The organism is Enterobacter sp. CFEC122 (genome assembly GCF_052983755.1).
Window position 1 is genome coordinate 1 of sequence record NZ_JBRIQR010000017.1, and the last position, 57,671, is coordinate 57,671.

General features: G+C 55.6%; 49 protein-coding genes (1 of these 49 running past the window's edge). 30 read left to right on the plus strand and 19 right to left on the minus strand.

The annotated features are described in order from the left end of the window. Positions 1-21: 21 nt before the first annotated feature. From ACVCAM_RS13490 to ACVCAM_RS13540, 11 genes are all read left to right on the plus strand, one after another. Complete coding sequence (locus ACVCAM_RS13490; protein ID WP_447093614.1) at positions 22-870, plus strand: helicase RepA family protein; 849 nt, start codon at positions 22-24, stop codon at positions 868-870. Further along, complete coding sequence (locus tag ACVCAM_RS13495; RefSeq protein WP_089633365.1) at positions 857-1,618, plus strand: ABC transporter ATPase; 762 nt, start codon at positions 857-859, stop codon at positions 1,616-1,618. The genes ACVCAM_RS13490 and ACVCAM_RS13495 overlap by 14 nt, the downstream gene beginning before the upstream one ends. A gap of 687 nt (positions 1,619-2,305) precedes the next feature. Then, on the plus strand, positions 2,306-2,659 hold the full coding sequence (gene traJ / locus ACVCAM_RS13500) for a conjugal transfer transcriptional regulator TraJ (RefSeq protein WP_414446176.1): 354 nt from the start codon (positions 2,306-2,308) through the stop codon (positions 2,657-2,659). An 80-nt stretch (positions 2,660-2,739) separates the two neighbouring features. Then, entirely contained in the window at positions 2,740-3,534 is a 795-nt protein-coding gene (trbJ, locus tag ACVCAM_RS13505; protein ID WP_074387871.1) for a P-type conjugative transfer protein TrbJ, read from the plus strand. An 11-nt stretch (positions 3,535-3,545) separates the two neighbouring features. Then, on the plus strand, positions 3,546-3,719 hold the full coding sequence (locus ACVCAM_RS13510) for a hypothetical protein (protein WP_001588174.1): 174 nt from the start codon (positions 3,546-3,548) through the stop codon (positions 3,717-3,719). A gap of 2 nt (positions 3,720-3,721) precedes the next feature. Next, on the plus strand, positions 3,722-5,113 hold the full coding sequence (trbL, locus tag ACVCAM_RS13515) for a P-type conjugative transfer protein TrbL (protein WP_074189153.1): 1,392 nt from the start codon (positions 3,722-3,724) through the stop codon (positions 5,111-5,113). An 81-nt stretch (positions 5,114-5,194) separates the two neighbouring features. After that, on the plus strand, positions 5,195-5,629 hold the full coding sequence (locus ACVCAM_RS13520) for a HigA family addiction module antitoxin (protein WP_064173251.1): 435 nt from the start codon (positions 5,195-5,197) through the stop codon (positions 5,627-5,629). A gap of 348 nt (positions 5,630-5,977) precedes the next feature. Continuing rightward, positions 5,978-6,892, plus strand: coding sequence for a hypothetical protein (locus ACVCAM_RS13525; protein WP_117112010.1), 915 nt, complete (start codon positions 5,978-5,980; stop codon positions 6,890-6,892). After that, positions 6,892-10,521, plus strand: coding sequence for a DEAD/DEAH box helicase (locus tag ACVCAM_RS13530; RefSeq protein WP_447093611.1), 3,630 nt, complete (start codon positions 6,892-6,894; stop codon positions 10,519-10,521). Before ACVCAM_RS13525 ends, ACVCAM_RS13530 begins: the two co-directional genes overlap by 1 nt. Before the next feature lie 213 nt (positions 10,522-10,734). Next, positions 10,735-11,772, plus strand: coding sequence for an SIR2 family protein (locus ACVCAM_RS13535; protein WP_074387873.1), 1,038 nt, complete (start codon positions 10,735-10,737; stop codon positions 11,770-11,772). Next, positions 11,769-13,517: an ATP-binding protein gene (locus ACVCAM_RS13540; protein WP_447093612.1), complete on the plus strand. Its 1,749-nt coding sequence runs from the start codon at positions 11,769-11,771 to the stop codon at positions 13,515-13,517. Before ACVCAM_RS13535 ends, ACVCAM_RS13540 begins: the two co-directional genes overlap by 4 nt. A gap of 154 nt (positions 13,518-13,671) precedes the next feature. Here ACVCAM_RS13540 and ACVCAM_RS13545 read toward each other — a convergent pair whose 3' ends face one another. The 7 genes from ACVCAM_RS13545 to ACVCAM_RS13575 all read right to left on the minus strand — a co-directional run bounded on the left by ACVCAM_RS13545 (position 13,672) and on the right by ACVCAM_RS13575 (position 21,614). Beyond that, on the minus strand, positions 13,672-14,727 hold the full coding sequence (locus tag ACVCAM_RS13545; RefSeq protein WP_025912809.1) for an ABC transporter ATP-binding protein: 1,056 nt from the start codon (positions 14,725-14,727) through the stop codon (positions 13,672-13,674). Between the two features lies 1 nt (position 14,728). Then, complete coding sequence (locus tag ACVCAM_RS13550; protein WP_032667598.1) at positions 14,729-15,928, minus strand: ADP-ribosylglycohydrolase family protein; 1,200 nt, start codon at positions 15,926-15,928, stop codon at positions 14,729-14,731. Next, entirely contained in the window at positions 15,925-17,337 is a 1,413-nt protein-coding gene (locus ACVCAM_RS13555) for an extracellular solute-binding protein (RefSeq protein WP_025912806.1), read from the minus strand. Before ACVCAM_RS13555 ends, ACVCAM_RS13550 begins: the two co-directional genes overlap by 4 nt. Positions 17,338-17,352: 15 nt before the next feature. Beyond that, positions 17,353-18,252: a carbohydrate ABC transporter permease gene (locus tag ACVCAM_RS13560; RefSeq protein ID WP_021241831.1), complete on the minus strand. Its 900-nt coding sequence runs from the start codon at positions 18,250-18,252 to the stop codon at positions 17,353-17,355. Continuing rightward, positions 18,252-19,085, minus strand: a complete 834-nt coding sequence (locus tag ACVCAM_RS13565; RefSeq protein ID WP_224162564.1) for an ABC transporter permease — start codon at positions 19,083-19,085, stop codon at positions 18,252-18,254. Before ACVCAM_RS13565 ends, ACVCAM_RS13560 begins: the two co-directional genes overlap by 1 nt. A 229-nt stretch (positions 19,086-19,314) precedes the next feature. Further along, positions 19,315-20,553, minus strand: coding sequence for a PfkB family carbohydrate kinase (locus tag ACVCAM_RS13570; RefSeq protein ID WP_025912804.1), 1,239 nt, complete (start codon positions 20,551-20,553; stop codon positions 19,315-19,317). A 227-nt stretch (positions 20,554-20,780) separates the two neighbouring features. Then, entirely contained in the window at positions 20,781-21,614 is an 834-nt protein-coding gene (locus ACVCAM_RS13575) for a MurR/RpiR family transcriptional regulator (RefSeq protein ID WP_021241828.1), read from the minus strand. A gap of 291 nt (positions 21,615-21,905) precedes the next feature. On the opposite strand from ACVCAM_RS13575, the gene ACVCAM_RS13580 reads away from it, so the two are divergent. The 10 genes from ACVCAM_RS13580 (at position 21,906) to iolB (ending at position 35,032) form a co-directional block, all read left to right on the plus strand. Then, positions 21,906-23,411: a CoA-acylating methylmalonate-semialdehyde dehydrogenase gene (locus tag ACVCAM_RS13580; protein ID WP_025912803.1), complete on the plus strand. Its 1,506-nt coding sequence runs from the start codon at positions 21,906-21,908 to the stop codon at positions 23,409-23,411. Positions 23,412-23,422: 11 nt separating this feature from the next. Next, positions 23,423-25,348: a 3D-(3,5/4)-trihydroxycyclohexane-1,2-dione acylhydrolase (decyclizing) gene (gene iolD / locus ACVCAM_RS13585; protein ID WP_025912802.1), complete on the plus strand. Its 1,926-nt coding sequence runs from the start codon at positions 23,423-23,425 to the stop codon at positions 25,346-25,348. Positions 25,349-25,647: 299 nt separating this feature from the next. Further along, positions 25,648-26,634, plus strand: coding sequence for an inositol 2-dehydrogenase (iolG, locus tag ACVCAM_RS13590; protein ID WP_025912801.1), 987 nt, complete (start codon positions 25,648-25,650; stop codon positions 26,632-26,634). Positions 26,635-26,665: 31 nt separating this feature from the next. Further along, positions 26,666-27,595: a sugar ABC transporter substrate-binding protein gene (locus ACVCAM_RS13595; RefSeq protein ID WP_008502118.1), complete on the plus strand. Its 930-nt coding sequence runs from the start codon at positions 26,666-26,668 to the stop codon at positions 27,593-27,595. 54 nt (positions 27,596-27,649) lie between these two features. Further along, positions 27,650-29,197 carry a sugar ABC transporter ATP-binding protein gene (locus ACVCAM_RS13600; RefSeq protein WP_025912800.1) on the plus strand — a complete coding sequence of 516 codons (1,548 nt, stop codon included), beginning with the start codon at positions 27,650-27,652 and terminating at the stop codon, positions 29,195-29,197. Positions 29,198-29,208: 11 nt separating this feature from the next. Continuing rightward, complete coding sequence (locus ACVCAM_RS13605; protein ID WP_008502116.1) at positions 29,209-30,237, plus strand: ABC transporter permease; 1,029 nt, start codon at positions 29,209-29,211, stop codon at positions 30,235-30,237. 8 nt (positions 30,238-30,245) lie between these two features. Continuing rightward, positions 30,246-31,379 carry a Gfo/Idh/MocA family protein gene (locus ACVCAM_RS13610; RefSeq protein ID WP_025912799.1) on the plus strand — a complete coding sequence of 378 codons (1,134 nt, stop codon included), beginning with the start codon at positions 30,246-30,248 and terminating at the stop codon, positions 31,377-31,379. A 12-nt stretch (positions 31,380-31,391) separates the two neighbouring features. Next, a complete protein-coding gene (locus tag ACVCAM_RS13615) occupies positions 31,392-33,296 on the plus strand; it encodes a bifunctional 5-dehydro-2-deoxygluconokinase/5-dehydro-2-deoxyphosphogluconate aldolase (protein WP_032667596.1) in 1,905 nt (634 codons plus the stop codon). Positions 33,297-33,307: 11 nt separating this feature from the next. Beyond that, positions 33,308-34,198, plus strand: coding sequence for a myo-inosose-2 dehydratase (iolE, locus tag ACVCAM_RS13620; RefSeq protein ID WP_025912797.1), 891 nt, complete (start codon positions 33,308-33,310; stop codon positions 34,196-34,198). A gap of 9 nt (positions 34,199-34,207) precedes the next feature. Beyond that, positions 34,208-35,032: a 5-deoxy-glucuronate isomerase gene (iolB, locus tag ACVCAM_RS13625; RefSeq protein WP_025912796.1), complete on the plus strand. Its 825-nt coding sequence runs from the start codon at positions 34,208-34,210 to the stop codon at positions 35,030-35,032. A 54-nt stretch (positions 35,033-35,086) separates the two neighbouring features. Here the strand turns inward: iolB and ACVCAM_RS13630 are convergent, their stop codons facing one another. The 3 genes from ACVCAM_RS13630 to ACVCAM_RS13640 are packed head-to-tail and all read right to left on the minus strand — an operon-like array spanning position 35,087 to position 37,588. Then, positions 35,087-35,830 (minus strand): alpha/beta fold hydrolase, encoded by a 744-nt coding sequence (locus ACVCAM_RS13630; protein WP_023294274.1) that lies wholly within the window; start codon positions 35,828-35,830, stop codon positions 35,087-35,089. An 11-nt stretch (positions 35,831-35,841) separates the two neighbouring features. Next, complete coding sequence (locus ACVCAM_RS13635; RefSeq protein WP_023294273.1) at positions 35,842-36,309, minus strand: DUF6130 family protein; 468 nt, start codon at positions 36,307-36,309, stop codon at positions 35,842-35,844. Between the two features lie 49 nt (positions 36,310-36,358). Further along, positions 36,359-37,588 (minus strand): MFS transporter, encoded by a 1,230-nt coding sequence (locus tag ACVCAM_RS13640; RefSeq protein ID WP_025912794.1) that lies wholly within the window; start codon positions 37,586-37,588, stop codon positions 36,359-36,361. A 97-nt stretch (positions 37,589-37,685) separates the two neighbouring features. On the opposite strand from ACVCAM_RS13640, the gene ACVCAM_RS13645 reads away from it, so the two are divergent. Then, positions 37,686-38,576, plus strand: coding sequence for a LysR family transcriptional regulator (locus ACVCAM_RS13645; protein ID WP_025912793.1), 891 nt, complete (start codon positions 37,686-37,688; stop codon positions 38,574-38,576). On the opposite strand, the gene ACVCAM_RS13650 is transcribed toward ACVCAM_RS13645, so the two are convergent. Beyond that, positions 38,573-38,761 carry a YfgG family protein gene (locus tag ACVCAM_RS13650; RefSeq protein WP_021241815.1) on the minus strand — a complete coding sequence of 63 codons (189 nt, stop codon included), beginning with the start codon at positions 38,759-38,761 and terminating at the stop codon, positions 38,573-38,575. The two genes, ACVCAM_RS13645 and ACVCAM_RS13650, sit on opposite strands and share 4 nt — an antisense overlap. Before the next feature lie 352 nt (positions 38,762-39,113). Here ACVCAM_RS13650 and ACVCAM_RS13655 point away from each other — a divergent pair, with 352 nt between their 5' ends. Further along, complete coding sequence (locus ACVCAM_RS13655; protein ID WP_025912792.1) at positions 39,114-41,354, plus strand: EAL domain-containing protein; 2,241 nt, start codon at positions 39,114-39,116, stop codon at positions 41,352-41,354. Between the two features lie 4 nt (positions 41,355-41,358). Here the strand turns inward: ACVCAM_RS13655 and ppx are convergent, their stop codons facing one another. The 4 genes from ppx to purM all read right to left on the minus strand — a co-directional run bounded on the left by ppx (position 41,359) and on the right by purM (position 46,841). Next, positions 41,359-42,897: an exopolyphosphatase gene (gene ppx / locus ACVCAM_RS13660; RefSeq protein ID WP_008501646.1), complete on the minus strand. Its 1,539-nt coding sequence runs from the start codon at positions 42,895-42,897 to the stop codon at positions 41,359-41,361. Between the two features lie 3 nt (positions 42,898-42,900). Next, complete coding sequence (gene ppk1 / locus ACVCAM_RS13665; RefSeq protein WP_008501645.1) at positions 42,901-44,961, minus strand: polyphosphate kinase 1; 2,061 nt, start codon at positions 44,959-44,961, stop codon at positions 42,901-42,903. A 204-nt stretch (positions 44,962-45,165) separates the two neighbouring features. Further along, complete coding sequence (purN, locus tag ACVCAM_RS13670) at positions 45,166-45,807, minus strand: phosphoribosylglycinamide formyltransferase (RefSeq protein ID WP_447093613.1); 642 nt, start codon at positions 45,805-45,807, stop codon at positions 45,166-45,168. Next, a complete protein-coding gene (gene purM, locus ACVCAM_RS13675) occupies positions 45,804-46,841 on the minus strand; it encodes a phosphoribosylformylglycinamidine cyclo-ligase (RefSeq protein WP_008501643.1) in 1,038 nt (345 codons plus the stop codon). Before purM ends, purN begins: the two co-directional genes overlap by 4 nt. 266 nt (positions 46,842-47,107) lie before the next feature. Between purM and ACVCAM_RS13680 the strand changes: the two genes are divergently transcribed. The 4 genes from ACVCAM_RS13680 (at position 47,108) to ACVCAM_RS13695 (ending at position 51,553) form a co-directional block, all read left to right on the plus strand. After that, positions 47,108-48,538, plus strand: a complete 1,431-nt coding sequence (locus tag ACVCAM_RS13680) for a 6-phospho-beta-glucosidase (protein WP_025912791.1) — start codon at positions 47,108-47,110, stop codon at positions 48,536-48,538. Between the two features lie 215 nt (positions 48,539-48,753). After that, a complete protein-coding gene (gene upp, locus ACVCAM_RS13685; RefSeq protein WP_008501641.1) occupies positions 48,754-49,380 on the plus strand; it encodes a uracil phosphoribosyltransferase in 627 nt (208 codons plus the stop codon). 86 nt (positions 49,381-49,466) lie between these two features. Continuing rightward, the gene (gene uraA, locus ACVCAM_RS13690; RefSeq protein ID WP_023294266.1) at positions 49,467-50,756 is read left to right on the plus strand and encodes a uracil permease; all 1,290 of its coding nucleotides are present in this window, start codon (positions 49,467-49,469) and stop codon (positions 50,754-50,756) included. 95 nt (positions 50,757-50,851) lie between these two features. Beyond that, on the plus strand, positions 50,852-51,553 hold the full coding sequence (locus tag ACVCAM_RS13695) for a DnaA inactivator Hda (RefSeq protein ID WP_166792068.1): 702 nt from the start codon (positions 50,852-50,854) through the stop codon (positions 51,551-51,553). Between the two features lie 84 nt (positions 51,554-51,637). Here ACVCAM_RS13695 and arsC read toward each other — a convergent pair whose 3' ends face one another. Together arsC and bepA are read right to left on the minus strand one after the other, a co-directional pair. Beyond that, complete coding sequence (gene arsC, locus ACVCAM_RS13700; RefSeq protein ID WP_008501638.1) at positions 51,638-51,994, minus strand: arsenate reductase (glutaredoxin); 357 nt, start codon at positions 51,992-51,994, stop codon at positions 51,638-51,640. 18 nt (positions 51,995-52,012) lie between these two features. Then, positions 52,013-53,476 carry a beta-barrel assembly-enhancing protease gene (gene bepA / locus ACVCAM_RS13705; protein WP_021241809.1) on the minus strand — a complete coding sequence of 488 codons (1,464 nt, stop codon included), beginning with the start codon at positions 53,474-53,476 and terminating at the stop codon, positions 52,013-52,015. Positions 53,477-53,697: 221 nt separating this feature from the next. Here bepA and ACVCAM_RS13710 point away from each other — a divergent pair, with 221 nt between their 5' ends. Next, the gene (locus ACVCAM_RS13710) at positions 53,698-54,762 is read left to right on the plus strand and encodes an AI-2E family transporter (RefSeq protein ID WP_025912790.1); all 1,065 of its coding nucleotides are present in this window, start codon (positions 53,698-53,700) and stop codon (positions 54,760-54,762) included. Positions 54,763-54,845: 83 nt separating this feature from the next. On the opposite strand, the gene bcp is transcribed toward ACVCAM_RS13710, so the two are convergent. Continuing rightward, positions 54,846-55,316: a thioredoxin-dependent thiol peroxidase gene (gene bcp / locus ACVCAM_RS13715; protein ID WP_008501635.1), complete on the minus strand. Its 471-nt coding sequence runs from the start codon at positions 55,314-55,316 to the stop codon at positions 54,846-54,848. Beyond that, complete coding sequence (locus ACVCAM_RS13720; protein ID WP_023325845.1) at positions 55,316-55,885, minus strand: glycine cleavage system transcriptional repressor; 570 nt, start codon at positions 55,883-55,885, stop codon at positions 55,316-55,318. The genes bcp and ACVCAM_RS13720 overlap by 1 nt, the downstream gene beginning before the upstream one ends. 145 nt (positions 55,886-56,030) lie before the next feature. Between ACVCAM_RS13720 and dapA the strand changes: the two genes are divergently transcribed. Both dapA and bamC read left to right on the plus strand, forming a co-directional pair. Next, positions 56,031-56,909 carry a 4-hydroxy-tetrahydrodipicolinate synthase gene (gene dapA, locus ACVCAM_RS13725; RefSeq protein WP_008501633.1) on the plus strand — a complete coding sequence of 293 codons (879 nt, stop codon included), beginning with the start codon at positions 56,031-56,033 and terminating at the stop codon, positions 56,907-56,909. Between the two features lie 16 nt (positions 56,910-56,925). Then, a protein-coding gene (gene bamC, locus ACVCAM_RS13730; protein WP_008501632.1) for an outer membrane protein assembly factor BamC crosses the window boundary here: on the plus strand, positions 56,926-57,671 show its 5' portion. Its footprint extends 289 nt past the window's final position; only the first 746 of its 1,035 coding nucleotides appear in the window; it begins with the start codon at positions 56,926-56,928; its stop codon lies beyond the right edge, outside the window.

Consider the following 57,671-nt stretch of genomic DNA (forward strand, 5'->3'; position numbering starts at 1 on the left):
AACTCAGCAAAAGTTCGATTTATTCAACAAAGCCCATTTGAAGCTAAGCCACAACCAATTGATTACGTCTTACCTAATTTGGCTATTGGTACTATCGGAGCGATTGTTTCTCCGGGAGGCGCTGGAAAGTCAATGCTGGCATTACAATTGGCTGTGCAGATTACTTGTGGTGTAGATCTTTTAAACTTTGGTGAATATCCGACTGGGTTGGTGGCATATTTACCTGTGGAGGACTCTGAAACCATCGTTCACCATCGTTTATATGCTTTGGGAAAATATCTAACAGCACGTCAGCAGCAGATTGTAGCTGATAAGCTACTGGTCGAACCTTTGGTAGGGAAGTGTCCAAATATTTTCTTGCCGGATTGGAGTAACTTGATCAATGAAGTTTCAAAAGGTAGACGTTTAATAATTTTGGATACTCTTCGCCGTTTCCACCAGGAGGATGAGAATAATAGCGCAGCAATGTCCAAAGTCATTGGAAAGCTAGAAGGTATTGCTGCTGATACTGGATGTTCGATTATATTTCTACACCATTCAAACAAAGGCGCTGCCACGATGGGGGTTGGTGATATACAGCAGGCAAGCAGGGGTAGTAGCGTCCTGGTTGATAATATACGGTGGCAATCTTATCTGGCGGGCATGACCGCCTTGGAAGCGAAGACGTATGGTATTTCTGATGATGTTCGAGGTCAATTTGTTAGATTTGGAATAAATAAAGCAAATTATGGAGAACGTGCTCCAGAACGTTGGTTACAGAGACATGAGGGGGGAGTATTAAGGATAACGCAACTCAAATCGAAGAATAAAAAACAAATAGCAAAAGAATGTATGTCTTCATTGAGTGGTGCTGAAAATGATAACTGGTAATAAAGTTACACCTACTAGTACAGCTCTGCAGGCTAGAGTCATTCTGTACCAACCAAGTCAACGTCCCTTGGCGCTGAAGGGACAGTGGATGGAGACTAGTTTTGGTCGTTGTCGTGTTACCGGAAGACTAGGACAACGTCATGCGGATATTGTCGAAACAATGCTCTATGTGGCCGAGAAACGTCGAGAAATTTCTGATGGAGGAATCGAATTATTAGTAGATCCAGCGAAAGTACGCCGAACTCTATCCGATGCACAATACAGTTATGATCGAATTAAAAAACTACTTGTTGATCTACGAGTGGCAACTGTTGAAATAGTAACACCAGATTTAGAAAAACACGGTTATTCCATTCTAGGCGGTTTAATTGACCATGTCGTACCCTCACCAATGACTAGGCGTAATCCTCTAACTGGTGGTGAACGTAATCTATGGAGAGTACGTTTGGGTGTTGCATTGGTAATGTTGTTGAAGCGAGATTTGCATTTTCATCATGATCCAGGCCCTATTGCTCGTCTCCAGCATGGTATTAGCCAAGCAGTTGCACGTCATATATTAACACATAAGCACGATCCTAAAGGCGGCTGGCATATTGATACATTAATTTTAGCTGTCAGTGGTGAAGGTACTAATAATATGACATTACGTAACTATCGGCGGAGATTAAAAGAAGATAGCAAACAATTTCTAGCGATTGGCATTGAGATACAAAATTCTAGGATAAAACGAGCTACAACGGCCCGGTAGCGTGTCGTTACGGCCCGGCGATGTGCTGTAACGGCCCGCCAGTGTGCTACAGAGGCCTGATTTTTTAACTCCTTTGCAGGTTATTCAGGATCAATCAGTATATTCAGGCTTTGAAATCACCTGCCTGAGCAGGCGCTTTCAAATCTAGAATCGGCCAAAGGCCGATGGTTGTACGCCAGAAGAAGAGATTACTTACACGTTTGGTATATTGACACTTGAGGTAGATTTTATGACATATGAGGTACGCCCCTAGCTTTAGGCATAGGAAGGCAGATTTTAGCCGCTAAAATCTGCAATGCACATGCTCTGACAAGGTAAGTAAAAAAGTACATCAGAAAATAAAAGACTTCTTACAATATATCGAAACATAAATACAGTTGGTGGACGTCCATTTATAACTACTAAAGGTCATTTTCAAAAGGGAGAAATATAGTTTCCTTGCAAAAAACACATTTGCTGCAGAAATTTACTCGAGTAATCCTATATTAATACGCTAAGAAAACACATCCTGTACACTGAAATACACATTGTCGTGCACAGATATACAACGGCAACTGCAGGGCAGGACATGTAAAGTAGGCCCACCGCTACGGTGTTCCAACTTTACCACTCCCTATTCGCCGCATCGCGACTCAAGGGCGTCCTGCTCTGCGAGGCTGCCAGGCTACCGCCTGTATGGAGAGCTATATGAAAGTTACTCAGACTAGAAAAAATAGTACGCCAATAAAAGTTTATTGTTTACCCGAAGAAAAAATTCTCATCCAAGAAAATGCAGAAGCATCTGGATTAAGTGTTGCCTGTTTTGTTCGTAGAGTTGCAATGGGTTATCAGGTTGATTCTATCGTAGATATAAAACAGGTTAATGAACTTAGCCGAGTAAATGCTGATCTTGGAAGACTTGGCGGATTACTTAAATTATGGCTCGCAAATGATCCTCGAATAGTTGATTTTTCACCCACACTGATAAGAACCTTGCTTGCGAAAATAGAATCAACTCGGCAAGAACTAAGGAACATTATGGATAAAATCTTGGATAAATAATGTGTGGTTTCCTATATACCTGCGTCTGTTAACAGACAGAGTGTTAAATATTACTAATCTGTTGAAAAAGAGGTGAACAAATGAATTTAAAGTTCCGAGTGGTTTCATCACAAAGAAGGATTTTAGCCGCTAAAAAAGCTTTAATAGTTCCTTTCGTGGCGTCCGTCATGGCATTACCGGTGAAGGCCGGAATTCCCGTTATTGATGGCACTAATGTGGTTCAGACCACAATCAGCGCAGTTAACAACGTTCAGGCTGTGACTAAACAAATCCAGCAGTACCAGACGCAGCTGCAGCAGTATGAAAACATGCTGCAGAACACCGTAGCTCCTGCGGCCTATATCTGGGACCAGGCAAATTCAACAATTAATAAATTGTTGCAGGTGCAGGATACCCTTAATTACTACAAGAATCAGGCCGGGAGTCTCGATGCGTACCTGAAACGCTATCAGGATGTTAACTACTACAGGACATCGCCTTGCTTTAACAGCAATGTTGAATGTACCGCATCTGAAATTAGTGCACTGCGTGAAGCAGAACAGAATAGCTCAGGGGCGCGTAAAAAGGCCAATGACGCAGTATTTAAGGTAATTGACGAGCAGCAGAACACCCTGCAGAGCGATGCTGATAATCTTGCCGAATTACAAACTCAGGCAACCGGCGCGCAAGGGCAAATGGAAGCTATTCAGGCGGCAAACCAGCTTGCCAGTGCACAGACAAATCAGTTACTGCAAATCCGCTCACTTCTGGTAGCCCAACAAAACGCTGCAGCAACACTGGCACAGGCTCAGGCAGATAAAGAATCACAACAGATAGCCGCTGATGAAAAAGCGTTAGCTGGAGAGAATACACCAAGCCCGAAGCGAATTTGGTGAGGAAACGCAGAATGAAAGATAATCTTTTGATTGTATTTATTCTGATCAGTTTATTGGCCATATGTTCTTGCGATAAAAATGATAAAGATTGTTTATCGATGCCAGATAATAAATTTGATGAACATAAATACGATAAATGTGCTCTACGGAGTAATAATAAACCAAGCCCTAAACGAGAATGGTAATCATGAAAATAGTAAGTAAGCTCACCTTTTTAGGTATCATACTTTTCTTTTCTATAAATGCCTATGCTGGTCAATTAGATAGTAGCGGGCTACTTGATACTTTATTAGATAAGTTTCAACAAGTAGCCAGTACATGGACAGCAGTAATTGCTGACTATGCAAATTGGCTCTTCTGGGGGCTGGTATTAATAAGTATGGTTTGGACATTTGGTATGATGGCGATGCAAGGGGAAGGGTTGATAGGGGTACTTGCTGAAATAGTTCGCTTTTTTGCCGTCATTGGTTTTTTTTATTATCTTTTAATCAACGGTCCATCCATATCGCAATCCATAATTAATTCAATGAGACAACTTGCAGCAAACGCTTTAGGAATAAGTACTGGTATTTCTCCCTCAAGCATAGTTGATATGGCGTTTGCGATATTAACCAAGGTCAGTTCAGCCGCATCAATTTGGTCGCCAATGATATCCACCATTATGATAACAGTCGCGATAATCATTTTGGTAGTGATGTCCCTTATAGCGATAAATATGCTAATCATGTTGGTTTCTGCATGGGTGTTATGTTATGCAGGAGTTATATTGCTTGGGTTTGGTGGTTCGAAATGGACCTCTGATATAGCAATTAATTACTTACGAACTGTTTTATCGATTGGCATTCAATTATTCACGATGACATTAATTATTGGGATTGGACAATCATTTATAGATCAATATTTTTCTCTTATTAAAGATGATGTTCCTGATCTTAATAGTCTTATAGTTTTGCTTCTGGCGTCAATTATCCTGTTAGTATTAACTAATAAGCTACCAATGTTGTTATCAGGTGTTGTAGGAGGGGCTTCTTTACAAGGGATTGGTGGATTTGGGGCGGGTATGATTACCGGCGCAGCCGCTACTGCAATCAGCGGTGCTGGAGCAATGGCAATGGGGGCATCAGCTCAAGTCAGCGGCGGAGCTTCAGCATTAAAGGCAGCATTCGAGTCTGCGCAAGCTGCCATGGCCGAAGAATCTGGTTCAGGCAGCGGAGGCGGTTCCGGTGGAGGATTTGGCGGTGGGGAAGATACCGGTTCTGTAGATACTTCTGGAGGCCAAACCTCAGGCGGTTACAGTGGTTCGTCTGCAGGTAGCAGTTCAGGTAGCGCCAGCGGAGGAAGTCAGGGGTTTGCTTCATTCTCGCGTGCTGGCCGCATGGCAAGCCATATGGGAAGCAGCATGGCTAACGGAGCTGCTGAGTACCAGAGAATGAAGCGAAGTAGCAGTTCTTCTCGTGCCCAACAAACTATTGGAGGGGAGTTGGCGACTCAGATACGTAAGCAGACAGCTACTCATCGGGATAACCGCGAACATGATGATTTTGCCGATGATAGCTTATCGGCTAATAATAAATCTTGAATCACGTGCGTCAGTTTACGAGGTAGCGTGAGCTGACGCTTTCACTGTGCGAACTTTACTCCTGCAATTCAAAGGAAAAACATGTCCAGGACTCCCTATACACGGTTACGCATTGAGGGCTTCCGCAAAGCAGAGGCTTCCCTGAGACTTGAAGGAATGGACCCCAGTGGTACGCCACTGTACGAGTCCGTTAAAGCACGTATCATTTCAGGTGATCTGACGTATGAGCAGGGGCGTTCTGAGATTTTTGCATACTACACAAAAGTAGATACCGCCGGGCCTGTGACAGTGGGAGAGATGCTGGCAGAGGAATTTTTAAAACCGCTGAACATGTCTCATGAGGAACTGGCGGAATCTATGGGTATTTGCAGGCAGGAGATTGAAGATATTATCTGCGGTTTACGTCGTCTTACGGATGACGAGACTCGCGTTCTTGCTGACATCTTTGGGACTGATAGGGACTTTTGGAGCAATCTACAAGTGCTGCAAGATCGCAGAGTAAAACGACGTAAGTAATTGATGCATAATTATCTTATAATTTTTCATATTAGTAGCCCCTCAACTCTCATGGAGTTCGATCATTTTTGCAAATTCTTTCCTCAGAGCAAGTTTTCGTTAGATTCTGGCAGTGCTTCAAAATCTATTCAAAAAACTGCGAGCTGCTTGACACTTTCGCCCCCCTCCCCGTGGATTAATACACCACTCTGTTAGATTGACAATAATTTAGCGTCAGGATAGCTTGGAGAAAATGGGAAGCTGCTAATTGTCCTCGTCCTCTAGGGAAAATCGGCAGGGAATTAGAAGGGGAAGTTGAGTGTACTGGAGAATTAATAATCATTCATTGTGCAATGAAGAATTCGCAAGATGATTCGCTCCCGACGGGTGACATTGCAGCCACTTAATGCTTGGCTTGTAGCCCAGCCCTTGACCAGCGTTAACAGCAAATATGAACTACGCGTGTGGCGAGAGGTTAATGCTAATTTTGGAGCGCTGCGCGACGAACTGGTTGCTTATGCTCAAGAAGCTCTTGACGATGCCCGGAGACGCATACGTAAGGGCTTCGAAGATCCCCTATCCCCTTTTTCAGATCGGTTTGACGACCCGGCAGTCCATTATCCAGCGATGCTCAATCGCATCACCTTGCAAGGCTATCTCGGCGAAACTTTGGCTGGTCTTGCGGTTGAACATTTTGGTGCCTTGGGAGAGAAAGACTGGCATGTACCTGCCTTTCTCTTTCGTTTCCACGACCAAGAATTCCAGCATCTCGATCTTATTAACGAGCGCTTTATTATGGGCGAATCACACGATCCTGATGCCGAGGCTGAAAAACGTCCGGGGCGTACTGGAGACGATGCCTTGGCTTTTCAACTCGACGGTGAAGGCAAGATCACCCACGTTCTCGCGCTTGAGGCAAAGTGTTTGGCTGTCAGCAATTCCGCAATTATTGCCGATGCTCACGGCAAGCTTGCTGCTGGAACCCTGCGTCCCAGCGGTATTCGCGAATTGATTAATTTGCTGTCGGATTATGAAAATACTGAGGCCCAGGCATGGGTAGCGCGCTTACTTGAACTTTATCGGGACGGCTTCAAAAGTGTTAAACGTAGTGATGGACTTGCCTATACTGTTGGAAATTCCCCGGTTAAACCAAAGACGAGGCTAAGCTGGCTGCAGGCTAATGCGCCACATGCGTCTTATACTGTCGACCGCCAACTTGATGCCATGGAGTTCCAGATCACGGAACTTAAAGTGCTTGTCGACACACTCTATCGGGGGGCTTGATGCCAAGCGACGCCGTACTCAAAATAGCAGAACAGATCAGGGCTAATTTGGCCAGCTCAACACTATCGCCGCAGCAAGCAAAACTTTACAGCCAGCGTGTCCGTCGCGACATGGGGGCTGATGGCCTAAAATCGTTCACTGCATCAGAACTCGCCTTACGGATCGATGAAGCATGCTTATTACTCGATACGGCCTGGCTTGAACGAACTGTCGATGATGGTCGAGCTTGGACGGCTGCGGTTAAGCGCGCCGCTGAAATTCTCGAATGGGTTTCTCACGCAACTTTAAAGCCTGCAGGTGCTCCGTTCCACCTTCTTTCTGCGGCCGCTTATCAGGTGGCGGGCTATCCAGCGATGGCTTTAGGTCATCTTCGTATGATGCCAGAGGTCGAGAAATCTTCCAAAATTCTGTGCGAATTTTTGCGCGGTGATTTCGATGCAGCATTAACTGCCGTTCAGTCGTTCTGGAAAGAACAGCAAAAACTTGGAGAAGACTCGACTCTGCGAGACGTTGGAGCTGATGACGGGAAGCAAGACGATGACGATCGGCTTATAGATTTTGAGGACTTGACCGTCCGCCACGTCATTATGTGCATAGGTACTATTTGTTCTTATCTCCGCACTGGCGAGACAGCACTGGTCGACCGTGCATTAGTCAAGCTCGATGGATTGGCACAGAATTATTTGCATAGCCGAGATCCCTATTCTTACCTGCTAGCGAGGCTCTGTGCAGGAGCCGCTCACCGCTTCATAGATTCAAGCCTATGGCCTCACGTCGAAAGACTTGCTGATGAGGTAAACACGCGCACTCGCGTCGCGTTGACTCAATTTGCACGGGCAGCGTTCGTCAATAGGCGCGCTTTAGTATGGCCAGCGCAACGGGCCGGTATCGATCGGCTAGCTGCTAACAACAGCTTCGTACTTTGCACGCCTACTGGGTCGGGAAAGACAACTATCGCCACTCTTGCCGCAGTTCAAGGCCTTTTCTTGACGCCGTCTAATCTGCTTGTTGCAGAAAATATTGTGCTTTACCTTGTACCTTCGCGTGCGCTAGCTGCCGAAGTCGAAACTCGGTTTACCGAAGACCTGCGAGATATAGCAGCGGAGCCTGTGGTTGTCACCGGGCTTTATGGCGGGGCTGATTGGGGACCTACTGACGCTTGGGTACAAGTCAATCAGCCAACTGTTGTCATCTGCACCTTTGAAAAGGCAGATGCCTTGTTGCGCTACCTTGGCACGTTATTCCTAGATCGCGTGCGTCTTGTAGTGATTGATGAAGCGCATATGGTTGAGCAAGATCCTAATCGCCCGGACTCTATCACAGATAACACATCTCGCGCTCTTAGGCTTGAGCAGCTTAGTACCCGTCTGCTGCGCGCTCAGGACAACAAGGGTTTCCGCATCATCGCGCTCTCGGCGGTTGCAGCTAAGGCCGCACCGGCAATTGCATCTTGGCTGTCGAGTGACGTAGGCGGCGGTCCTGTCAGTTCAACTTATCGCAGTACTCGGCAGATGCTAGGTCGCCTTGAGGTCGCGCGGAGCGGCCGGTTTAACATCCGTTATGACCTGATGGATGGCCGTACTCTTGAGTTCGAGGATGAACGTACCAATGATGGCCCCTATGTTCCCAGTCCTTTTCCAGCGGTTCCTGGTGGAGTTGATAGCGATCTAGGGGTCGAGAAGTCCCTAAGAGGGCCGACGCTCTGGGCTGCCCTCCATCTTGCTGCCGAGCGACCAGATGGCACTCGACCGACTGTAATGATCTCTTTGACGCAGAACGTTAGTTCCTTTGCTGAGAACTGCGCCGATCTGCTCGAAGGTTGGATCAAGGCAGAAGAATCTCTACCCAATTACTGGTCCGCGGCCGACGACGACCCGCACTGGCAACGCTGCCTGGCCGCAGCGGAGGACTATTTTACGACAAAGTCCTTTGAGTATCGCCTGCTGGTCCGTGGGGTCGCAGTACACCACGGTCGGATGCCGGGACTTTTGGCTCGGCGACTAAAGGTAGCGATCGATCGTGGTAATGTCCGTGTGGTAATAGCGACCTCCACCCTTTCTGAAGGGGTGAATATTCCCATAAATACTCTGCTTATCCCGAGTGTGCATCGTTCTGGTAACGTCTTCACGACCAATGAATTCTCGAATCTCATTGGTCGTGCCGGCCGCCCGGGCGTCGCAACCGAAGGCAATGCTCTCATCGTATTGCCAGAGCGTGAATATCGCAAACGTAGCCGCGAATATGTCTGGAACCGCACTTGGGAGGGTTATGAAAATCTCATCAATGAGCTGAAGGAAGCGACCGAAATTGCCTCTTCCGGGAAACTGTCTGTTGAAGAGGGCACCGCAAATAGCGCGCTTGCCATGTTGCTGGAGCATCTGCGCAATGCGTGGAGAACTTTGAGCGGCAGCGACGATGACGATGAATTTGCCGCATGGCTTGAGAGAACTGCGGTTGGCAATGAAGAAGGCGATAAAGATGACAGTAAGAAACTGTTGGATACGCTCGACGGATTGCTAATAACGGTGCTTCAAGAAATCGAACATACTTACAACGCGGATCTAAGCACCGCCGAACTCGAAACCGAATTGTTAGCACTGTGGCGGCGGACCTATGCCTGCGTCGCAGCGCACGAGGAAGAGCGTTTGGCACGGACTTGGCTTCAGCGAGGGTTAGCTATATCTACCCTATATCCTGACGCGAATCGCCGCCGCCAGCTCTATAAGACAAGTCTACCGCCGCGCTCGGGTTCGATCCTTCTCGACCGCGTCGACGACATACACGCAGTCTTAGTAGGCGGTATCAATTATGCTGATTGGTCGCTTGAGCAACAGTTCCAATTTATCCGTGATGTCATTGCTCTGCTGAGTGAAGTGCCAGCATTCCGTATATCGACCAAGTTTGGACGGATGCGTAAGCCATTTAAAGATTGGGAAAAATTGCTCAGGTGGTGGCTGTTCAAAACCTCTCTAAAAAACCAGCCCAAGCCAAAGGAGCTTGGAAATTGGTTCGCCTTTGTCTCAGAAAACTTCATCTATCGTGGCAATTGGGGATTAGGCAGTCTAATTGGTGTATTGATGGATAAAGGCGATGCTGCTGGTCCGGTTAACGCGCTCACAATGGACGACTGGCCACGGAGCGGGCTGCCGTGGATAGGTTTTTGGCTAAAGGAACTTGTGAGTTGGGGCACGCTTGATCCGGTCGCCGCATTTTTGTTGGCGCGCGGCAATGCTCGCGATCGTGTTCAAGCAGAAACAGACGCGCAGGTTTATTATGCACAGCTAGCAGTTGACACCGCAGCAAATGATAAGTTAGACCCTCGTCGTATTAGGAATTGGGTCGAAACACGTCAGGCACCAGTTCCGATGCGAAGAGAACTGCGTGAGATTAAGTTTGATGTGTTACTGAAACGGCCTGCAGAGGACTACCTTTCGCACCAACTGAGTGTAATGCCGTTAGTAATAGCCGAGCAGCTCAGTTGGATCGATCCAGCTGGATATGTAGTTGCAAATTGTAAACGTCCAGATGATTGGGACGAACAATTATCTCACTTTCGCTTCGAGCTGTCCGTAAACAAGCGGCAAGTTACCGGTGAACCCTATCTCCCGCATCGACGTGATTTACCTTGAGGATTTAAATGGAGATTGATCGACCAGCTTAAGTCCGTGTTATGCCGGAGTTGTCCAGTTTGCCTCACAGAAACGACATTCGACTGCGCCAATTTACTGAATAGCGACAGATAATCTAGACAATTCCGAGCCGTTGTGTGGGGGCAGTCCAATGTGTATGGAAACGTTGATGCATTCTTTTTTGCATAAGCGCTGCGATGAAGGTAGGAGCCAGTGGAACTTAATACATTAAAAAAACAGCTACAAGAACACCTAGGGGATGGGCTAGTTTTAATTGTAGGTTCTGGATTGTCCTGTGCAGAGGGCGTGCCTGGAATGGCTGCACTTGGACACCATCTAGTCACCCATATTCCTGCCAGCCTTTCCCCAGATGACACTAAGCTTTGGGAAGATATCCACCCACTTATTGAAAAGGATGGCCTAGAAGCGGCTTTGCTGAAATATGCGCCATCTGCATCCCTTGAAGCGGCCATTGTGCAGAGCACTGGGGAATTCATTGCCAACGCTGAAGCCAATATTATCTCAGAGGTCTTTAATAAATCCAGGACGCTTCGGCTAACTAAGTTGATTCCGCATTTGTTAAAGCCAGATGCGGGTATACCAATTGTGACGACAAACTATGATCGTCTTGCCGAGCTCGCTTGTGAGGAAGCTGGTTTAGGTGTCGACACCATGTTTTGTGGCCATTTTGCCGCGCGGCTTGAGCCGCAGGATAGCTATTGGAGTTTTTGCCGTAGTGTGAAATTGGTGGGTAAGAACGTGCGCTACAAGTTCGCAATGAAGGCGAATGTCTTCAAGCCACATGGCAGCCTTGATTGGTACCATCGTGAGGGCAATCCGGTTCGCTACGCTGGGGCATTACCGCTCCCTCGCCTTATCATTACACCGGGATTAAATAAATTCCGGAGCGGATATGAGAGTCCTTTCGACAAACACCGAGAAAAGGCAAATGATGCTATAGACAAGGCGCGTCGCTTCCTCATTATCGGCTATGGTTTTAATGATGACCATTTGGAAACCCATCTCACGCCCCGCATTAAATCAGGTGTGAAAACGGTAATTTTAACTTTCGCGCTCTCCCCTAAAGCACGAGATATAGCTTTAGAGAACAAGAACGTGATAGCTGCTGAGTTTCGCGAAGAGGCTGGAACCTCAGGCGCATGCTTCATTGTCGATGGAGCAGAGATATTCTACCCCGGTGTTGACTACTGGGACCTCGATGGATTTGTGAAGGGAGTTTTATCAGCATGACAAGCCCGGCGCTCGTGTTTACAGACAATGATCAAATCGGTCGTGTGGCTGGCGTTGACACCAGTCGCGTGGCTATCGACGTCACGAATTCTGAGATGCTTACGCGTGTAGGTATCGGCCAGCTTATCGCTATCAAGGGGGCGACCCAAGCTGAATTTTTAATCGGAATGACAGACCGCGTTACTCGTTCCCTTCGTGAAGAGCTTCCTGATCCCGAAGGCGGTGAATTCGCAACATTGACGGTTTCGCCTGCTGATCACATGCAGGCCTTCGTCATTGGCACTTATCGAACCGTTGATGGTGAAAAGTCTGATACCTTCAAACGCGGCGCTGATAGCTTTCCACAGATTGATCGGGACTGCTTTGTAATCGAGGGTGGCAACCTGCAGCGTTTTATGGGAATTCTGGGAGCAGGATTATCTGACGAAGAACGATTGAAGCTTGGAACCTTCGTTGCTGATCGTAGTGCCGAAGCAATCGCTAGTGGGGACAGATTCTTCCAACGACATGCCGCTATTCTTGGAAGTACTGGGTCTGGCAAAAGCTGGGCAGTCGCCCTGATTCTTGAACGTGCGGCCAAGCTGAATTTCCCTAACATCGTCGTGTTTGATATGCACGGTGAATACGCACCTTTGGCTGACAAGGACAACGGAGGGTTTGCCCAACGCTTTCGCATCGCCGGTCCAGGTGATCTTTCCGCTCCGAAGGACGACACACTATTTCTGCCTTACTGGCTGTTAAACCGCGACGAGATGCTGTCGATGATTCTAGATCGCAGCGACCAGAACGCTCCTAACCAAGCATCTCGTTTCACTCTCCACGTTCGAGCTCTTAAGGGGACAACTCTAGATTTGTCCGGCAAGGACAAGGTCAAGGAGACCTTCACGGTGGATTCGCCGATCCCATATGCTATTTCTGATTTGGTTGACCATCTTAAGACGGACAATACCACTAAAGGCGTGGGTAAAGGGGGGGCTCCAGTTAAAGGAGATTGGGAAGACAAGCTGACACGCTTTATATCGCGACTGGAGGCGAAACTCGATGATCGCCGTTATGGATTTATGTTCTCACCACCGCCGGAAGCGCTCGATTATGGATGGCTCGCTAAGCAGATCATTAAATTGCTACGAGCCGATTCCGGCAATGGCATAAAAATAATCGACTTCTCCGAAGTTCCGGCCGATGTGCTCCCTGTCGTCACCGGTACATTAGCTCGTCTCCTCTACGATGTGCAGTTTTGGATGAGCGCAGATGCGCGCACTCCAGTCACCCTGCTTTGCGATGAGGCACATCTCTACTTGCCGGTGAAAGATGATGCTGATGCCGTCCAGAGACAGGCTCTATGGTCGTTCGAGCGCATCGCGAAGGAAGGGAGAAAGTACGGATTCTCCTTGCTCGTTGTGAGCCAGCGACCGTCTGACGTTAGCCGGACAATCCTATCCCAATGCAACAATTTCTTGGCTCTCAGGCTGACGAACGACAGTGACCAGAACGTTATCAAGAGGCTGATGCCGGATTCTCTAGTCGGTTTGACGGCGATGCTACCACTCCTTGATACAGGGGAGGCGCTTCTGTTGGGGGATGCGGTACTTCTTCCAACGCGGATCAAACTTGATCGGCCTCGAGTGAAGCCCGACAGTGCGACGCGAGATTTTTGGAGGGAATGGGGTTCCCTTATGCCTGATGAAAAGTTACTCGAAGCTGCGGTCGAGTGTTTGCGGAGCCAATCACGGGCTAGCGGGTGAATGCTGAAAAGTTAAAATGGTATTTTTTATGGTATTAAGCAAGCTGCTTTATATAACTTGCTGATTTTAATTGGTAATAAAATTAAATTAATAATGGAGTGGGAATAATCCCCCTGCATTAAAAAAAGCCCGCATGATGCGGGCTTTTTGTCATTTACGTACGCAACCTGCGCCCACTTTTCTCCTCAAACAGGAAGACCCTGGAGAGCTCGGCTTCCAGCAATACCGCATCGCCAGGGCTGACATCCAGTTTTTCATGCGACACGACAATCATCTCCTGGTCGCCCACGCGAACCAGAATCTCCTGCCCTTCGCCGGTCATCTCGACCAGTACAATTTCTGCTGCTATCCCGGTATTGCTGATTCGAAGGTGATGTGGACGAATAGCGCAGACGATCTTCATCCCGTCAATATAGGACTTGAGCGGGCAGGGGAAGCGGTAGCCGTTCGCCAGCACCACGCTACCGGCCTGGATTACGCCTTTTAGGGTGTTGATCTCCGGGGTGCCAATAAATCCTGCGACAAAGAGGTTGTCCGGATTATGATAAAGCTCTTCCGGTGTCCCGACCTGTTCAATATTGCCTGCATTCAGCACCACGATGCGATCCGCCATGGTCATTGCTTCGGTTTGATCGTGGGTGACATAGATTGTCGTGCGCCCGATTCGCTGGTGGAGCTTGCGAATTTCGCCGCGCATTTTATGGCGCAGCTTAGCGTCCAGGTTGGACAGCGGTTCATCGAACAAAAAGGCTTTCGGATCGCGGACAATGGCCCGGCCCATTGCGACGCGCTGGCGCTGACCCCCGGAAAGCTCACGCGGCACCCGGTCAAGGAGATGTGTCAGCCCGAGAATTTCAGCCGCTTCTTCAACCCGCGCCATGCGCTCTGCTTTGGGCACGTTGGCGAGTTTTAAGGCAAAGCTCATGTTGTCCCGCACTTTCATGTGCGGGTAGAGCGCGTAGCTCTGGAATACCATCGCAATATCGCGTTTTTTTGCGGGCAGGGTGGTCACCACTTCGCCCTGCATGAGCAGCTCGCCAGAGGTGATATCCTCAAGTCCGGCTATCATCCGCAAAAGCGTGGATTTACCGCACCCGGAAGGGCCGACCAGCACAATAAATTCACCTTCATGAATATTCAACGAGATGTCTTTGATGATGCTGACGTTGCCGTAGGATTTACCCAGGTGGTTCAATACGATTTGGCTCATGTTACTCTCCTCGACCGGCGCGATGCTCCGGTTGCAAAAACGGGGTGACGTGCTGGCGGTATTCCTCTGCGGCACAGAGATCCTGCTGAATAATGCGCTGCGCTGTTTCAGTAAAGCGTCGCGCGGCGTCGCGAAGATCGAGGCGGTTGGCGTGTTCAATCCCGGCAAGCACGTCCGGCTCGATAATGGTGTTACCGTGGAGGGCACCGAGAATGGCTCCGCTCATGACCCCGATAGAATCTGTGTCGCGCCCCGAGTTGATGGAATCTTCTACCGCGCCACGGAAGTCACCTTCCCGAAGCAGGCAGAACGCCAGCGCCATGGGGAGTTCTTCGATCGACATCAGACGTGAAGGCTGGTACGCCATGGTTGGCACCCCGGCTTTTTCCGGTCCGTGCATCAGGTCATCACCCATTGGAGACCAGGGCAGAAGCGCCTCGTGGAGCGCATCGACAACCTGCAGGTAATCCCAGGGTTGCCCGCGGTAGCAGCAGGCGACATCCAGCGTGGCGTTGATAGCCTTACGCGTGCCGTCTTTTGCCAGCTGCAGGGCAATATCAATGATGGCATCCAGGGTGATCCCCGGGATGAACGCCGCCGAGACGCAGGCGGCGAACACGCCGGCTGCTTCCAGCCCATAGCTCTGCTGGTGCCCCAGCGTAAAGTTGATAGCCTCCTGATAGGCGGCGGTGGGGTTACAGGCGTTAATTACGCCGATGGGCGCGGCGTACATGGCGGCACCGCAGTTGACCATATTACCAACCCCGCCCTGACGAGGATCGCAGGCCGCAAGTTGCAGACGATGAAATATCCATTTTTCTGGGTAAAACAGGCGCTCAATGACCAGCGCTTCTCTGTCCAGCTCCGGCACCCAGCGGGGTTCCCAGGCGATTTTCCGGACAAACGGTCCCGCCATGTCCCAGGCATCAATATGGCGGCCCAGCTCGTCGTACACTTCCATCAGACACAGCGTCATTAACGTGTCATCGGTAATGATCCCATTACCGCGAATGCGGTTATTGCGACGTGAGGACGGCTCGTCCATCCGGTGCCAGCGCTGGTTGATGGAGGTGACTTTGCCATATTTTTCCTGAATCTGACGGGCGGACAGTTTCTCGACCGGGCCACCCAGCGCATCACCAAATGCAACGCCGTAGAGCATGCCAAGAACTCGGGAGCTGAAAGATAAGTTATCTGTCATTTTAATTTTTCCTGTGCGTATTGAGTCATGGCGTTACCCCCGGCAGATTTCCAGGCATTGACGTATTGATCCCACATATCGAACGAGGCCTTGCCTGAGACAAATTTGTAGGCCCATTCGTTATAAATGCTGCTGGTGGAATCGAGCGCGGCCGCAAAGGTTGACGGGAAAATAAACGCGTTGTCTGCCGCAAAATAGCGTTGTGAATTGTCGATGTAGCGCAGCATGGCGGGCGAGCGCCACTCCACAGGCGGTTTCCAGTTTGCGGCATAGATAAATCGCGGATACCAGGCATTAATCTTTGGCGTGACGGTAACCGCATCGCCTTTACGAACGTAGTGAGTGCCTTCAAACCCCATCTGCTCCATCATTTGCCCTTCCGGACTTGCCAGGAAATCAAGCAAAATCATGACCTCTTTCTTATGCTTCGACAGCGTCGACATTGCGAAACCGCGGGTCTCCATCGACACATCCACCGCCGCCAGACCTTGCCCTCCCGGACCTTTGGGGGGATCGAGCAGCATCAGCGTGGCATCCGGGTGGACCTGGCGCATTTTCTCCTGATAGACCCCCACGTTCCCCGGTGATGAGACGGAAACGACGCCCACTTTACCGGTGTAAAACTGATCTTCTTTCAGCTCCCAGTTGGTGGTGATGTACTGCGAAGAGAGCAGTCCTTTCTCATACAGTGAGTGGTAATACTGCAGCTTGTCGCGCTCCTGCGGACTAATCTGCGCGTGTGTCCACTGACCCTGCGCGTCCTTAAGCCACGTAGCGCGGAGCCCAAACGCCGGATTTAAAAAACCATCCAGATCGCGGAGATCTTTTTCAGAGGTGATCCCGGCCGTATCCGCTTTGCCATCGCCATTGAAATCACCGCTGTGAATGGCGCTTAACAGCGTCACGTACTCCTCCAGCGTTTTGGGGGACGCACCGAAGCCACTTTTTTGCAGCCAGTCTTCGCGGATCACCGGTTGGCGCGCCCGCAGCGGATAGACATAAAGCAGCGTCGGATGGTTTTGCAGCCGCAGTTTGTTGTGCGGCCACAGCGCCTCTTTCAGATAATGGGTCTTTGCGATCCACGGACGCCAGTCCTCAAGAATGCCTTGCTCAACCATTTTCTGATCGCTGCCGTTGAAGTAGATCAGATCCGGGATAGTGCCGGAAAGCAGCATCACGTTCAGCACGTCGGAATAGCCGGAGGAGGAGAGATTCACGATCTCAATTTTGATATCGTGACCCTGCCGCGCCAGCGCCTGTTCTATGCGGTGGATATGCTCCACGTCTTCCCGGTTGGTGGTGAGCAGGTCTTTCTCCACCACCCTGATCGTCACCGGCTCTGCCTGCGCAACCTGACACAGTAGCAGACTGCCCAGCAGGACGCGGGTAAGGGTATTGAATACGTTCATCGTCATCGCTCCTTGTTAACCCTTCACCGCACCGGACATGGTGCCTTTGGTGAAGAAGCGCAAAATAATGGGGTAGATGGCGATAAGAGGGGCTATCGTCAGCGTGATCATGCCGGCTTTGAGCGCCTTGATACTGATCTGGCTGGCATCAGTGTAGTTAGACATACTTTCCACACCGACCATGGATAACTTATCTCCCTCAACGACAAACTGACGCAGCACAACCTGCAGCGGCCACTTGTCCGGATCGTTGAGATACACCATGGCGCGGAAAAATTCGTTCCAGTGCAGCACCATATAAAACAGCGTGATCATGGCAATAGAGGATTTGGCAACCGGCAGAATGACGTGCCATAGCGTCTGGAAAGGATTCGCGCCATCCAGCTCGGCGGCTTCCAGCAGCTCTTCCGGGATCTCTTCGAACAGACGCACCAGAATGATCAGGTACCATGCGAAAACAGCGCGATAGAGAATGACCGACCAATAGCTGTTCAGCAGGCCCAGTTTCTTCATCACCAAAAAATCGGGAATGATGCCCGGCTCAAAAACAATCGTGAAGAGCACGAACATAAACAGCAGGCGGCGCCCCGGCAGGCGTTTTTGCGCCAGCGCCCAGGCCAGCAGCACGGTGAAAATCACGTTGACGATCGTGCCCACCACGGTGATGAGCATCGCGTTTCCAAACCCGCGAAGAACGGCCTTATTGCTCAGCAGCAGCTTCCAGACATCGAGCGAGAAACCCTCCGGGATAATGGCAAGGCCACTCATGCCTGCGACCTTCGCCGGGCTTGAGAAGGAGACGGCTACCAGATTCAGAATAGGCTGAAGCGTAACGATGACCAGCAACAGCAGAACGGAGAGAATAAGAACATATTCAATGCGTTCAAATGGGGTGCTTCGAGATGACCAGCGCATTACCAGACTCCTTTACCCGTCAGGCGTTTAGAGACGTTGTGAGCCAGCACGATAAGGACCATGCCAATCACGCCTTTGAATAACCCTGCCGCCGTTGCTAGTGAGAATTCGCCGGTGCGCAGGCCCATGCGGTATACATAGGTGTCGATGATATCTATCTGCCCGTTCACCACGTCGTTGCTCATGTTGAACACCTGATCAAAGCCCTGGCTCAGGAACAGCCCGACGTTGAGGATGAACAGCGTTGCGATAGTGGGCGTAATGGCTGGCAGAGTGATATGCCAGATTTTTCGCCAGCGGCCTGCGCCGTCCATCTCCGCCGCTTCGTACAGCTGCGGGTCAATGGCCAGAATTGCCGCGATATAGAGCAGAGAATCCCATCCGGCGCTGCGCCACATTTCAGTGAAAACCAGCACCCAGCGAATCGTGCCAGTATCCGTCATAAACGGAATCGGGTCGTATCCCATAGATTTAATGACGTCGTTAATCGCGCCATCGACGGGCGACAGCGTGGCGATAGCAATACTGGCAATAACAACCCATGATAAATAGTGCGGTAAATAAATGACCGACTGGACGAATTTACGATAACCGGATGAACGCACCTCATTGAGCAGCAGGGCGAGAATAATGGGTACCGGGAAAATAAAGACCAGTTTCATCGCGCCAATGATGACCGTATTCTGTATCACCTGCCAGAAAACGGGAGAAGACATCAGCGTGGTGAAATATTGCATGCCTACCCAAATATTGGGAGGAATGATCCGGTATTGCTCAAAAGCGATTTTCGTTTCCCAGATGGGTAAATAGTGCCAGATAAAAAAGTAAATCACTCCCGGCAGCGCCATCACATAAAATGGCCACCACCTGCGCATCTTTTGACGAAAGCGTGCGGCGCGAGTAACGGTTCGTTGCTGTGATATGTGGCTTGCAAGGGATATCCGCTCGCTGGGTTTTGTTTCAGTTAAAGCCTTCATCGAACTTACTCCCATTACTTTAATGGTTGCAGCGAATGCAATGTATAACCTGCATCGGACGTAAAAAAGCGAAAAAAACGTGGTGTTAATTTTTCTCAATGTGGATGGCGATGTTTTCATATTGCGTCAGACGAGTGAGCACATCTTTGTACTCTGGCATATTTGACGCTCCTTCTTTTTCGACGGCCAGGGAGGCAAAGGCGCAGGCAAATTTTGCGGCCTGAACGAGAGACTCTCCTTTGGCCATACTGGCCGTAAATGCACCGTTAAAGGCATCTCCCGCCCCTGTTGTATCCACGCATAACGCTTTTAGCGCAGGAATATGAATAAACTGCTCGCCGTCATAAATAAGCGCGCCTTTGGCTCCCATCGTGATAATGACGCAGCCCACGCCTTTGGCTTTTATCGCTTTTGCTGCCGCTTTCGCGCTGGCCATATCAGTAACGGCAATACCCGATAGCAAAGATGCTTCTGTTTCATTAGGCGTAAGAAAATCAACGTTTTTCAGACAGCTTGCCACCTCAGAAGAGAAGGGGGCCGGGTTTAAAACCACCTTAATATCGCAGAAACGAGCAAGTTCAATGGCCCGGAACGTGGCGGGTAAATTATTTTCCAGCTGGGTTAAAAAGATATCCGAGTTTTTTAACTCCGGAATAATGGCTTCAACCTCATCTGCGGTAATCGATTGATTAGCTCCCGGGCTAATGGCAATCATATTTTCACCGTCGCCCTGACAAACATAAATAAGCGCCGTACCGGTTTTCTTGTCTTTGTCCTGATAAAGCATAAAGCTGTTAATTGCCGACGAGGTAAGATGCTCATAGGCCATCTGGCTAAACTGGTCGTTTCCTACTTTCCCGACAAAGTGCGTTTTCACATTACATTTACTCACAGCCAGCGCCTGGTTCGCACCTTTTCCCCCCGGCCCGATAATGGTATTTTCTGAAAATATCGATTCACCGCTTTGTGGAAAACGATCCACATTCGCAATAATATCGACGTTGAACGACCCTAAAATACAGACTTTGCCTTTCATCTTTCGCCCTTTATGTCGAGATTTGGCTGTTTTTTTTGACTGAGCAGATTCAAAAAAATGAATGATATTGCTATCAAGGTTATTGACGGACTGGGTGTGAAAAATACGGCGCTTAATAAGGGCGCCACCATGGCAACGCTCAACGCTCCCTTCTTTCGATAATATATTCAGGTCACTGCGAATAGTTTCGCGGGTGACGCCAAAAATTTTAGCGAGATGGCTTACCGTCGCGCGCTCATATCGGTTGAGGTAGGTCAGTATTGCGTAATGACGTTCTTTATTGAGCATGATGTCACCTCTGAAAGTTATATTATTGTTTCAGTGGTGTTAATTCCTTGAGGGTATTCACAGATTGATTGGCAAAGCAAAAGGAATCGGAAATGAAATGGCAATTAGATTATGAAAATCAATTGATTAAATGTTGTTACGGAGGGGAATTATTTTATTGTTTTTCGTGATGGAGGAGAGCATTCACTGATTAAATCCGCGGCCCGGGGGACCGGGCCGGAAGTGAGCTATTTTTCGCTGTTATCCCGGCGATACGCCAGCGCCACCACCAGCGATTGCACCAGGCACAGCGTCGCCGACTGAGACCGAAACGCATCCACCTGCGCCTCTTTCACCACAAAGCAGAGATCGCTGAACGTCGCCAGCGGGCTGATCTGGCTGTCCGTAATCACAATCTGCCGCGCGCCGACGCTGGCGGCGGTTTCGCTGACCATCACCGTCTCTTCCGCGTACGGCGAGAAGCTTATCGACACCACGATGTCGCGCGCCTTAATGCGGCTGATTTGCTCGCGCAGCATCCCGCCCATGCCGTCGAGCAGGATAGGGCGGCACTCCAGATGGCTCAGAGCATAGGTGAGGTACGCGGCGACGCTAAAGGATCGACGCAGTCCGGCGATGTAGATGGTGTCGGCGTCGGCCAGCAGCTGTACCGCGCGCTCCAGCATCTCCGGCTCGGCGCGGGCGGCCAGCTGCTGCAGCGCCTGCGCGTTCGAGCGGGCAAACTCCTGCAGGATATCGAGCGGCGTTTCCGGCACGGCCTCGCTCTCCATCTCGCGGAACAGCCGGGCGCGGTCGCTGTAGCTGGCGGTCTCCTCCACCAGGTTCATGCGAAACAGCTGTTTCATTTCGTTGAAGCCGGTGAAGTCAAAGGCGTTGGCAAAGCGGATCAGCGTCGAGGGCGGCACGTCGGCGCGCTCGGCAATAACGGCAACCGTATCAAACGCCACGCTGTTGGTGTTGTCCAGCACGTAGCGGGAGACCTGCTGCAGCCTCTTGCTCAGGCTATCGTAGCGATCGCGGATTTGCTGCTGCAGTTCGTTCAGGCTGGTTGCTGTCGTCATGTTATCCCCCAAATACAGTCATATGATTCTAAACGCAAAACCGCGTCTTTTAAATGTCGGCCATCCATCTGGCAGCAAAAATGAAACAGAAGATTCAGTCATTTCCTCGCCCGAGAACCCTTAATAGCGCACGCGGCGTCAGTGGTGCTGGCTGTTAACATAAAAATCCATCCTTGATCACAATAATCATCATTTATTTTATTTCAACTTAAAATGGAATATTTGTTTCATATATAGTGTTCAGTACACAGTGTTCAGGTCAAGTCACGTATCAACAGCGAGAGGTTAAGGATGGAGACGGTAGCGAATTTTATTCACGGCGAATGTGTCACCGGTTCAGGCCAGCGCGTTCAGGCGATCTTCAACCCGGCCACCGGCGAGCAGATCCGCCAGGTGGTGATGAGTACGGCACAGGAAACGGAGCAGGCGATCGCCGCCGCGCAGCAGGCGTTTCCGGCGTGGGCGCGTCATGCTCCGCTTAAGCGCGCGCGCGTGATGTTCCGCTTCAAGGCGCTGCTGGAAGAGAATATGGAACGTCTGGCCCGTCTCATTAGCGAAGAGCACGGCAAGGTCTTCTCCGATGCGGTGGGCGAACTGACCCGCGGCCTGGAAGTGGTCGAATTTGCCTGCGGCATTCCGCATCTGCAAAAGGGTGAACACTCGGCGAACGTCGGGACCGGCGTTGACAGCCACTCGCTGATGCAGCCGCTCGGGGTCTGCGCCGGGATCACGCCGTTTAACTTCCCGGCGATGGTGCCGATGTGGATGTTCCCGATTGCGCTGGCGACCGGGAATACCTTCGTGCTGAAACCGTCGGAAAAAGACCCTTCGCTGGCGCTCGCGCTGGCGCAGCTGCTGAAAGAGGCCGGCCTGCCGGACGGCGTCTTCAACGTGGTGCAGGGCGATAAAGAGTCCGTTGACGTGCTCCTGACCGACCCGCGCGTGCAGGCGGTGAGCTTTGTCGGCTCCACGCCGATTGCCGAATACATTTACCAGACCGCGTCCGCCCACGGTAAGCGCTGCCAGGCGCTGGGCGGTGCGAAAAACCACTGCATTTTAATGCCGGATGCCGACATGGAGATGGCGACCAACGCCATCATGGGCGCGGCCTACGGCGCGGCGGGGGAACGCTGCATGGCGCTCTCGGTGGTACTGGCGGTGGGCGATAACACCGCCGATGACCTCTGCGCCCGGCTGGAAAAACAGATTGCCGCGCTGCGCGTCGGGCCGGGGCTGGACCAGACGCCGGAAAACGAAATGGGGCCGCTCATCTCCTCCGCGCACCGCAGCAAGGTGCTGGGCTACATCGACAGCGGAGAAGCGCAGGGGGCGACGCTTCGCGTGGACGGTCGCGGCTTCAGCGTGAAGGGCCACGAGCAGGGCTATTTCGTCGGGCCGACGCTGTTCGATAACGTCACCCCGGAGATGACCATCTATAAAGAAGAGATTTTTGGTCCGGTGCTTTCTGTGGTGCGCGTAGCAGATTACGCCAGCGCGGTGGACCTGATTAACCGCCATGAATATGGTAATGGCTCGGCAATCTTCACCCGCGACGGCGGCTGCGCGCGCCGCTTCTGCGAAGAGGTGCAGGCGGGCATGGTGGGGGTCAACGTGCCGATCCCGGTGCCGATGGCATTCCACAGCTTCGGCGGCTGGAAGCGTTCCATCTTCGGCGCGCTCAACGTCCACGGCAACGACGGCGTGCGCTTCTACACCCGAATGAAAACCATCACCGCGCGCTGGCCGGAAATGCAGCAGGAGACAGGCGCTGCGTTCTCCATGCCGACGCTGGGCTGACAGGAGATTTTATGCAAACCGAACGTATGACCATGGCCCAGGCGCTGGTCCGGTTCCTGAATCAACAGTACGTCAGCGTGGATGGCCACGAAACGCCCTTCGTGGAGGGCGTCGCCACCATCTTTGGACACGGCAACGTGCTGGGTATCGGCCAGGCGCTGGAGCAGGATCCGGGCCATCTGCAGGTGATGCAGGGCTGCAACGAGCAGGGCATTGCCCATATGGCGACGGGATTTGCCAAACAGCACCGCCGTCAGCGCATCTTTGCCGTCACCTCCTCCGTCGGGCCGGGCGCCGCCAATATGGTCACGGCGGCGGCAACCGCCACGGCGAACCGCATCCCGCTGCTGCTGCTTCCGGGCGATATCTACGCCAGCCGCCAGCCGGACCCGGTGCTGCAGCAGATCGAGCAGTATCACGACCTCAGCATCAGCACCAACGACTGCTTCCGTCCGGTCTCCCGCTACTGGGACCGCATTAACCGCCCGGAGCAACTCATGAGCGCGATGCTCAGCGCGATGCGAACGCTTACTGACCCGGCAGATACCGGTGCGGTGACGATTTGCCTGCCGCAGGACGTGCAGGGGGAAGCGTGGGATTATCCGCTGAGCTTCTTCGCGCGTCGCGTGCACCACATCGAGCGTCGTCCGCCCGATCCGCAGCGTCTGGCGCAGGCGCGGGCGCTGATCGCCCGCAAGCGTCGCCCGCTGGTGGTGTGCGGCGGCGGCGTGCGCTATTCCGGCGCGCATGAGGCGTTTCGCGACTTTGTCGAGACGCTGCAGCTGCCGTTTGCCGAAACCCAGGCCGGAAAGGGGGCGCTGGTAAGTGACCACCCACTTAACCTCGGTGGCGTAGGGGTGACGGGCGGGATGGCGGCCAACCAGCTCGCCCCGCAGGCCGACCTGGTGATCGGCATCGGCACGCGCCTGACCGACTTTACCACCGGCTCCAAGGCGCTCTTTTCCCATCCGGACGTGGAATTCCTGCTGCTGAACGTGGCCGAGTTTGACGCCCTGAAGCTGGACGCCACGGCGCTGATTGCCGACGCTCAAACCGGGCTCGAGGCATTGACCCACGCGCTTGGTGATTACCGCAGCGGCTGGGGAGAGGCGATCGCTGAGGCGAAATCCGCCTGGCGCGACGAGTGCCGTCGCCTGTGGGATCGCCAGTGGCGTCCGGGCGACGCGCCCGAAGTGGCGGGGCACCTGGACGCGCAGCTGGCGGAATACGGCGAGGCGCTCAATACCCGCCTGACCCAGACGCGGGTGCTGGGGCTGATCAATCAGCATGTGGAAGATAACGCCATCGTGGTGGGCGCGGCCGGTTCGCTGCCGGGCGATTTACAGCGCCTCTGGCAGGTCAAAACGCCGGACAGCTATCACCTGGAGTACGGCTATTCCTGCATGGGTTACGAGATTGCGGCAGCCATCGGCGCGAAGCTTGCCCGGCCCCAGCAGCCGGTATACGCCATGGTGGGGGATGGCTCCTACATGATGCTGCACTCCGAGCTGCAAACCGCCGTTCAGGAGGGCATTAAGGTCACCGTTCTGCTGTTTGATAACGCCAGCTTCGGCTGCATTAACAACCTGCAGATGGGGCACGGCATGGGCAGCTTTGGCACGGAAAACCGCCATCGCAATCCGGAAACCGGACGGCTTGACGGGCCGCTGGTGAAGGTCGATTTTGCGCAAAATGCGGAAAGCTACGGCTGCCGCGCGTGGCGGGTGAACGATGAGCAAAGCCTGCTGGCGGCGCTGGAGGCGGCCCGCGCCCATCCTGGCCCGACGCTGCTGGACATCAAGGTGCTGCCGAAGACCATGACCCACGACTACGCCTCCTGGTGGCGAACCGGCGATGCGCATGTGGCGAAGTCGTCTGCCGTGCGTGAGGCCGCGGAGCAAACGCAGTCGCAGGTGAAAAAAGCCCGTCAGTATTGAGTTTTCCCGAAGTAACGAAATTTTCATTTCATTTTCCCCTCACCCTAACCCTCTCCCCAATGGGGAGAGGGTTAGGGTCGGTGCGCTCTTTTCCCCTCGCCCCTTTGTGGAGACTGCCGGGGTGAGGGGCTAGCAGCACCTTCTTCCATGTTGTGAGATTGATAACAAAATTTATCTCATTCATCTCAAAAGTGTTAACCCGCACTCAAAAACATAATTTTCACTATTTATAAAAATGAAATAAATGTTTTATTTATAGGGTCGTTAGTTCACAGCATTCACCAACACCGGGAGCCGTTATGTTTAACATTGCTTTACTGGGCGCTGGCCGAATTGGCCAGGTACATGCAGCTAACATCGCCAGCCACGGCGCGACCACGCTCTGGTCCGTGGTTGACCCGAATCAGGAATTTGCCACCCGCCTCGCCACGCAGTATCAGGCCCGCCAGCAGAGCCTGGATGAAGCGATGACCGACCCTAACGTTCACGCCGTGCTGATCGCCTCCGCCACCGATACCCACGCGGACCTGATTGAAATGGCCGCCCGCCACGGCAAGGCCATCTTCTGTGAAAAGCCGGTACACCTCGACCTCGCCCGCGTGCGCGACTGCCTGAAGGTGGTCAAAGAGTACGACGTGCCGCTGTTCATCGGCTTTAACCGCCGCTTTGACCCGCAGTTCCGCCGCGTGAAAACCGACGCGCAGGCCGGGCGCATCGGCAAGCCGGAATCGCTGCTCATCATCTCCCGCGATCCGTCTCCGCCGCCCGCGGAGTACGTGCGCGTCTCCGGCGGCATGTTCCGCGATATGACCATTCATGACTTTGACATGGCGCGCTTCATCATGGGCGAAGAGCCGGTGTCGGTGTATGCCCAGGGCAGCAACCTGGTCGAGCCGGCGATTGGCGAGGCGGGGGACATCGATACCGCGTTTATCGTTCTGAAATATGCCTCCGGCGCGATGGCGACCATCGTTAACAGCCGCCGTTCATCTTACGGCTACGACCAGCGCCTGGAACTGCACGGCTCCGAAGGGCTGCTGTGCGCGGGCAACATTCTGGAAAACCAGGTGCAGCACTACGGCAAACAGGGCTGCACCAGCGCGCTGCCGGAACACTTCTTCCTGCAGCGCTACAAATTCGCTTACGCCGCGGAATGGGAACACTTTGTTGCGGTCCTGCGCGGCGAAGCGGTGCCTGACTGCAGCGGCGATGATGGTGAACGTGCGCTGTACCTCGCGGATAAAGCGCTGGAGTCACTGCGCAGCCAGCGCGAGATCGTCCTCTAAACACAACCACCCTACACAGAGAGACATAATAATGAAAAAACTGATCGTAGCCGCCCTCATCGCCATGACGTCCGGGGCCGCCCTCGCCGAAAACGAGCAAATTGTGTTCAGTACGCCAAACCTGGCCATGCCGTTTGAAGTTCACATGCAGCGCACGGCGGTAAAAGCCGCAAAAGAGATGGGCGTGAAGCTTCAGGTACTGGACGGGCAGGGCAGTTCACCGAAGCAGGTGGCTGACCTGGAAAACGCCATCACCCGCGGGGCGCAGGGCTTTATCGTCTCCCCGAACGACGTGAACGCGGTCTCCAGCGCGGTGGATGAAATTCAGGATGCGAAGCTGCCGGTGGTCACCCTTGACCGCTCCGTCGACAGCCAGAAGAAGGTGCCGCACTTTGGCGCCAACAACTACAAGGGCGGTCAGGCGATTGGCGATTTTGTGAAAACCAAATTTCCCGACGGGGCGGAAATCATTCTGCTGACCGGCCAGCCGGGCTCCTCCTCCAACATCGAACGCACCAAAGGGATCCGCGACAGCCTGAAGGCGGGTGGCGATAAGTACAAGATCGTCGCCGATCAGACCGGCAACTGGATGCGTTCTGAAGGGATGCGCATCGTGGAAAGCGTGCTGCCCTCGCTGCCGAAACGCCCGCAGGTGATCCTCTCCGCCAACGACGACATGGCGCTGGGGGCGATCGAAGCCCTGCAGAGCCAGGGCGTGAAGCCGGGCGAAATTCTGGTCACCGGCTTTGACGCGGTACCGGAAGCGCTGGCCCGCGTGCGCGACGGCTGGCTGGCGGTGACGGCGGACCAGCGTCCGGGCTTTGCGGTGCAGACGGCGATGAGCCAGCTGGTGGCCAACGTGCGCGAGAAGAAGGCCATCACCGGGGCCGACTACCCGCCGACGCTGATCACCAAAGAGAACCTGCAGCAGGCTGAGCGTATCGGTGAGGCCGGTAACTGATTTATCCGCAGCCGTCGCTGGCGCGGCGGCTCACTCTAAAGGAGGAGCAGACCGATGTCGCAACCCTTACTGAAAGTGACCGACCTGGCAAAAAGTTTTTCCGGCGTCTGGGCGTTAAGCAGCGCCCAGCTGACCGTCGGCGCGGGCGAGATCCACGCTCTGCTGGGGGAAAACGGGGCGGGTAAATCCACGCTGCTGAAGGCGCTCGCGGGGGCGCAGCCGCAAACCCGCGGGGATATCTGGTTCAACGGCGAAACGCTGCCGGTGGACGACTCCCCGGTGGAGCGCCAGAACAAGGGCATTATCACCATCTATCAGGAATTCAACCTGCTGCCCAACATGACCGTCGCGGAAAACATGTTTCTCGGGCGCGAGCCGCGTAAACGTAACCTGATCGTCGACGAAAAGGCGGTCAATCAGGAGGCGCAGGTCATTCTCGACTATCTGCAGCTGAACGTTGCGCCGACCACGCCGGTCGCCCGTCTGAGCGTGGCCCAGCAGCAGATGGTGGAGATCGCCCGGGCGCTGACCCTCAACGCCAGGCTAATCATTATGGACGAACCGTCCGCCGCGCTGAGCGACAGCGAGGTGGAAAGCCTGCACCGCGTGGTGCGCGAGCTTAAAAACCGCGGCGTGAGCATTATCTATGTCACCCACCGCCTGCACGAGGTTTTCCAGCTCTGCGACCGCTTCACCGTTTTCCAGGACGGCCGTTTCACCGGCACCGGCGCGGTGGCGGAGACCAACGTCGAACAGCTGATCCGCCTGATGGTCGGGCGCGACGTGGCCTTTAATCGCCGTCCCGCCAGCGAAACGCATCATGAGGACAAACCCGTCCGCCTGGCGGTGAAGGGGCTGAGCCGCGAAAAGCCACCGCTGGATCCGCACGGCATCGCCCTGCACGACATCAGCTTCCACGTCCACGCCGGGGAGGTCTTAGGCATTGCCGGACTGGTGGGCGCCGGGCGCACCGAGGTGGCCCGCTGCCTCTTTGGCGCAGACGCGTTTACCTCGGGCAGCTTTGAGCTGGACGGCGTGCCCTACCAGCCGCGCGACCCGCTGTATGCCCTTGACCAGGGCGTGGCGCTGGTGCCGGAAGATCGTAAAAAAGAGGGGGCAGTGCTGGGGTTGTCGATTCGCGACAACCTGTCGCTCTCCTGCCTCTCCTCGCTGCTGCAGTGGCGCTGGTTCGTGAATACCCGCAAAGAGGACGATCTGATCGAGTCCTACCGCAAGGCGCTGCAGATCAAGATGGTCAACAGCGCGCAGGAGGTGCGCAAGCTCTCCGGCGGTAACCAGCAAAAAGTGATCCTCGCGCGCTGCATGGCGCTCAACCCGCGGGTGCTGATCGTCGACGAGCCGACGCGCGGCATCGACGTGGGGACCAAATCAGAAGTGCACCAGGTGCTGTTTGACATGGCGAAAAAGGGCGTGGCGGTGATCGTGATCTCCTCCGATCTGCCTGAAGTGATGGCGGTGTCAGATCGGATCATCACCCTGAGCGAAGGGCGAGTGACCGGCGAGATCCACGGTGACGACGCTAACGAAGAACGGCTGATGACGATGATGGCCATCAACCACAACGCCCTGAACGCGGCATAACGGAGTTTCTCATGACGCAGATGATTTCTAAAACGCAGGCCCCGGTCAAACGCGCCGGACGCATCGATCCCATCGCCTTCTTCGAGCGCTTCGGGGTGCTGATTTTCATGATCCTGCTGCTGATCTTCTTCCAGTCGCAGAACAGCAACTTTTTCTCTGAACGCAATATTTTCAACATCCTGACCGAAGTCTCCATCTACGGGATCATGGCCGTGGGGATGACCTTTGTCATCCTGACCGCCGGGATTGACCTCTCCGTGGGCTCCATTCTGGCGGTGTGCGCCATGACCGCGGCGTACGTGATTAAGGGCGACAACTTCACCACCGTCGACCCGAACGCCTGGGGCGGCATGAGCTGGCTGATTGGGCTGGGGATTTGTCTGGCGATGGGGACGGCGATTGGCTTCCTGCACGGTCTGGGCGTGACCCGCCTGCGCCTGCCGCCGTTCATCGTGACCCTCGGCGGGATGACCATCTGGCGCGGCCTGACGCTGGTGATCAACGACGGCGCGCCGATCGCTGGGTTCGATCAGGGCTACCGCTGGTGGGGGCGCGGGGAGCTGCTCGGCATCTCCATTCCGATCTGGATCTTCGCCATCGTCGCCCTCGGCGGCTATCTGGCGCTGCACAAAACCCGCTGGGGCCGCTTCGTTTACGCCATCGGCGGCAACCCGGAGGCAGCGCGCCTGGCGGGGGTGAACGTCAAGCGCGTGCTGGTCAGCGTCTACGTGCTGATTGGCTGCCTGGCGGGGCTGGCGGGCTTCATTCTGAGCGCGCGTCTGGGGAGCGCCGAGGCGGTGGCCGGGATCTCCTTTGAGCTGCGCGTCATCGCCTCGGTGGTGATTGGCGGCACCTCGCTGATGGGCGGCTACGGGCGCATCGGCGGCACCATTATCGGTTCCATCATCATGGGGATTCTGATTAACGGCCTGGTGCTGATGAACGTCTCGGCCTACTACCAGCAAATTATCACCGGGTTAATTATCGTTCTGGCGGTGGCGTTTGATACCTACGCCAAGAGCCGTCGCGGCGCACTGTGAGGATCACGATGAAAGAGGTTCGTATTGGATTGATTGGCACCGGATATATCGGCAAGGCACACGCTATCGCCTATGCCCAGGCTCCGACGGTGTTCAACCTGCGGGGCAGGCTGGTGCGCGAGATGGTAGCGGAAGTCACGCCGGAGCTGGCGGCAGCGCGCGCGCAGGCGTTTGGCTTCAACCGCTCCACCGGCGACTGGCGGGCGCTGGTGGCCGACCCGGCGATTGACGTGGTGGATATTTGCTCACCCAACCACCTGCATAAAGAGATGGCGCTGGAGGCGATCCGCCACGGCAAGCACGTCTACTCGGAGAAGCCGCTGGCGCTGAACGCCCATGACGCGCGCGAGATGGTCGACGCCGCGAAGCGGGCCGGGGTGAAAACGCTGGTGGGGTTCAACTACATGAAGAACCCGACGGCGCAGCTGGCGAAGGAGATTATTGCCCGCGGCGAGATTGGCGAAGTGATCCACTTCTACGGCACCCACAACGAAGACTATATGGCCGACCCGCTCTCGCCCATTCACTGGCACTGCTTCAAAGAGACCGCCGGGCTGGGGGCGCTGGGTGACCTGGCGGCGCATATCGTCAACATGGCCCAGTACCTGGTCGGGGAGATCGAGCAGGTCTGCGGTGACCTGAAGATTGTTGTCCCGGCACGTCCGGCGAAGGCCGGGTCGTCAGACATGATTGCCGTCGAAAACGAGGACCAGGCCCACGCGATGGTGCGCTTCGCGGGCGGAGCGCAGGGCGTGATTGAAACCTCCCGCGTCGCCTGCGGCCGCAAGATGGGGCTGTCGTACGTCATCACCGGGACGAAAGGCGCCATCAGCTTTACCCAGGAGCGCATGGCGGAGCTGAAGCTCTATCTGCATGACGATCCGGTAAACCGGCAGGGGTTCCGCACCCTGCTCGTCGGCCCGGCACACCCGGACTACGCCGCGTTCTGCATGGGCGCAGGCCATGGGATTGGCTTTAACGATCAAAAAACGGTGGAGGTGCGCGACCTGGTGGACGGGATTGCCGCCGACGCGCCGATGTGGCCGGACTTCGAAGAGGGCTGGAAGGTATCGCGCGTGCTGGACGCGATCGCGCTCTCGCACCGGGAAGGCCGCTGGCTGAACGTGAATGACATTGTCTGATGAGGTATCAACGTGGAAAAGCAGTTTGATGTGATATGCATGGGCCGCGTGGCGGTAGACCTCTACAGTCAGCAGATTGGTGCCCGTCTGGAGGATGTGTCGAGCTTCGCCAAATACCTCGGCGGCTCGTCCGGCAACGTGGCGTACGGCACCGCGCGCCAGGGGCTGCGCTCGTCGATGCTGGCGCGCGTCGGCGACGAGCATATGGGCCGCTTCCTGCGCGAAGAGCTCAGCCAGGTGGGCTGCGATACCAGCCATCTGATTACCGATAAAGACCGCCTCACGGCGCTGGTGCTACTCGGCATTAAAGACCGGGACACCTTTCCTCTGATTTTTTATCGCGATAACTGCGCGGATATGGCCATTACGGCCAGCGATGTGGACGAAAGCTACATTGCCTCCGCACGGTGTCTTGCCATCACCGGGACTCACCTTTCTCATCCTCAGACCCGCGAGGCGGTGCTGACGGCGCTGGGCTATGCCCGCCGTCACGGCGTGCGCACGGTGCTGGACATCGACTACCGTCCGGTGCTGTGGGGGCTGACCTCCTTAGGCGACGGCGAAACGCGTTTTATCGCCGCGGATAAGGTCACCCGCGAGCTGCAGGAGGTGCTGCACCTCTTCGACGTCATTGTCGGCACCGAGGAGGAGTTTCACATTGCGGGCGGCAGCACGGAGACCCTGCAGGCGCTGGGGCAGGTGCGTGCGGTGAGTCAGGCCACGCTGGTCTGCAAGCGCGGTGCGCTCGGCTGCTCGGTTTATACCGACGCCATTCCGCCCCGGCTGGACGACGGCCTGACGGTGACCGGCGTGCGCGTGGAGGTGCTGAACGTCCTCGGCGCGGGGGATGCGTTTATGTCCGGCCTGCTGCGCGGCTACCTGAACGACGAGGGCTGGGAGCAGGCGTGTCGCTATGCCAACGCCTGCGGCGCGCTGGTGGTCTCGCGCCACGGCTGCGCCCCGGCGATGCCGAGCAAAATCGAGCTGGATGACTATCTCTCCCGCGCTGCGAACGTGCCGCGTCCGGATCTCGACCCGCGTCTGAATCATCTGCACCGGGTCACTACCCGCCGCCGCGAATGGCCGGAGCTGTGCGTGATGGCCTTCGATCACCGCAGCCAGCTTGAGGATATGGCGCTGCAGTGCGGGGCGTCGCTCAAACGTATTCCGGCGCTCAAGCAGCTGATCCTGCAGGCCAGCCGCGAGGCGGCGAGCCGGGCCGGGCTGGAGGGCAAAGCCGGCCTGCTGTGCGACGGCACCTTTGGACAGGACGCGCTGAACGCCATCACCGGCGAGGGGTGGTGGATTGGTCGCCCCATTGAGCTGCCTGGCTCGCGTCCGCTGGAGATGGAGCACGGCAACATCGGCACCCAGCTTATCAGCTGGCCGCAGGAGCACGTGGTGAAGTGCCTGGTCTTTTTCCACCCGGAAGATGCCCACGGCCTGCGCCTGGAGCAGGAGCAGAAAATCGCTGAGGTGTACCACGCCTGCTGTCAGTCCGGGCACGAGCTGCTGCTGGAGGTGATCCTGCCTGCGGCCATGCCGCGCAGCGACGAGCTCTACCTGCGCGCCATCTCCCGCTTCTACAACCTCGGCATTTACCCGGACTGGTGGAAGCTGCCGCCGCTTTCCGCCGAGGGCTGGACGGCACTGAGCGAGATTATCGAACGCCGTGACCCGCACTGCCGCGGGGTGGTGATCCTCGGCCTGGATGCCCCTGCAGAACAGCTGCGCGCCGACTTCAGGGCCGCAGCGGGGCAGCCGCTGGTTAAAGGCTTCGCCGTAGGGCGCACGCTGTTCGGCGATGCCTCCCGCGCGTGGCTGAAACACGATATTAACGATGCGCAGCTGGTGGCGCGCATCCGGGACAACTACCTGCAGCTTATCGCCTGGTGGCGCGAGCGCGGACACGCATAATGGAGACGACAATGAGTGTACAACTGGGCATTAACCCGCTGACGTGGACGAACGACGATCTGCCTTCTCTGGGCGCAGAGACGCCGCTGGAGACCTGCCTGAGCGAAGGGAAAGAGGCCGGTTTTGCAGGGTTTGAACTGGGCAATAAATTCCCGCGCGAAGCGCGGCTGCTTGGCCCCATCCTGCAGCGCCATGACCTGCAGCTGGTCTCCGGCTGGTACTCCGGCCGACTGCTGGAGCGCAGCGTGGAGGAGGAGATCGCCGCCGTGCAGTCCCACCTGACGCTGCTGCGCGAGCTGGGGGCAAAGGTGCTGGTCTTTGCGGAAGTGAGCGGCTGCATTCACGGCGAGCAGCAGACGCCGGTGCATCTGCGTCCGCGTTTCCCGCAGGCACGCTGGAAGGAGTATGGCGAGAAGCTCACGGAATTTGCCCGCTACACCCAGCAGCAGGGGGTGCAGATTGCCTATCACCACCATATGGGGACGGTGATTGAGTCCGCTGACGACGTGGACAACCTGATGACCCATACCGGCGAAGAGGTTGGGTTGCTGCTGGACACCGGTCACCTGACCTTTGCCGGGGCCGAACCGCTGGCGGTGGCGCAGCGCTGGGCGTCGCGTATCAACCACGTTCACTGCAAAGACGTGCGTGCCGACGTGCTGGCGGACGTGAAAAACCGTAAAACCAGCTTCCTTGATGCGGTACTGAGCGGCGTGTTTACGGTGCCGGGCGACGGCTGCGTGGATTACCCGCCGATCATGCGGCTGCTGAAGGCGCAGGACTATCACGGCTGGTTGGTGGTGGAGGCGGAGCAGGACCCGGCGGTTGCCCATCCGCTGACCTATGCCCGTCTGGGGTATAACAACCTGAGCCGCCTGGCGCGCGACGCCGGGCTTATTTGAGGAGGTGACATGTCACGTCTGTTATCACGCTGGCAACAGCCGAACGCGGAGGGGCGGACCCAGTACGTCACGCCGGAACGCGCAGGGTGGGGATACGTCGGCTTTGAGGCGTATGAGCTGCATGAGGGGCAGCAGCTGACGCTGCCCGCCGTCAGCGAAGAGCGCTGCCTGGTGCTGGTCGCCGGACGCGCCTCCATCAGCACGCCTTCCGCGCAGTTTAACGACATCGGCGAGCGGATGAGCCCGTTCGAGCGCATCAAGCCGTGGGCGGTGTACGTTACCCCGCAGGAGACGGTGCAGGTGAAGGCGCTGACGAGGCTCGAGCTGGCGGTCTGCGCCGCCCCCGGCAAGGGCACGTATCCGACGCGGCTGATTGCGCCGCAGGATATCGACGCTGAGGCGCGCGGCAAGGGCCACAACCAGCGCTACGTGCACAACATTCTGCCGGAAGATAAGCCCGCCGACAGCCTGCTGGTGGTGGAGGTCTGGACCAACGAGGGCTGCACCAGCTCGTACCCGAGCCACAAGCACGACACGGATAACCCGCCCCGGGAGACTTACCTGGAGGAGACCTACTACCATCGCCTCAACCCGGAACAGGGGTTCTGCATGCAGCGGGTTTACACCGACGACAGAGCGCTGGATGAGTGCATGGCGGTCTACAACCGTGACGTGGTCATGGTGCCGAAGGGCTACCACCCGGTGGCGACGATGGCCGGGTATGACAGCTATTATCTCAACGTGATGGCCGGGCCGGTGCGCAAATGGATGTTCACCTGGGAAGAGGACCACGCGTGGATTAATCGGGATTATCCCGTGGATGGCGGGCACTGAGGCTATTTTTTGCCGGGTGGCGCTGCGCTTACCCGGCCTACAATTTACAAAATACTATTTTGCTTCAATCGCCTGCTCAATCGTCCGGGCGATAGCCTCCGGCTGGCTCACCATCGACACGTGACTCGCGGAGACCTCGGTGGTTTTCGCATGGATCGTCTTCGCCATCGCACGTTCAAGATCGGGGTTGATCATTCGGTCATTTTTGCTGACCACAAACCAGCTCGGCTTATCATGCCACGCCGCGTGGGTCACCTTTTCACCAAACGCATCGGCCTTAATTGGCCCCTGCGTGGCCGCGATTGCAGTTTGTTCCTCGGGCTTCACGTCCGGCGCGAAATCCTTCCTGACGGCGTCCGTTGGCAGATATAAATAGCCGTCCGCCGTTTTGGCGATGCCCGCGCTGCCCGGCGGCGGCGGGTAGCTTCCCGCGAGGTCCGCCGTCGACTGGCCGGCATCCGGCGCGAACGCCGCCACATACACCAGCGATTTCACCCGCGCATCGTTGCCCGCTTCGCTAATCACGGTGCCGCCCCAGGAGTGACCCACCAGCACGACATCCCCCTGCGCGCGGGCGATGGCCCGCTTTGTGGCGGCAACGTCATCGTTAAGCGACGTGAGCGGCAGCTGGACGGCAATGACCTCTGCGTGCTGTTTCTGCAACAGGGTAATCACCTTATTCCAGCTGCTGCCGTCGGCAAACGCGCCGTGCACCAGCACGACGCTGGTTTTGCTCTGTGCAAAGGCGCTGGCGGAAAGCGCCAGCAGGCCTGCCGTCAGTACAGTCAGTGCTTTCATCTTCAGACTCCTTAAAAATGGTGGACCGCCGCGTGGGGCGGTACGGTGAATTCGATGGTTTTGTGGTCGAGCGGCTTGTGCGTCGGGTCGGCCAGAATAATCGTCACCTTGTGTTTACCGGCGGGGAGTCCCACCAGAATCACCGGCTCTCCGCTGGCGTCAGCCCAGTGCCACGGCGCGTCATCCACCACCACGTGAATGTGCCCGATGCGCGGGGTGACCTTGAGCGCTTCAGGTCCGAATACCGGCTCGATGCGCAGGTTTTCGGCACGGTACTGGATAAACACCGCGCCTTTACTCAGCGGGCCGGAAAGCGGCGGATCGACGATCAGTTTTGCCGGCGGTTGCGGCTGCGCCAGCGGGGCAACGGCGGCGGGGCCGTTAACGTCCGCGGCGCTCAGGTTGTCCAGCGGCGTGGCCTGGGCATGTGTTACAGAGGCCAGGACGAGCAGGGGTAAAATTGCGTAACGACGAATCATGGTTCTCTCCTCATCGGTTCTGAATGACAACAGGGAAAGAAAACCATTTTTATGTATCGGAGATATTTGCCGGAGGGGGCGTTTTGTACCCGTTTGTCAGCGCGTCGCGCGGGATACAGTGCGATACAGTTTGCCTCCCGGGACGGCGCACGATCGCTATCGCCAGCCCGGCAATCACCAGCGTTAACCCCGTCGACACTCCCATTGCACCCGCGATCCCCAGCGTTTTGTTCAGCCATGCATAGGCAAACGGTGCGGCTGCGGCCATCAGCTGGCCCGGGATAAGCAGCATGCCCGTGCGGCGGGCATAGCTTTCCGCGCTAAACAGCTCCAGTGGCAGTGTGGCTTTTACTATGGTGACCAGCCCGTTGATGGCGCCGTAGCCCAGCACAAACCCGGCCGCGCACCAGACAAACAGGGCGCTGCTTATTCCCACAAGAAAACACAGCGGCATAGCAAGAGCGGTAAAGAGCGTAAGTTTGAAGGGGGTTAAGCGGCCACCTGCCAGCACCTCCAGCGAGCGCGCGCCCGTCTGGCCGATCCCCCACAGCATGCCGATGGCGACCGGCAGGCCAAAGTGGGCAATAAACTCCGGCAGATGGGTGGAGGTGCCGTTAGAGACAAAGGTGATAAGGGCGATGAAGGCCGCATAAAGCCAGGCTTTACGCCGCTCGTTGCGCAGGGGCGGCGCGATGGCCTTCGTGTTTTCCGTCAGCCGCTGCCGGGGAAGCGTGCGGATCAGCACTGCGCTCAGCAGGCCAAGCAGGGCATAAATGCGTAACGCGTCCTGCCAGCTCATGATGTGAAGCAGGCCATCGCCCAGCGGCCAGAAGACGGCGGAGGCCAGCCCGCCCGCCAGCGTGACGCGTGAGATCGTTCTTCGCGCCTGCTGCCCGTAGAGGTTGACCAGCGCGGCGAACAGCGCATCGTACAGCGACAGGCGCATCCCAGTGCCGGCGACAATCCAGGCGCCGTACCAGCCATAAAGCGTCCGTGTATACGCCATTTCTGCGCAGCTTGCGGCGATCAGCAGCGTTCCGACCATCACCACTTTTTGACCGCCAAAGCGTGCCAGCAGGCGGGCGACAAAAGGAGATACCGCCGCCATCACCAGCATCGCCAGCGTCAGGCCGAGGTAAATCTGCGGTGACGACCATCCCCGGTCGGCTGAAATGGCCCGCGCAAAGGTGCCGGGCATATAAAACGAAATCCCCCAGTTGATGAGTTGATTACACCCGGCGGTGAGGGCGAGGCGACGAGGAAGGACAGAGGTTTCCATGAGTTTTCATTCCGTTATGCAGTTGTCCTGAGCATAACGGGCGCGGTATTGTGCTGGCAGGACTGCAACCTTATGCGCGGTATAAGAGAAACTTTGAATGACGACGCTTAATCTGGGCTATCTCGCCACCTTCCGCCTGGTTCACCAGCGCGGCAGCTTTTCAGCGGCAGCGGACGTTCTGGGCCTCTCCCAGCCCGCCGTCAGCCTGCAAATACGCCAGCTGGAGCAGTTTCTGCAAACGCGGCTGGTGGAGCGTACCGGGCGAGGGATTAAGGCGACGGCTGCCGGAGAAACCTTGCTGGCGCACGGGGAGCGTATTCAGCAGGTGGTGGATGACGCCATCCGGGCCGTGAATGCGTTTAGCCACGACGTGAGCGGCACCATTACCCTTGGCACGGGGGCGACGGCCTGCATTCATCTTCTGCCGCCGCTGCTGGAGCAGCTACGCCGCGACTATCCGCTCCTGAGCGTGGGAGTCACGACGGGCAACACCCTCGACATCGTCAGGGCCATTGAAGAGAACCGTCTCGATATGGGGCTGGTGACGCTGCCGGTGAGCGGCAGAGCGCTGGACGTCATGCCGGTGATGGACGAAGAGTTTGTCTTTATCGCCTCAAGGGAGCAGCAGGACGCTTTCAGGGAGTTAACCCCGGAGGCGCTCCATGCCCAGCCGCTGATCGCCTTTGAGACAGGCAGCGGGACCCGGGCGCTGATCGATGGCTGGTTTGCCGCCCATGGGGTAGCGATGGCGCCGGTGATGCAGCTTGGCAGCATCGAGGCGATCAAACGCATGGTTCGCGCGGGGCTGGGCTACAGCATCGTGCCGAGAATGGCGGTAGAACAGGATGCCGATCGCGAGGGGCTATGCGTGATGTCGCTGACGCCCATGCTGCAGCGGCAGCTGGCGGTGGTGATGCGGCAGGATAAAATCCTCAGCAAAGGGATCGCGGCCTTTATTCGGCTCGTACAGCATCCTTCGGGGGGTTAGCGGTCAGCGGTGTCGACGGTCAGACTGGATTGCTGTGACTGGGTTTTGTCCTGATGGTGGTACCAGGCGCCAATCGAAGAGTAAACGAAGCGGCCAAAGAAAAACAGGAAACTGATAAGCAGTATGATGCGGGTCATTCGGGTGTTAAATCGATGTCGTTTGCGCATACGCGTGACCTGACTCACTCTGTTTTTCCTGGATAAGCCCTCCCGGGCGATAAGGATATTAAGGCACAGCGGGAAGATGGGGTCAATTCTGTGATGTGTAAATAACCGTCAACGTTTGCATTAACTATTGTTATTGAAATTAATAATTGCATTTACCATATTGATAATATGAAGAAAATTATTTCACAAAATTCTTCTGCAAGGCTTATTTGCGTGAAATAGTTTGATTTAAGTCAACGGATTCCCAGCTCTGATATTTAAAATCCCTCCTCCACACTGTTCACTCTGCACGTCGCGGGGTGGCGCCAGGTCAGGTTGGATGCCTGTCTTTATTTTCCCTCTGGAGAAAAAGGGGTTTAACCGGGCATCTATGAAGATTTTCGCTTTCCTGAAAAACAATAAATACCGTTGGTGGGCATTGCCGCTACTATTACCGGTGGTTTTGCTTCCCGTGCTGAGCGTGGCAAATACGTTCACGCAGCTGGGGGACGGTATCGCGGCGCTTTATTATTTACCGCTCTCCTTTTTGCTCTCGCTAATGATGTTCTTTGGCCTGGAAGCCCTTCCCGGGATCGTGTTGTCGCTGTTTATCCGCTATTACCCGTCGGTCGGGATGTTCGAAACGGTTGCCGGGGTGCTCCATTTTATTGTCCCTTTAGTCCTCAGCTGGGGCGGCTACCGGGTGTTTGCGCCCAGACGCAATATGACGGCGTACGGCGACATCCGGCTGATGGCGCAGCGCATCTTCTGGCAGGTTATCTGCCCCGCGACGCTGTTTCTGGTGCTGTTTCAGTTTGCGGTGTATCTGGGCGTGTATGAGAGTCGCCAGAGCCTCGCGGGGTTGAACCCTCTTAACATTCGTACGCTCATTAACTACCAGGCGCTGCTGGTCAGCGGGCTGACGGGCGTGCCGTTGAGCTATCTGCTGATCCGCCTGATCCGTCATCCGCGCTATATCAAAAGTCTTCTCTCGCAGATCCGTTTCCAGATAGATAAAAAGGTGACGGCCGCAGAGTTTTCGCTGTGGGCGATTGCGCTTGGCGGGCTGCTGTCGCTGCTGCTGCTCCCGATAAATGAAAACAGCTCCATCTTCACCACTAACTATACCCTGTCGCTGCTGATGCCGGTGATGCTCTGGGGCGCGATGCGTTTTGGCTATAAGCTGATTTCGCTGATCTGGACCCCGATACTGCTGGTGTCCATTCACTATTTTTACCGCTATATCCCAGTGAACGCGGGGTACGATATTCAGCTGGCGATCACCTCTTCCAGTTACCTGGTCTTTTCGTTTGTGGTGATTTATATGTCGATGCTGGCGACCCGGCAGCGCGCGGTGAACAAACACGCCCGCAGGCTGGCACTGCTCGATCCGGTTGTCCATATGCCTAACCTGCGGGCGCTGTCGCGCGATCTGGCGAAGAATCCGTGGTCGGCGCTCTGCCTGCTGCGCATTCCGGAGCTGGAAATTTTGGGCCGAAATTACGGCGTGCAGCTGCGTATTCAGTACAAACAGCAGCTGGCGCAGTGGGTTAACGGTACGCTCCAGCCCAATGAGCAGGTGTATCACCTCACCGGATATGACATGGCGGTGCGGCTCAACGCGGAATCGCACCAGCAGCGGATTGACGCCCTGGACGAGCATATCAAGCAGTTCCGCTTTGTCTGGGACGGCATGCCGCTGCAGCCGCAGGTTGGCGTAAGCTACTGCTATGTCCGGTCCCCGGTTAACCATCTTTATCTGGTGCTGGGGGAGCTGGCGGTGGTGGCCGATCTGTCACTCTCCTCTAATCACCCGGAAAATCTTCAGCAGCGCGGTGCCGTCCATTTGCAGCGCAGCCTGAAGGATAAAGTCGCGATGATGAGCCGCCTGCAGAAGGCGCTCGACAACGACGAATTCATCCTGCTGGTTCAACCCGTTCGCGGCCTGCGTGGCGATTGCTATCACGAAGTCCTGCTGCGGATGCCGGATACCAATGGGATACTGATCTCCCCCGATCAGTTCCTGCCCGTCGCGCAGGAGTTTGGTTTGTCCTCCCGGGTGGATCTGTGGGTGCTTGAGCATACGCTGCGCTTCCTGGCCGCGCATCGGGAAAGACTGCCCGGCCAGCGCTTTGCTATTAATCTGGCGCCTTCAACAGTGTGCCGGGTGCAGTTCCCGCTTGAGGTGAGCCGCGTGCTGGCGAAATACGCTATTGAGCCGTGGCAGCTGATCTTTGAAGTGACGGAGTGCAGCAACTTCTGCAACGCGGAGCAGGCGCTGCATATCCTCAGTCAGCTGCAGAAAATGGGGGTACGCATTGCGATTGATGATTTTGGTACCGGCTATGCAAGCTACGCGCGGCTAAAAAGCGTGGACGCAGATATTCTTAAAATCGACGGCGACTTCATCCGAAATATCGTCAACAACAGCCTGGATTATCAGATTGTGGCGTCTATCTGCCATCTGGCGCGCATGAAGAAGATGCTGGTGGTGGCGGAATATGTCGAGACCGAAGAGATACGTAGCGCGGTTCACGCGCTAGGTATCGATTATGTGCAGGGCTATCTGATTGGCAGACCGGCACCGCTTGAGTCACTGCTGGAAACAGAGGCGTCCTGCGCGGACGCCTGAACCGTTACGCGGCGACGTCGGCGCTCTCTTCCTCGATTTTGAGCAGCCAGCCGGTGACCGCTTCCCAGTACTGCTGCTCCTTTTCCAGGTCCAGCAGGACCAGCGCGTTCTGGCTGAACCAGTCGTGCGGGAAGCTCAACGTCCAGTGATGGTCGTCGGTTTTCAGCTTCAGCGTGGGCGGCGTGGTGGTCGCCTGACGCTGGTTATTGAGCAGCACGCCCAGACGCAGGAGCTGAATCAGCGGCAGGAACTGCTTTTTCTTAAACAGCGTGAAGCGCGGCAGGTCGTCGAGCTTGATGGCTTTGCGGTGATAGCGCACCAGGGTCGCCATCATGGTTTGCTGCTCCTGGTTGAAGCCAGGCAGATCGCTGTTTTGCAAAATATAGGCCGAATGGCGGTGCATCCCGCTATGGTTGATATTCAGACCCACCTCGTGCAGCATCGCGGCCCATTTCAGCAGCGCGGCAAGCTGCGGGTGCGCCAGCTTCGGATTCTGCTCTTCCCACTGTTCATACATCTGCACCGTGGTGTCCAGCACGCGCTTCGCCTGCTCGCGGTCGATGTTGTACTGGTTGGCCAGGCTTTGCGCGGTGCGGCTGCGAATATCCTGATGGCGGAAGCGGCCTTCCATTTCGTACAGCACGCCTTCGCGCAGCGCGCCGTCGGACAGGCGCAGCTCTTTAATGGCCAGCGCATCAAACACGCCGCAGAGAATGGCCAGCCCCGGCACGAAGACCGCCTTACGCTCGTCGGAAAGCCCCGGCAGGCTTAAGGCGTCAAAACTTTTATGCTTCAGCACTTCGTCGGTCAGCAGCGTCAGGCGTTCGGGCGTGATGAACCCATCTTTTTCACCCATTGCCAGCAGCACTTCATGCGCCGCCTTGATGGTGCCCGACGCGCCCAGCGCCACGTTCCAGCCCTGAATGCGGTACTGCCAGGCCAGGTTTTCCAGCTTCTGGACAGCCGCCATACGTGCACGCTGGAAGTTCTCGCGGGTGATGGTGCCGCCCGGGAAATACATCTGCGCGAAGCTGACGCAGCCCATACGGCGGCTTTCCACCAGGCGAGGCTCAAAGTCTTCGCCGATCACCAGCTCCGTAGAACCGCCGCCGATGTCGATCACCAGCTTGCGCCCTTTTTCCGGCTGGGTGTGCTCGACGCCCATGAAGATCAGACGCGCTTCCTCGTTACCGGAGATGATCTCAATCGGGTAGGGGATCACCTTTTCGGCCCGCTTGAGAAACTCTGGCGCATTCAGCGCCTGGCGCAGGGTGTGGGTGCCCACGATGCATACGCTGGAGGGCGAGAAGCCCTGCAGGCGTTCAGCAAACAGCGACAGGCAGTTTAACCCGCGCTCCATCGCCTCTTCGCTGAGCATGCTGCGTTCATCAAGGCCATCCGCCAGGTGTACGCGCTGCTTCAGACGACCGATGATCTGCAGCGCGCCATCCACCTCACGGGCGATGACCATGTGGAAACTGTTAGAGCCAAGATCGACCGCGGCGAATTCCTGCGGGCGTGGGGTCTTATCATTTATCGGCATAGGTTAATCGGGTTGCTCGAGTGATTTGATATAGTCGTAAATCGCCAGTTGCGACCGTACTTTACGGCGGTTGCCGCGCGGTACATAGCGGTTACTGAGTTCTTTGTCGATATAGCGCGCTTTCACCGTATCGCTGAACAGGATCTCGATAATGTCGAGAATACGCTGTTTCAGACGCGGATCCAGCAGCGGGGTTGCGACTTCAATTCGGTAGTCAATATTGCGCGTCATCCAGTCTGCCGAAGAGAGATAGACCTGTTTGTCGCCTGCATTATCGAAAATATAGACCCGATCGTGTTCCAGGTAACGGTCAACAATGCTGATCACCCGAATATTATCGCTGATGCCTTCCAGTTCCGGGATCAGCGAGCACATGCCGCGGATCAGCAGGTTAACCGGTACGCCAGAGCTGGACGCGGCGTACAGCCTGTCCACCAGTCCTTTGTCGACCAGATTGTTAAGCTTCAGGGTGATGCCGGACGACAGCCCTTTCTGGGCATTGGCAATCTCTTTATCAATCATATCGTACAGCAGACGGCGCGAGTTCTGCGGCGAGACCAGCAGATAGTCGAAGCTGACAGGGCGGTACGGATTCTCAATGAAGTTAAAGACCCGGCGTACCTCGTTGGTGATGCGCGCATCGGCGGTCAGCAGCGAGTAGTCGGTATAAATTCGCGCCGTTTTCTCGTTAAAGTTCCCGGTACCGATGTGGGCATAGCGCACCACGTCGTCGCCCTCTTTACGGGAGATCAGGAACAGCTTGGCGTGAATTTTGAGACCCGGCGCGGAGAAGATCACGTGCACGCCCGCTTCCGTCAGACGGCGCGCCCAGTGAATGTTCGCCTCTTCGTCGAAGCGGGCCTGCAGCTCAACCACCACGGTCACTTTTTTGCCGTTGTGCGCGGCGTGGATCATCGCATCGATGATGCGGGAATCTTTTGCCACGCGGTAGATGTTGATTTTGATCGCCAGCACGCTCGGGTCGAACGAGGCCTGTCGCAGCAGCTCCAGCACGTGTTCAAACGTGTGATACGGGTAGTAGAGCAGAACATCGCGCTCGCGAATGGCGTCGAACCCGTTGCGGAATTTATCAAACCACAGATGGCGCAGGCGCGGCAGCGGCTTGTTCACCAGATTGGCCTTGCCGACGTTCGGGAAGCCAATGAAGTCTTTAAAGTTGTGGTAACGGCCGCCCGGCACGATGGAGTCATAGCGCGAAATGGTCAGCTTCTCGCGCAGCATTTCTACCATGGCGTCCGGCATATCGCGCTGATAAACAAAGCGCACCGGCTCGGCCGTCAGGCGTTGTTTCAGGCTGGAGGACATCAGCTCCATCAGGCTGGCCTCCATCTCGTGCACCAGGTCATATTCGGCGTCACGGGTCATCTTCATCGAGTAGGCGTTTAGCGCATCGTAATCGAAGAAGCCTTTGAAAATGTCGTCGAGACAGTAGCGCAGGATGTTGTCCAGCAGGATCATCGGCTTGCGTCTGCGCGGGGTTTCCGGCGGCAGGTTCACGAAGCGCGGGACCTTGTCGGACGGGATCTCCAGCAGCGCGTAGCGAATGGATTCACCGCGAATAATTTCTACGGCCAGATAGGTGTAGTCATCTTTCAGGAACTGCACCAGATCGGTTTCGCGGTTGATGAGAATCGGGGTAATGTGCTGGCGCAGGTACTGTTTAAAATAGTGGCGCAGCCAGTTTTGTTGGTTAACGGAAAGCTGACGTTCGTTAATCAGGAAGATTTGATTGCGCGCCATCTCCAGCAGCAGTTCGTTATACAGGCCGTCAAATTCCTGATCGGCTTTCAACACGCGGGACTGGATTTTGCCCAGCAGATGCCGCGAGTGAGAGTTTAAGCCCTGTTCTTCGCTGATGATGATCCGTCTTTTCAGCTCGGCAAAGCGAACCTTGTAGAACTCATCCAGGTTGTTGGAATAGATGCCCAAAAAACGCATGCGTTCGATCAGCGGGTTACTTTTGTCAGCCGCTTCCTGGAGTACACGTTCGTTAAATGCTAACCAGCTTAGCTCTTTCTCGATATATAACTTTTCCTGACCCATTACAGCTCACACTCCAGTTCAATCACAGGACGTGGTAAATCCGTCTCGTCCTTATTATGGCGAGCATTTCCACGATATGTCCAACAGTGCCAGAAAAGTATGACAGTTATTTTTTTTGTTGGGGAATTTAGAAGGTTGGAGAAGGGAATATCGGGTAATGCAAGGTAGATGTCGGGTAAGCGCGGCGCCACCCGACATAACAAACTACTCTTCCGCCGCATGGCCCTGCGGGGGTAACTTCACGCCATGCAGCCAGGCAGCGCCGTCGCGCATTTCGAGGCGCCCGTCGACAAACCAGCTTACCACCAGCGGGTAAATGGCGTGTTCCTGGGTCTGCACGCGTTCGGTCACGTCTTCTTCGCTGTCGCCGTCAAAGACCGGGACTTTGGCCTGCAGGATCACCGGACCGCCGTCCAGCTCGTCGGTAACGAAATGCACGGAGGTGCCGTGCTCCTCATCGCCGTTTTCCAGAACCTGACGATGGGTGTGCAGGCCGGGATATTTCGGCAGAAGAGAAGGGTGAATATTCAGCAGACGTCCGGCGTAGTGCGCAACAAAAGCCGGGCTCAGAATGCGCATATAGCCCGCCAGCACCACGACGTCCGGTGCGTAGGCATCAATCTCCTGAACCAGCTCGCGGTCAAAGGCTTCACGCCCGGCGAACTGGCTGGCTTCCAGCGCGTGCGCGGGAATGTTCGCTTCCCGCGCGCGCTCAAGGCCGAACGCGTCGGCCTTGTTGCTGAATACTGCCCGAATGGTGCCGTTGATTTTCTTCTGTTTGCAGGCGTCAATGATGGCCTGCAAATTGCTTCCGTTGCCGGAAATGAGCACCACGATGTTTTTCATTCAATGACCACACGCTGTTCGGAATCGGAGGCTTTAATCGTACCGATTTTCCACGCGTTTTCACCTTTTTCGGTCAGCAGTTTAACCGCTTTATCCGCTTCGCTTGCCGGCAGGGCGATAACCATGCCCACGCCGCAGTTAAAGGTGCGGTACATTTCGTGAGAGCTCACGTTGCCTGCGGTCTGCAGCCAGTTAAACACGGCCGGCCACTGCCATGAGGATTCGTCGATTACGGCCTGGGTGTTGTCCGGCAGCACGCGCGGGATGTTCTCCCAGAAGCCGCCGCCGGTCAGGTGGGCGATAGCGTGCACGTCAACGTTCTCAATCAGTTCCAGCACGTTTTTAACGTAGATGCGGGTTGGCGCCAGCAGGTGGTCTGCCAGCGGTTTACCGTCAAGCTCGGTGGTCAGCGGGTCGCAGCCGCTCACTTCGAGAATTTTACGCACCAGAGAGTAGCCGTTGGAGTGTGGGCCGCTGGAGGCCAGCGCGATCAGCACATCACCATCCGCCACTTTGCTGCCGTCGATAATTTCTGATTTTTCTACTACGCCGACGCAGAAGCCCGCGACGTCATAATCTTCGCCGTGATACATACCCGGCATTTCAGCGGTTTCGCCGCCGACCAGCGCACAGCCGGACTGCAGACAGCCTTCGGCGATACCGTTAATGACGCTGGCCGCGGTATCCACGTCCAGTTTGCCGGTCGCGTAGTAATCGAGGAAGAACAGCGGCTCTGCGCCCTGAACCACCAGGTCATTCACACACATCGCGACCAGATCGATACCGATCGTGTCGTGACGTTTTAAATCCATCGCCAGGCGCAGCTTGGTGCCTACACCGTCAGTACCCGAGACCAGAACAGGTTCACGATATTTTTGCGGCAGCGCGCACAGTGCGCCGAATCCACCCAGACCACCCATCACTTCCGGGCGGCGGGTTTTTTTCACCACACCTTTGATTCGGTCAACCAGCGCATTACCTGCGTCAATATCAACACCGGCATCTTTGTAGCTGAGAGAAGTTTTGTTGGTCACGGCTCAAGTCCCCACGCGATTGCATAGCTAGTAAGAAAAATCGGCGCAATTCTAACAGTCCAGGCAAACGTTTGCGAGCCTATTCTCGGTGCGGGGATCTTTTTTTCTCTCTGGCTTAGGCAGGGCGACAAACTTGACTCTGTTCACGAAAATGAAACCGGTTTCGGCGTTCTGCTTGCAACGGCTATCCCCTTTGCACATCATCGAACTGAAACCGGTTTCTGTAATTGTTTTTGCAGAAAATAACGCAGAATGAGGGAAAGCAAATGTCAGGATTTAAAGCAGATTTTCTGTGGGGTGGTGCCGTTGCGGCGCATCAGCTTGAGGGCGGCTGGAAAGAGGGCGGCAAGGGCGTTAGCGTTGCCGATGTGATGACGGCGGGCGCGCACGGCGTACCGCGCGAAATCACCAACGGCGTGCTTGAGGGGAAAAATTACCCTAACCATGAAGCCATCGATTTCTACCACCGCTATAAAGAAGACATCAAACTCTTTGCCGAGATGGGGTTCAAATGCTTCCGTACCTCCATCGCCTGGACGCGTATCTTTCCGAAAGGTGACGAGCTTGAGCCGAACGAGGCCGGTCTGAAATTCTATGACGATCTGTTCGACGAGTGCCTGAAGTACGGCATCGAACCGGTGATTACGCTTTCCCACTTCGAGATGCCTTTCCACCTGGTCACGGAATACGGCGGCTGGCGCAACCGTAAGCTGATCGACTTCTTCGTTCGTTTTGCGAAAGTGGTTTTCCAGCGCTATCAGCATAAAGTGAAGTACTGGATGACCTTTAACGAGATCAACAACCAGGCCAACTTCCATGAAGATTTTGCGCCGTTTACCAACTCCGGGCTGAAGTACGCGCCGGGTGAAGATCGTGAGCCGGTGATGTTCCAGGCCGCGCACTATGAACTGGTGGCCAGCGCCCTGGCGGTGAGGGCGGGGCGCGAGATTAACCCGTCCCTGCAGATCGGCTGCATGATTGCCATGTGCCCCATCTACCCGCTGACCTGCGCGCCGGACGACATGATGATGGCGATGAACGCCATGCACCGCCGCTACTGGTTCACCGACGTCCATGTGCGCGGCAAGTATCCGCAGCATCTGCTCAACTACTTTGAACGTCGCGGCTTCGCGCTGGATATCACCGAAGAGGATAAAGTCGCGCTGACGCAGGGCTGCGTGGATTACATCGGGTTTAGCTATTATATGTCCTTCGCCACCAAGGCGACGGCGGACAACCCGCAGCTGGACTATGACGAAAGCAAGAGCCTGGTCTCCAACCCGTACGTGCAGAAATCCGACTGGGGGTGGCAGATTGACCCGGTGGGGCTGCGCTACTCCCTCAACTGGTTCTGGGATCACTACCAGCTGCCGCTGTTTATCGTTGAAAACGGCTTTGGCGCAATCGACGTGCAGGAGAGCGACGGCACGGTGAACGACCAGTACCGCATTGACTACCTGGCCGCCCACATCCGCGAGATGAAAAAAGCGGTGGTGGAGGATGGCGTCGATCTGATGGGCTATACCCCGTGGGGCTGTATCGACCTGGTGTCTGCCGGTACCGGTGAAATGAAAAAACGCTACGGCTTTATCTTTGTCGATAAAGACAATGAAGGCAACGGCACGCTGAACCGCAGCAAGAAAAAGTCGTTCGACTGGTATAAGCAGGTGATTGCGAGCAACGGCGATAACCTGTAATTGTCGGGTGGCGCTAACGCTTACCCGACCTACACTACACGTAGGCCCGCGTAAGCGTAGCGCCACCGGGCAAAACCTCGCACTTAAGCCGGAGACCTGTCTCCGGTTTTTTGTCTTTGCTTGATCCCTGTCAAGCAACATGGGTATGGCGCAATCCGAAAAAAGCGGTATAATCCCGCGATTTTTTTGCGGATGCCATTCAGAGGAGAAAGAGAATGAAGATTGTGGAAGTGAAACACCCACTCGTTAAACACAAGTTGGGCCTGATGCGTGAGCATGACATCAGCACGAAGCGTTTTCGCGAACTGGCCTCTGAAGTCGGCAGCCTGCTGACTTACGAAGCGACCTCCGATCTGGAGACAGAAAAAGTCACCATCGAAGGCTGGAACGGCCCGGTGCAGGTTGAGCAGATCAAAGGTAAGAAAATTACCGTTGTGCCAATCCTGCGTGCCGGTCTCGGCATGATGGAAGGCGTGCTGGAGCATGTGCCAAGCGCGCGCATCAGCGTGGTGGGGATCTACCGTAACGAAGAAACCCTCGAGCCAGTTCCTTACTTCCAGAAGCTGGTGTCCAACATCGACGAGCGTATGGCGCTGGTGGTTGACCCGATGCTGGCAACCGGCGGTTCAATGATTGCCACTATCGACCTGCTGAAAAAAGCGGGCTGCAGCAGCATTAAAGTGCTGGTGCTGGTTGCGGCACCGGAAGGGATCGCGGCACTGGAAAAAGCGCACCCGGACGTTGAGCTGTATACCGCCTCTATCGACCAGGGCCTGAACGAGCACGGGTACATCATCCCGGGGCTCGGCGATGCCGGCGATAAGATCTTTGGTACGAAATAATCGAATAACGATAAATAAGCCGACTTTGATAGTCGGCTTTTTTTTGAATAAAACACCAACAACGATACTACTCAGAGGAAAACACTATGACGCGCCGTGCTATCGGGGTGAGTGAAAGACCGCCGCTTTTACAGACTATCCCGCTTAGTTTGCAGCACCTGTTCGCCATGTTTGGCGCAACCGTGCTGGTGCCAATCCTGTTCCACATTAACCCGGCTACCGTACTGCTGTTCAACGGCATCGGTACGCTGCTGTATCTCTTTATCTGTAAAGGCAAAATCCCGGCATATCTCGGGTCGAGCTTCGCCTTTATCTCTCCGGTGTTATTGTTGCTGCCGCTGGGCTATGAGGTCGCGCTGGGCGGCTTTATCATGTGTGGCGTGCTGTTCTGCCTGGTCTCCTTCATCGTGAAGAAAGCCGGTACCGGCTGGCTGGACGTGATGTTCCCCCCTGCGGCGATGGGCGCCATCGTGGCCGTCATCGGTCTTGAGCTGGCGGGCGTGGCGGCGAACATGGCCGGCCTGCTGCCAGCAGACGGCCAGTCGCCGGATTCCAAAACCATTATCATCTCGCTGGTGACGCTGGGCGTAACGGTCTTTGGTTCCGTGCTGTTCCGCGGCTTTATGGCGATTATCCCGATCCTGATCGGCGTGCTGGCGGGCTATGCGCTCTCCTTTATGATGGGCGTGGTGGATACCACCCCGATTGCGCAGGCGCACTGGTTCGCGCTGCCTACCTTCTATACGCCGCGCTTCGAATGGTTTGCGATTTTCACCATTCTGCCTGCAGCGCTGGTGGTGATTGCAGAGCACGTCGGCCACCTGGTGGTGACGGCAAACATTGTCAAACGTGACCTGATCCGCGACCCGGGCCTGCACCGTTCCATGTTTGCGAACGGTTTCTCCACCATCATTTCCGGTTTCTTTGGATCTACGCCAAACACCACCTACGGTGAAAATATCGGCGTGATGGCGATTACCCGCGTCTACAGTACCTGGGTTATCGGCGGCGCGGCGATCATCGCCATTCTGCTCTCCTGCGTCGGCAAGCTGGCGGCAGCGATTCAGATCATCCCGGTGCCGGTGATGGGCGGCGTGTCTCTGCTGCTGTACGGGGTAATCGGTGCCTCCGGTATTCGCGTGCTGATTGAATCCAAAGTGGATTACAGCAAAGCGCAGAACCTGATCCTGACGTCGGTGATCCTGATTATCGGCGTGAGCGGCGCGAAGGTGCACATCGGGGCGGCCGAGCTGAAAGGCATGGCGCTGGCGACCATCGTCGGCGTGGGCCTGAGCCTCATTTTCAAGCTGATCTCCGTGATCCGCCCGGAAGAGGTGGTGCTGGACGCTGACGAAAGCGAAAAAGCGTCACAGTGATCCTTTAACCGGGCGGACGATCCGCCCGGTTCTCTCCTTGCAGGTTCCGTGTTAAACTCCATGCCGATTTTATGTCAGATCTGGTTGAGGTACTTCTGAACGGACCGGCACAGCTCTCTCTGCCACTCTATCTCCCTGACGACGAAACGTTTGCAAGTTTCTGGCCGGGTGATAACCCCTCTTTACTGGCTGCACTGCAAAACGTGCTGCGTCAGGAACACAGCGGATACATCTATATCTGGTCACGCGAAGGTGCGGGGCGCAGCCATCTGCTGCATGCCGCCTGTGCGGAGCTTTCGGCGCGCGGTGATGCGGTAGGCTATGTGCCGCTGGATAAACGAACCTGGTTCGTGCCTGAGGTGCTGGAGGGGATGGAACATCTTTCCCTGGTCTGCATCGATAACATCGAATGCGTGGCGGGGGATGAGCCGTGGGAAATGGCGATCTTTAACCTCTACAACCGCATTCTGGAATCGGGCAAAACCCGACTGCTGATCACTGGCGATCGCCCACCACGACAGCTGAATCTGGGCCTGCCGGATCTGGCGTCTCGCCTGGACTGGGGACAAATCTACAAGCTCCAGCCGCTGTCGGATGAAGATAAGCTTCAGGCGCTACAGCTGCGTGCAAAGCAGCGTGGGTTTGAGCTGCCGGAAGACGTGGGCCGTTTCCTGCTGAAGCGGCTGGACCGCGAAATGCGCACGCTGTTCGACACGCTGGATCAGCTCGATCGTGCCTCGATTACCGCCCAGCGCAAGCTGACCATTCCGTTTGTGAAAGATATTCTGAAGCTATAGTTGTGCCGGGTGCCGGCTGCGCCTTACCCGGCCTACATATGGCACCCGTAGGCCCGGTAAGCGCAGCGCCACCGGGCGAAACCATCAGAGGATCTCGAGCACGTCTTCCGGCGGGCGTCCAATGCGCGCCTGGCCGTTCGCCACCACAATCGGGCGCTCAATCAGCTTTGGATTTTCAACCATCGCCTGTATCAGCCGATCCTCGGAGAGACGGTCGTCATTCAGGTTAAGCGACGTATACAGATCTTCTTTCTTGCGCATCAGATCCCGTGCACTGCCCATGCCCAGCATATGCAGCAGCTGGCGGAGGGTTTGCGCGTCCGGTGGGGTGTCGAGGTACAGCACCACCTCCGGCTCCACGCCGTTAGACTTCAACAGGCTCAGGGTATCGCGGCTCTTGGAGCAGCGCGGGTTGTGATAAATTTTTACGGCGTCTGTCATGACGTGAATTCTCCTTGATTACATCTTCTCGTACGGCTTGAAGCGCTGCTGCAGGCCGCGAAGCTGATCGATACGCGCGTCGTATCGGGCCTGCTGGAGGCTGCCGAGTTTGACCTGCGAGCTGGCGCTGCTGAGCGCGGAAATGGCCTGATCGAGGCGGCCCACCAGGGCAAAGCCTTCGGCACGCGCCGCGAGCTCCTGGTCGCGGTTGCCAAGCTGGGCTTCCGCCTGAGCGAGCAGATCCCAGCCGTTTTGATCGTCTTTATTGTTAAAGGTGTAACGGTTCAGGATGGTCGCCGCTTCACCCGGCTGGCCGCCCTGCAGGTAAGCGTTCGCCAGGTTAAGCTGCAGCACCGGGTTGGTGCGGACGTCTTTCGCCCCTTTCAGGCGGTTAATCGCATCGGCAGGCTTCTTCTGCCCCAGATCGATATCCGTCGACAGATCGAGGTACCACGGGTTGTTCGGGTCGGCAGCCAGAAGCGGTTGCAGCGCTTTACGCGCCTCGTCGTATTTGCTGGCTTCCATCGCCTGGAGCGCCTGACCATACTGCGCGGCGTTTTTCTCACGCACGTTGCCTTTCGCCAGGGCATCCAGCAGGTCGCTGGTGAGCTGGTTACGCCCGGAATTGTACATCCCCAGCGTTCTCACTTTCGCCATGTAGAAATCCTGCGAAGACTGGACCACGACCGGGCGCATCTGGTTGGCACGGTTACGCGCGTCCGACAGACGGCTTTCAGGCAGCGGGTGCGTGAGCAAAATTTCCGGTGGACGGGAAGAATAACGCGCCTGATCGAGCAGTTTTTCGAGGAAGCTCGGCATGGCCTGCGGGTCAAAGCCTGAGCGCTGTAACACCTGGATGCCGATACGGTCCGCTTCCTGCTCGTTTTGTTGGGTAAAGCTGATCATCCCCTGGCGCGTCCCGGCCAGCGTACCGGTCAGCGCCGCCATCCCGGCCTGCGGGCTGGCCATCGCCAGCAGAATGGAACCCAGTGCGCCCACCCAGGTGAGGGGAGCGTTACGTTTCTGGTCTTCCATCGCACGCGCCAGGTGCCGCTGGGTGACGTGCGAAATTTCGTGCGCCATGACCGAGGCCAGCTGGCTTTCGTTGTCCGAATAACGGAATAACGCCGAATGCAGCACCACGTTACCGCCAAAGAAGGCGAAGGCGTTGATTTCGTCATTATTGATTAAATAGAAATGGAAGGGGGTTTTTACCGAGTCGGCGTGCGCTACCAGGCGCATTCCCAGCCCGTTTATGTACTGTACCAGCAAAGGGTCGTTAATCAGCGGGGCGCTGCCGCGCAGCTGGCGAACATAGTAGTCGCCCATTTGCATCTCTTGCCCAATAGATAGCGTGCTTCCTGCCGTGGTGCCCATGTCCGGCAATGTATCGGACGAGTCAGCAAAAGCGGGCAACACCTGACCGACCGTCACCGCGGCAATCAGTGTTGCAACCAGTGTTTTTCTCAACTGCCTGAACATAACCACTGTCCTGTATGTTAGATGTGCTAGTTTGACCGATGAACCGGCATATCGTTCATCTCTGCTGCCCTGCGAGTGTAGCCGTGTTGTAGCATGAAGAAAATCCCATTCATCAGGCTTTTGCGGATTGCGATCGGGATACAAAAAGCGAAAGTCTTTTTTGTGACAGTTAGATACAATTCACCGTCTCACTCCCGCCATTCGATTCAGGGAAGGGTTGTATGCTCGAAATGTTAATGCAGTGGTACCGGCGTCGGTTCAGCGACCCGGAAGCCATTGCTTTGTTGGTTATTCTGGTCGCCGGGTTCGGTATCCTGTTCTTCTTCAGCGGCCTGCTCGCCCCTCTGCTGGTAGCGATTGTGCTGGCGTACCTGCTGGAGTGGCCAACGGCGCGCCTGGAAAATATTGGGTGTTCCCGCCGCTGGGCGACCAGCATCGTGCTGGTGCTGTTTGTCGGCATCCTGCTGTTGATGGCCTTTGTGGTGATGCCGGTAGCCTGGCAACAGGGAATTAACCTGATCCGCGATATGCCCGGCATGCTGAATAAGCTTTCTGATTTCGCCGCCACGCTGCCGCGCCGTTATCCTGCGCTGATGGATGCCGGGATTATCGACGCGATGGCCGAAAATATGCGCGCCCGCATCATGACGATGGGCGATTCGGTGGTGAAGTACTCTCTGGCGTCCCTGGTCGGACTGCTGACGCTGGCGGTCTACCTCGTGCTGGTGCCGCTGATGGTCTTCTTCCTGGTGAAAGATAAAGACCAGATGCTCAACGCCGTACGCCGTATTCTGCCGCGCAACCGCGGGCTGGCGGGGCAGGTCTGGGAAGAGATGAACCAGCAGATCACCAACTACATACGCGGCAAGGTGCTGGAGATGATTGTGGTGGGGGGCGCCACCTGGATTGGCTTCCTGATTTTCGGCCTGAACTACTCGCTGCTGCTGGCCGTGCTGGTCGGATTTTCGGTTTTGATCCCCTACATCGGCGCGTTTGTGGTGACCATTCCGGTGGTTGGCGTGGCGTTGTTCCAGTTTGGGCTGGGTACCGAGTTCTGGAGCTGCTTCGCGGTGTATCTGATTATTCAGGGGCTGGACGGTAACCTGCTTGTACCGGTGCTGTTCTCCGAAGCGGTGAACCTGCATCCGCTGGTGATTATCTTATCGGTGGTGATTTTCGGCGGGCTGTGGGGATTCTGGGGCGTGTTCTTCGCCATTCCGCTGGCGACGCTGATTAAAGCGGTCGTCCACGCGTGGCCGGATGTGCCGGCGGTAGAAGAGCAGTAAGTTTTGCCGGGTGGCGCTGCGCTTACCCGGCCTATTTATCCTTGTAGGTCGGGTAAGGCGAAGCCGCCACCCGACACTCACTTTCAGGCACTTTCTTTCAGCCAGTTCAACACCACGTCGTGGTGGTTGCTGGTTTTGAAGTCGTCAAACACGTGTTCAACTTTACCGTCGGCGTCAATCAGGAAGCTGATGCGGTGAATACCGTCGTAGGTTTTACCCATAAACGTCTTCTCGCCCCAGACGCCGAACTGCTCGCATACCTGATGATCTTCGTCAGAAAGCAGCGTGAAGTTCAGCAGCTCTTTTTCAGCAAATCGTGACAGCTTTTCTGGTTTATCGGTGCTGATACCCAGCACTTCCACGCCGACTTTTTTCAACTCATCCATGTTATCGCGTAAGCCGCAGGCCTGTACGGTGCAGCCGGGGGTCATGGCTTTCGGGTAGAAATAGACCAGAACACGCTGTCCCTGGAAGTCGGTCAAATTTACTTGCTCGCCGTCTTGATCCGGTAAGCTAAATTTCGGTGCGATGTCACCGGCTTTCAGTGGATTCATTACTCAACTCCATCCTGTTCGTGCTGCGAATAATTGACGACGCTTATACTGCCCTGCGCGTTTAATTCTGTACAGAGGGCTTTGAACGCTTGCTCGATATTTGACGCATCCTGTGACGCAGGACTGTGCGCGGTAATTTGAATAAAGAGCGTGGGAACCGTGCTTGCGTCGCCCGGCTGTGTGCGGGAAACGAGCTCGGCGATGTTCATCTGATGGCTGTCAAACAGCGCGGTGAAGCGCTCAATCAGATGTGGAGAATCAGGCACTTCAACCTGCACCCAGACGGTAGAAGGCATGGCCGGGCGAGGGCGCGCGGTGGTGCGCTTCATGACGATCAGCAAGTCCAGCTCGGCACCTTTCAGCGGCAGGGTCGATTCAATCAACGTGATGGCGTTCCATGTCCCTGAAAGCAACATAATGAATGTGAACTCTTCGCCGAGCATGGCCAAACGGCTGTCTTCAATATTACAGCCGCAACTGCTTACGTGGCGGGTGATGGTGTTCACGATACCCGGCCTGTCGGCACCCAGCGCAGTGATAACCAGGTAATGTTGTGATGAGGTTGTCAAACCTGTTCTTCCTTTGCATGGTTAAGTCTTCCTAAGGAAAGCATAAAAAAAACATGCATACAACCGCCTGAGGGCCTCAGGTCGCTTGCTTTTATTACAGTTCCAAACGTACCATTGAGACTCTTGTTCGCACAGAGGATGGCTCATGTTCACGGGAAGTATTGTCGCGCTTGTAACACCGATGGATGAAAAAGGTAACGTCTGCCGGTCTAGCATGAAGAAGCTGATTGATTACCATGTCGCCAATGGAACCTCGGCGATCGTTTCGGTAGGGACTACCGGTGAATCTGCAACGCTGAGCCACGACGAGCACGGCGATGTGGTTATGCTGACCCTGGAACTGGCTGACGGACGTATTCCGGTCATCGCGGGCACAGGCGCGAATGCCACCGCAGAAGCGATCAGCCTGACTAAACGTTTTAACGACAGCGGCATTGTCGGCTGTCTGACGGTGACCCCTTACTACAACCGTCCTACTCAGGAAGGTTTGTTCCAGCACTTCAAAGCCATCGCTGAACATACTGACTTGCCACAAATTCTGTATAATGTGCCGTCCCGTACCGGTTGCGATATGCTGCCGGAAACCGTTGGTCGTCTCTCGGAAGTCAAAAATATTATCGGTATTAAAGAGGCGACAGGGAACTTAAGCCGCGTTCATCAGATCAAAGAGCTGGTTTCAGACGACTTTATCCTGTTGAGCGGTGATGATGCGACCGCGCTGGACTTTATGCAGCTCGGTGGCCATGGCGTGATCTCCGTAACGGCAAACGTTGCGGCGCGCGATATGGCTGAAATGTGCAAACTGGCCGCGGCCGGTCACTTTGATGAAGCGCGTGTCATAAATCAGCGTCTGATGCCGCTGCACAATAAATTATTTGTCGAACCCAATCCGATCCCAGTGAAATGGGCATGTAAGGAGTTGGGGCTTGTAGCAACCGACACGCTGCGTCTGCCAATGACACCGATTACCGACCACGGTCGTGATATCGTCAGGGCAGCGCTGAAGCATGCCGGTTTGCTGTAAAGTTTAGGGAGATTTGATGGCTTATTCAGTACAGAAGTCGCGCCTGGCGAAGGTTGCGAGTGTTTCGCTTGTTATGCTGCTCGCTGCCTGTAGTTCAGACTCGCGCTACAAGCGCCAGGTGAGCGGTGATGAATCCTATCTGGATGCGACCCCGCTTGCTGAACTTCACGCACCGGCTGGTATGATCCTGCCGATTCAGAACGGCGATTATAATATTCCCGTGACCAACGGCAGCGGCCTGGTCGGTAAAGCGCTTGATATTCGTCCACCAGCACAGCCTCTGGCGCTGGTGAGCGGGGCGCGTACCCAGTTCACCGGTGATACGGCGTCTCTGATGGTTGAGAGCGCGCGCGGTAGCACCCTGTGGCCGCAGGTTGTCAGCGTCATTCAGGCGAAGAACTACACCATCGATAAACGCGATGATGCCAGCCAGACGTTAACCACCGACTGGATCGAATGGAACCGTCTGGATGAAGACCAGCAGTACCGCGGTCGTTATCAAGTCTCCGTTAAACCACAGGGTTATCAGCAGGCGGTTAACGTTAAGCTGTTGAACCTGGAGCAGGCGGGTAAACCGGTTGCGGATGCCGCATCCCTGCAGCGTTACAGCACCGAAATGCTGAACGTGATTGCCGCAGGCCTGGATAAAAACGCGACCGATGCTGCCAACGCCGCGCAGAGCCGCAACGGTGTGACCTTCGATGTCCAGAGCGGCGCGGATGATACCGGCCTGCCAATGCTGGTGGTGCGTGCACCGTTTAA

Coding starts and splice junctions, on each gene's coding strand:
- ACVCAM_RS13710 (WP_025912790.1), top strand. CDS start 53,698: ATGCTCGAAATGTTAATGCAGTGGTACCGGCGTCGGTTCAGCGACCCG.
- ACVCAM_RS13640 (WP_025912794.1), bottom strand. CDS start 37,588: ATGGAAACCTCTGTCCTTCCTCGTCGCCTCGCCCTCACCGCCGGGTGT.
- trbJ (WP_074387871.1), top strand. CDS start 2,740: ATGAATTTAAAGTTCCGAGTGGTTTCATCACAAAGAAGGATTTTAGCC.
- ACVCAM_RS13570 (WP_025912804.1), bottom strand. CDS start 20,553: ATGCTCAATAAAGAACGTCATTACGCAATACTGACCTACCTCAACCGA.
- traJ (WP_414446176.1), top strand. CDS start 2,306: ATGAAAGTTACTCAGACTAGAAAAAATAGTACGCCAATAAAAGTTTAT.
- ACVCAM_RS13635 (WP_023294273.1), bottom strand. CDS start 36,309: ATGATTCGTCGTTACGCAATTTTACCCCTGCTCGTCCTGGCCTCTGTA.
- dapA (WP_008501633.1), top strand. CDS start 56,031: ATGTTCACGGGAAGTATTGTCGCGCTTGTAACACCGATGGATGAAAAA.
- ACVCAM_RS13540 (WP_447093612.1), top strand. CDS start 11,769: ATGACAAGCCCGGCGCTCGTGTTTACAGACAATGATCAAATCGGTCGT.
- ppx (WP_008501646.1), bottom strand. CDS start 42,897: ATGCCGATAAATGATAAGACCCCACGCCCGCAGGAATTCGCCGCGGTC.
- ACVCAM_RS13580 (WP_025912803.1), top strand. CDS start 21,906: ATGGAGACGGTAGCGAATTTTATTCACGGCGAATGTGTCACCGGTTCA.
- ACVCAM_RS13630 (WP_023294274.1), bottom strand. CDS start 35,830: ATGAAAGCACTGACTGTACTGACGGCAGGCCTGCTGGCGCTTTCCGCC.
- upp (WP_008501641.1), top strand. CDS start 48,754: ATGAAGATTGTGGAAGTGAAACACCCACTCGTTAAACACAAGTTGGGC.
- ACVCAM_RS13530 (WP_447093611.1), top strand. CDS start 6,892: ATGCCAAGCGACGCCGTACTCAAAATAGCAGAACAGATCAGGGCTAAT.
- ACVCAM_RS13560 (WP_021241831.1), bottom strand. CDS start 18,252: ATGCGCTGGTCATCTCGAAGCACCCCATTTGAACGCATTGAATATGTT.
- ACVCAM_RS13655 (WP_025912792.1), top strand. CDS start 39,114: ATGAAGATTTTCGCTTTCCTGAAAAACAATAAATACCGTTGGTGGGCA.
- purN (WP_447093613.1), bottom strand. CDS start 45,807: ATGAAAAACATCGTGGTGCTCATTTCCGGCAACGGAAGCAATTTGCAG.
- ACVCAM_RS13600 (WP_025912800.1), top strand. CDS start 27,650: ATGTCGCAACCCTTACTGAAAGTGACCGACCTGGCAAAAAGTTTTTCC.
- ACVCAM_RS13550 (WP_032667598.1), bottom strand. CDS start 15,928: ATGACAGATAACTTATCTTTCAGCTCCCGAGTTCTTGGCATGCTCTAC.
- ACVCAM_RS13555 (WP_025912806.1), bottom strand. CDS start 17,337: ATGAACGTATTCAATACCCTTACCCGCGTCCTGCTGGGCAGTCTGCTA.
- ACVCAM_RS13525 (WP_117112010.1), top strand. CDS start 5,978: ATGATTCGCTCCCGACGGGTGACATTGCAGCCACTTAATGCTTGGCTT.
- ACVCAM_RS13610 (WP_025912799.1), top strand. CDS start 30,246: ATGAAAGAGGTTCGTATTGGATTGATTGGCACCGGATATATCGGCAAG.
- ACVCAM_RS13680 (WP_025912791.1), top strand. CDS start 47,108: ATGTCAGGATTTAAAGCAGATTTTCTGTGGGGTGGTGCCGTTGCGGCG.
- iolD (WP_025912802.1), top strand. CDS start 23,423: ATGCAAACCGAACGTATGACCATGGCCCAGGCGCTGGTCCGGTTCCTG.
- trbL (WP_074189153.1), top strand. CDS start 3,722: ATGAAAATAGTAAGTAAGCTCACCTTTTTAGGTATCATACTTTTCTTT.
- ACVCAM_RS13595 (WP_008502118.1), top strand. CDS start 26,666: ATGAAAAAACTGATCGTAGCCGCCCTCATCGCCATGACGTCCGGGGCC.
- ACVCAM_RS13605 (WP_008502116.1), top strand. CDS start 29,209: ATGACGCAGATGATTTCTAAAACGCAGGCCCCGGTCAAACGCGCCGGA.
- uraA (WP_023294266.1), top strand. CDS start 49,467: ATGACGCGCCGTGCTATCGGGGTGAGTGAAAGACCGCCGCTTTTACAG.
- iolG (WP_025912801.1), top strand. CDS start 25,648: ATGTTTAACATTGCTTTACTGGGCGCTGGCCGAATTGGCCAGGTACAT.
- ACVCAM_RS13520 (WP_064173251.1), top strand. CDS start 5,195: ATGTCCAGGACTCCCTATACACGGTTACGCATTGAGGGCTTCCGCAAA.
- ppk1 (WP_008501645.1), bottom strand. CDS start 44,961: ATGGGTCAGGAAAAGTTATATATCGAGAAAGAGCTAAGCTGGTTAGCA.
- arsC (WP_008501638.1), bottom strand. CDS start 51,994: ATGACAGACGCCGTAAAAATTTATCACAACCCGCGCTGCTCCAAGAGC.
- bcp (WP_008501635.1), bottom strand. CDS start 55,316: ATGAATCCACTGAAAGCCGGTGACATCGCACCGAAATTTAGCTTACCG.
- ACVCAM_RS13510 (WP_001588174.1), top strand. CDS start 3,546: ATGAAAGATAATCTTTTGATTGTATTTATTCTGATCAGTTTATTGGCC.
- ACVCAM_RS13645 (WP_025912793.1), top strand. CDS start 37,686: ATGACGACGCTTAATCTGGGCTATCTCGCCACCTTCCGCCTGGTTCAC.
- iolE (WP_025912797.1), top strand. CDS start 33,308: ATGAGTGTACAACTGGGCATTAACCCGCTGACGTGGACGAACGACGAT.
- iolB (WP_025912796.1), top strand. CDS start 34,208: ATGTCACGTCTGTTATCACGCTGGCAACAGCCGAACGCGGAGGGGCGG.
- ACVCAM_RS13575 (WP_021241828.1), bottom strand. CDS start 21,614: ATGACGACAGCAACCAGCCTGAACGAACTGCAGCAGCAAATCCGCGAT.
- ACVCAM_RS13545 (WP_025912809.1), bottom strand. CDS start 14,727: ATGAGCCAAATCGTATTGAACCACCTGGGTAAATCCTACGGCAACGTC.
- ACVCAM_RS13495 (WP_089633365.1), top strand. CDS start 857: ATGATAACTGGTAATAAAGTTACACCTACTAGTACAGCTCTGCAGGCT.
- bepA (WP_021241809.1), bottom strand. CDS start 53,476: ATGTTCAGGCAGTTGAGAAAAACACTGGTTGCAACACTGATTGCCGCG.